General features: G+C 70.1%; 35 protein-coding genes and 1 pseudogene (2 of these 36 cut by a window edge). 20 read left to right on the top strand and 16 right to left on the bottom strand.

Features of this window, described 5'->3' with window-relative positions; genetic code table 11:
* From ACFPM7_RS23680 to ACFPM7_RS23645, 8 genes are all read right to left on the bottom strand, one after another.
* Positions 1 to 7,464 carry the 5' portion of an amino acid adenylation domain-containing protein gene (locus ACFPM7_RS23680; protein ID WP_378249936.1) on the bottom strand. Its footprint begins 444 nt before the window's first position, so only the first 7,464 of its 7,908 coding nucleotides appear in the window; its start codon is at positions 7,462 to 7,464; its stop codon lies beyond the left edge, outside the window.
* Positions 7,457 to 8,707, bottom strand: a complete 1,251-nt coding sequence (locus ACFPM7_RS23675; protein ID WP_378249935.1) for an MFS transporter — start codon at positions 8,705 to 8,707, stop codon at positions 7,457 to 7,459. Before ACFPM7_RS23675 ends, ACFPM7_RS23680 begins: the two co-directional genes overlap by 8 nt.
* Positions 8,704 to 14,322, bottom strand: a complete 5,619-nt coding sequence (locus ACFPM7_RS23670; protein WP_378249934.1) for a condensation domain-containing protein — start codon at positions 14,320 to 14,322, stop codon at positions 8,704 to 8,706. Before ACFPM7_RS23670 ends, ACFPM7_RS23675 begins: the two co-directional genes overlap by 4 nt.
* Positions 14,315 to 17,419, bottom strand: a complete 3,105-nt coding sequence (locus tag ACFPM7_RS23665; RefSeq protein WP_378249932.1) for an amino acid adenylation domain-containing protein — start codon at positions 17,417 to 17,419, stop codon at positions 14,315 to 14,317. Before ACFPM7_RS23665 ends, ACFPM7_RS23670 begins: the two co-directional genes overlap by 8 nt.
* Complete coding sequence (locus ACFPM7_RS23660) at positions 17,416 to 18,369, bottom strand: TauD/TfdA family dioxygenase (protein WP_378249931.1); 954 nt, start codon at positions 18,367 to 18,369, stop codon at positions 17,416 to 17,418. Before ACFPM7_RS23660 ends, ACFPM7_RS23665 begins: the two co-directional genes overlap by 4 nt.
* A complete protein-coding gene (locus tag ACFPM7_RS23655; RefSeq protein ID WP_378249930.1) occupies positions 18,362 to 20,737 on the bottom strand; it encodes an AMP-binding protein in 2,376 nt (791 codons plus the stop codon). The genes ACFPM7_RS23660 and ACFPM7_RS23655 overlap by 8 nt, the downstream gene beginning before the upstream one ends.
* Positions 20,738 to 20,814: 77 nt before the next feature.
* Positions 20,815 to 21,753, bottom strand: a complete 939-nt coding sequence (locus ACFPM7_RS23650) for a TauD/TfdA family dioxygenase (RefSeq protein WP_378249929.1) — start codon at positions 21,751 to 21,753, stop codon at positions 20,815 to 20,817.
* Positions 21,754 to 21,800: 47 nt separating this feature from the next.
* Positions 21,801 to 22,079, bottom strand: a complete 279-nt coding sequence (locus ACFPM7_RS23645; RefSeq protein WP_378249928.1) for a LuxR C-terminal-related transcriptional regulator — start codon at positions 22,077 to 22,079, stop codon at positions 21,801 to 21,803.
* A gap of 265 nt (positions 22,080 to 22,344) precedes the next feature.
* Here ACFPM7_RS23645 and ACFPM7_RS23640 point away from each other — a divergent pair, with 265 nt between their 5' ends.
* The 14 genes from ACFPM7_RS23640 (at position 22,345) to ACFPM7_RS23575 (ending at position 36,799) form a co-directional block, all read left to right on the top strand.
* On the top strand, positions 22,345 to 22,560 hold the full coding sequence (locus tag ACFPM7_RS23640; protein ID WP_378249927.1) for a hypothetical protein: 216 nt from the start codon (positions 22,345 to 22,347) through the stop codon (positions 22,558 to 22,560).
* A gap of 23 nt (positions 22,561 to 22,583) precedes the next feature.
* A complete protein-coding gene (locus tag ACFPM7_RS23635; protein WP_378249926.1) occupies positions 22,584 to 22,784 on the top strand; it encodes a hypothetical protein in 201 nt (66 codons plus the stop codon).
* Positions 22,785 to 22,843: 59 nt separating this feature from the next.
* Positions 22,844 to 23,842 carry an MvdC/MvdD family ATP grasp protein gene (locus ACFPM7_RS23630; RefSeq protein WP_378249925.1) on the top strand — a complete coding sequence of 333 codons (999 nt, stop codon included), beginning with the start codon at positions 22,844 to 22,846 and terminating at the stop codon, positions 23,840 to 23,842.
* Positions 23,835 to 25,640 (top strand): ABC transporter ATP-binding protein, encoded by a 1,806-nt coding sequence (locus ACFPM7_RS23625; protein ID WP_378249924.1) that lies wholly within the window; start codon positions 23,835 to 23,837, stop codon positions 25,638 to 25,640. Before ACFPM7_RS23630 ends, ACFPM7_RS23625 begins: the two co-directional genes overlap by 8 nt.
* Positions 25,637 to 26,509, top strand: coding sequence for an SDH family Clp fold serine proteinase (locus tag ACFPM7_RS23620; protein WP_378249923.1), 873 nt, complete (start codon positions 25,637 to 25,639; stop codon positions 26,507 to 26,509). Before ACFPM7_RS23625 ends, ACFPM7_RS23620 begins: the two co-directional genes overlap by 4 nt.
* The gene (locus ACFPM7_RS23615; RefSeq protein WP_378249922.1) at positions 26,509 to 27,447 is read left to right on the top strand and encodes a peroxiredoxin family protein; all 939 of its coding nucleotides are present in this window, start codon (positions 26,509 to 26,511) and stop codon (positions 27,445 to 27,447) included. The genes ACFPM7_RS23620 and ACFPM7_RS23615 overlap by 1 nt, the downstream gene beginning before the upstream one ends.
* 23 nt (positions 27,448 to 27,470) lie before the next feature.
* Positions 27,471 to 28,034 carry a TetR/AcrR family transcriptional regulator gene (locus ACFPM7_RS23610; RefSeq protein ID WP_378249921.1) on the top strand — a complete coding sequence of 188 codons (564 nt, stop codon included), beginning with the start codon at positions 27,471 to 27,473 and terminating at the stop codon, positions 28,032 to 28,034.
* Between the two features lie 39 nt (positions 28,035 to 28,073).
* Complete coding sequence (locus tag ACFPM7_RS23605; RefSeq protein WP_378249920.1) at positions 28,074 to 28,907, top strand: oxidoreductase; 834 nt, start codon at positions 28,074 to 28,076, stop codon at positions 28,905 to 28,907.
* Between the two features lie 507 nt (positions 28,908 to 29,414).
* Entirely contained in the window at positions 29,415 to 30,530 is a 1,116-nt protein-coding gene (locus ACFPM7_RS23600; protein WP_378249919.1) for a PucR family transcriptional regulator, read from the top strand.
* 322 nt (positions 30,531 to 30,852) lie between these two features.
* On the top strand, positions 30,853 to 31,824 hold the full coding sequence (locus ACFPM7_RS23595) for a LacI family DNA-binding transcriptional regulator (RefSeq protein WP_378249918.1): 972 nt from the start codon (positions 30,853 to 30,855) through the stop codon (positions 31,822 to 31,824).
* A gap of 89 nt (positions 31,825 to 31,913) precedes the next feature.
* Positions 31,914 to 33,653 (top strand): beta-galactosidase, encoded by a 1,740-nt coding sequence (locus ACFPM7_RS23590; RefSeq protein WP_378249917.1) that lies wholly within the window; start codon positions 31,914 to 31,916, stop codon positions 33,651 to 33,653.
* Positions 33,654 to 33,683: 30 nt separating this feature from the next.
* Complete coding sequence (locus ACFPM7_RS23585) at positions 33,684 to 35,021, top strand: extracellular solute-binding protein (RefSeq protein WP_378249916.1); 1,338 nt, start codon at positions 33,684 to 33,686, stop codon at positions 35,019 to 35,021.
* A 120-nt stretch (positions 35,022 to 35,141) separates the two neighbouring features.
* On the top strand, positions 35,142 to 35,957 hold the full coding sequence (locus ACFPM7_RS23580) for a carbohydrate ABC transporter permease (RefSeq protein ID WP_378249915.1): 816 nt from the start codon (positions 35,142 to 35,144) through the stop codon (positions 35,955 to 35,957).
* Positions 35,958 to 35,995: 38 nt separating this feature from the next.
* Complete coding sequence (locus tag ACFPM7_RS23575; RefSeq protein WP_378250026.1) at positions 35,996 to 36,799, top strand: carbohydrate ABC transporter permease; 804 nt, start codon at positions 35,996 to 35,998, stop codon at positions 36,797 to 36,799.
* Positions 36,800 to 36,997: 198 nt separating this feature from the next.
* Here ACFPM7_RS23575 and ACFPM7_RS23570 read toward each other — a convergent pair.
* A pseudogene (locus ACFPM7_RS23570) lies at positions 36,998 to 37,162 on the bottom strand (alpha-galactosidase); the annotation flags it as partial.
* A 32-nt stretch (positions 37,163 to 37,194) separates the two neighbouring features.
* Here ACFPM7_RS23570 and ACFPM7_RS23565 point away from each other — a divergent pair.
* Positions 37,195 to 37,434 (top strand): SAVED domain-containing protein, encoded by a 240-nt coding sequence (locus ACFPM7_RS23565; protein WP_378249914.1) that lies wholly within the window; start codon positions 37,195 to 37,197, stop codon positions 37,432 to 37,434.
* Between the two features lie 232 nt (positions 37,435 to 37,666).
* Here ACFPM7_RS23565 and ACFPM7_RS23560 read toward each other — a convergent pair whose 3' ends face one another.
* Together ACFPM7_RS23560 and ACFPM7_RS23555 are read right to left on the bottom strand one after the other, a co-directional pair.
* Positions 37,667 to 37,852, bottom strand: coding sequence for a hypothetical protein (locus ACFPM7_RS23560; RefSeq protein ID WP_378249913.1), 186 nt, complete (start codon positions 37,850 to 37,852; stop codon positions 37,667 to 37,669).
* A gap of 26 nt (positions 37,853 to 37,878) precedes the next feature.
* On the bottom strand, positions 37,879 to 40,233 hold the full coding sequence (locus ACFPM7_RS23555) for an RHS repeat-associated core domain-containing protein (RefSeq protein ID WP_378249912.1): 2,355 nt from the start codon (positions 40,231 to 40,233) through the stop codon (positions 37,879 to 37,881).
* A gap of 76 nt (positions 40,234 to 40,309) precedes the next feature.
* Between ACFPM7_RS23555 and ACFPM7_RS23550 the strand changes: the two genes are divergently transcribed.
* The gene (locus tag ACFPM7_RS23550; RefSeq protein ID WP_378249911.1) at positions 40,310 to 40,444 is read left to right on the top strand and encodes a hypothetical protein; all 135 of its coding nucleotides are present in this window, start codon (positions 40,310 to 40,312) and stop codon (positions 40,442 to 40,444) included.
* Positions 40,445 to 41,471: 1,027 nt separating this feature from the next.
* Here ACFPM7_RS23550 and ACFPM7_RS23545 read toward each other — a convergent pair.
* On the bottom strand, positions 41,472 to 41,798 hold the full coding sequence (locus ACFPM7_RS23545) for a MerR family transcriptional regulator (protein ID WP_378249910.1): 327 nt from the start codon (positions 41,796 to 41,798) through the stop codon (positions 41,472 to 41,474).
* A 75-nt stretch (positions 41,799 to 41,873) separates the two neighbouring features.
* The gene (locus tag ACFPM7_RS23540) at positions 41,874 to 42,098 is read right to left on the bottom strand and encodes an RNA-binding S4 domain-containing protein (RefSeq protein ID WP_378249909.1); all 225 of its coding nucleotides are present in this window, start codon (positions 42,096 to 42,098) and stop codon (positions 41,874 to 41,876) included.
* 750 nt (positions 42,099 to 42,848) lie between these two features.
* Here ACFPM7_RS23540 and ACFPM7_RS23535 point away from each other — a divergent pair.
* The 3 genes from ACFPM7_RS23535 to ACFPM7_RS23525 all read left to right on the top strand — a co-directional run bounded on the left by ACFPM7_RS23535 (position 42,849) and on the right by ACFPM7_RS23525 (position 52,920).
* On the top strand, positions 42,849 to 44,477 hold the full coding sequence (locus tag ACFPM7_RS23535; protein ID WP_378249907.1) for a DUF5677 domain-containing protein: 1,629 nt from the start codon (positions 42,849 to 42,851) through the stop codon (positions 44,475 to 44,477).
* Between the two features lie 495 nt (positions 44,478 to 44,972).
* A complete protein-coding gene (locus ACFPM7_RS23530; RefSeq protein WP_378249906.1) occupies positions 44,973 to 48,326 on the top strand; it encodes a hypothetical protein in 3,354 nt (1,117 codons plus the stop codon).
* Complete coding sequence (locus ACFPM7_RS23525) at positions 48,313 to 52,920, top strand: DEAD/DEAH box helicase (protein WP_378249905.1); 4,608 nt, start codon at positions 48,313 to 48,315, stop codon at positions 52,918 to 52,920. The genes ACFPM7_RS23530 and ACFPM7_RS23525 overlap by 14 nt, the downstream gene beginning before the upstream one ends.
* On the opposite strand, the gene ACFPM7_RS23520 is transcribed toward ACFPM7_RS23525, so the two are convergent.
* Entirely contained in the window at positions 52,815 to 53,228 is a 414-nt protein-coding gene (locus tag ACFPM7_RS23520) for a helix-turn-helix domain-containing protein (RefSeq protein ID WP_378249904.1), read from the bottom strand. The two genes, ACFPM7_RS23525 and ACFPM7_RS23520, sit on opposite strands and share 106 nt — an antisense overlap.
* Positions 53,229 to 53,577: 349 nt before the next feature.
* Here ACFPM7_RS23520 and ACFPM7_RS23515 point away from each other — a divergent pair, with 349 nt between their 5' ends.
* The gene (locus tag ACFPM7_RS23515; RefSeq protein ID WP_378249903.1) at positions 53,578 to 54,936 is read left to right on the top strand and encodes a hypothetical protein; all 1,359 of its coding nucleotides are present in this window, start codon (positions 53,578 to 53,580) and stop codon (positions 54,934 to 54,936) included.
* Positions 54,937 to 54,967: 31 nt separating this feature from the next.
* Here ACFPM7_RS23515 and ACFPM7_RS23510 read toward each other — a convergent pair whose 3' ends face one another.
* Together ACFPM7_RS23510 and ACFPM7_RS23505 are read right to left on the bottom strand one after the other, a co-directional pair.
* Positions 54,968 to 56,260, bottom strand: coding sequence for a VRR-NUC domain-containing protein (locus ACFPM7_RS23510; protein WP_378249902.1), 1,293 nt, complete (start codon positions 56,258 to 56,260; stop codon positions 54,968 to 54,970).
* Between the two features lie 1,193 nt (positions 56,261 to 57,453).
* A protein-coding gene (locus ACFPM7_RS23505; RefSeq protein WP_378249901.1) for a hypothetical protein crosses the window boundary here: on the bottom strand, positions 57,454 to 57,671 show its final stretch. Its footprint extends 2,215 nt past the window's final position; 218 of the gene's 2,433 nt are visible here — the last part of the coding sequence; the start codon falls outside the window, past its right edge; the stop codon is at positions 57,454 to 57,456.

Raw genomic sequence — 57,671 nt, 5'->3', positions numbered from 1 at the left:
CCAGTCGAACCCGCTGCCCGCCGACGGGTCCAGCCGCACCGTGGCGTGCAGGGTGTCCCCCGCTTTCGTGACGACCACGCCGGAGGCACCCAGGACCGACCGCATGACGCGTTCGACCTCGTCGAGCTCGACCCGGTGCCCCCGGACCTGCACCTGCCGGTCCTTGCGCCCGGCGAAGTGGAACTCCCCCGCGCGGCGTGATCCGGTGTCGCCGGTCGCGTACAGGCGGGTGCCGGGCGCGCCGTGCGGGTCGGGCAGGAATCGCTGGGCGGTGGCGCGCGGGTCGTCGAGGTAGCCGAGCGCGAGCGCGCCGCCGCCGAGGCAGATCTCGCCCTGCTCGCCGTCGGGTACGACGTCCAACGCGTCGTCCACGATGTGCGCGGTCGCACCGACGACCGGCGTTCCCAGCGGGGTCGGCCCGGCTTTCAGCTCACCCGCCCAGTGCAGGGCGCTGATGGTCGCCTCCGTCGGGCCGTACATGTTGTACAGCCGCACGCCCGGGAGGTGCTCCGCGCAGCGGCGGTACAGCGTCCCGTCCAGCTCCTCACCGCCGCAGGCGATGCTGCGGAGCGTGCCGGCGAGCGCGTCGACGCCGTCGGTCTCCAGGAGCAGCGACAGCATCGCCGGAACCGTCTTGAGCACAGGGCAGCGGTGCTCGACCAGTGCTCTGGTGAGGGTCGCGGGGTCGCCGTGGGCGCCCCGGCCCAGCAGTACGCAGCACCCGCCGTCGGACAGCGGCCCGAAGATCAGCCACACCGCGGCGTCGAACGACGGGGAGAAGGTCAGCACGGCCGATTCCCCGGGCGACAGGGGGAACACCGAGCGCTGCCACGCCATGCGGGAGGCCACGGAGCGGTGCGGCACGACCACGCCCTTCGGCTTGCCGGTCGACCCGGAGGTGAAGATGACGTAGGCGGGCCACGACGGGTCGACCGCAACCGGAGCCAGTTCCACCTCGCGGTACTCGGTCCCGTCGTCGGCGATCACCAAGTCCGCCGTGCCCGCGGCGATGGTGGCGCGGGCACGGTGTGCTGCTGTGGACACCACGGTGCGACAGCCCGCTTGGGCGAGCAGGTCGGCGATGCGCGCCGTCGGCCATTCGGCGTCCAGGGGAACGGCGGTGGCACCGGAGCGCAGGACGGCGATCATGGCCGGGACGATCCACGGGTCGGAGCGGTCGAGCACGAGCGCGACCCGCTCCCCCGCCCCCAGCGAGCAGCGCAGCCGCAGCCCGTCGGCGAGCCGGTCGACGTCGGCGTAGCTCCACCGCAGGTCGCCGTGTCGCACGGCAGTGGCCAGCGGGGTGGCGCGTGCTGTGGTCTCGAATCCCCCGTGGAGAAGTTCGCGCGACTGGTCGGCGTCGTCGGTGGTGCCCATGCCCGCCAACTCCTGAGCGCAGGCCTTCCACACGGCGAGGAACTCGGCCATCCGCTCGTCGCTGAGCCTGGTCCTGTCGTACAGCGCGACGGCATCGATTCCTCTGTCCCTGGTCGGGTACACGTCGAACTGCAGCTCGAACTTCGGGTGCTTGTTCTTCACGGCGCGAAGCCGCGCACCCGCGACGTCGCCGACGGAGTCCTCGAACGGGGTCAGCACCTGCATGCAGATCTGGAAGAACGGGTGCCTCCCACGCCGCCGGGGCGGCCCGAGCCTGCGGACCACCTCCTGGAAGGGCAGCGCCCGGTGAGTGAGCGCGGCGAGGCAGACCGAGCGGACGTGGGCCGCGACGGCGTCAGGGCCGCACCCCCGCTCCACGTCCAGGCGCAGCGCCAGTGTGTTGATCATGGGCCCGAAGGCGTCCGCCGCGCTCCCGAACCGGTCGTCCACCTGGGTCCCGAAAGTGACGGCCGAGGAACCGGTGAGCCGGGACAGGGTCATGGCGAGCACCGCCGCCTGCGCCATGAACGGGGTCAATCCGTTGCGGCGCGACCAAGCCCGCAACGCGGTGGCCGTCGCGGCGTCGAGGCTGCCGGTCAGGGTGCCCGCCTCGCTGCTCTCCAGCCTCGGATTGCCGTCTTCGGTGAGGGTCGACCCGATGTCGACCCCGGCCAGCTGCCCGCGCCAGTAGCCGGTGGCCCGGTCCCAGGTGCCGTCAGCGCGGCGGCGCTCTTCCATGGCGACGTACCGGTCGTATCCCGGCAGTCTCAGGGGTTCCCCGTCGCCGCGCAGCGCTTGGACGAACCTGGTCGCGATCTGCTCCAGGGAACGTTGGTCGCACACGATGTGGTGGCAGGACAGCACGCAGGTAACCCGCCCGTCCGGGCGCAGCACCAGGACCATCCGGTAGAGCGGCCCCTCCCTGAGGTCGAACACGCACCCGTCAACGGCGTCCACGACGGAGTCGACCACGGATTCGGTGCCCGCGTCCGCGCCGCCCGCCGTCTCGGTGACGGGCAGCTCTCGCAGGTCCACCACGTGCAGGGCCGGGTCCGCATCCGGTGGGCGGGGCACGACCACGACGCGGTCGTCCTTCTCGGCGAAGGTGGCGTGCAGGAGCTCGAACTCCCCCAGCACCTCGCGGCACACCGTCTGGAACAGGCGGACGTCGATCGGGTGGTCCAGATCGAGAGCGGTGGTGACGCTGTAGGCCGAGGACGACGGCGAGGCGGCCTGCAGCACCCAGAACCGCTCCTGGACGGCGGACACCGCGCCCGGCTCGCATTCCCCCGCCGCGACGGGCGGTGCCTGGCCGAAGAAGCCCTGCGCGGCCAGTTCCTCGCCGACCTCGATCACCGCGGCTTCGATCCGCGCCAGGTCGGCGTCGGTGTGCGCCGAGGAGAGGAAGCAGTTGCGGCCCTCCCAGACGTAGACGCCGCGCAGTGTCAGGGCCAGGTAGAAGGCCTCGATCAGCACCGAGTACGGGTGCTCGGCGGTGAACTCGAAGCGGAACAGGGAGCCGAACCACGAGATGCGGATCGGCACCGAGATCCGCGCGAGCCCCTGGTTCACCCGCCGCGCGAGCCGCGCGGTGCGCTCGTCCAGCTCGGCCAGCAGCGGCGCACCCCGTTGTTCCAGCTCGGTGAGCACGGCGTCGGCGACGACGAGGCTGTACGGGTGCTTGCAGTATGTGCCGGAGAAGAACGTCAGGGCTCCGTCGTGACCGTTCGCGCCGTCGAGGGCGGCGGTGATGCTGGTCGAGCCCGCGACCACCCCGATCGGCAGGCCCGCGCCGAGGACCTTTCCGTAGACGGCGAGGTCCGGGCGGACGCCCCAGCGGCCCTGCACCCCGGTGAGGCCGGACCGGAAGCCGGTGAGCACCTCGTCGAAGACGAGCACCACGCCGTGCCGGGCGGTCAGTTCGCGCAGGGCTCGGCAGAACTCGGCGGGCTGGTGACCCGGCATCCGGCTCTGCACCGGCTCGACCAGCACCGCGGCGATCTCCTCGGCCCGTTCCGCGATCGCGCCCAGGCTGGCCTCGGCTCCGTAGCGCAGGAGGAGGACCTCGTCGCCGCCGATCCCGCCGAGCCGATCACCCAGCGGACCCGTCATGGTCTTCGCTGACACCCGCGCCACGCTGTCCGCGGCCCCGTGGTAGGAGCCCTCGAAGACCACGACCGTGCGGCGGCCGGTGGCGGCCCGCGCCAGGCGCAGGGACAGCATCACGGCTTCGGAACCGGTGTTGCAGAACACGGCCCGCTCGTGGCCGGTCATGGCGCACAGCTTGCGGGCCACCCGGTTGGCCGGCTCGCTCTGCGGGCCGACGACGCCCGGCGCGGCGAGCTCGCGCTGGATGGCTTCGGCGACCAACGGCGGGTTGTTGCCGAACAGGTAGCAGCCGAAACCCATCGTCAGGTCGACGTAGGTGTGGCCGTCGACGTCCGTCATGGACGACCCGTCCGCGCTCTTGGCCGCCAGCGGATACCGGGTCCGAGCCAACTCCGGATGCGCCCCGGGGGCGTTGCGCAGGTCGGCGTGCACGACGCGGCCCTCGTCGGCGAGGGCCCGCGAGCCCGCGGTGTGCTCGGTGTAGCGACGGACGAGGTCGTTGAACCAGGTGCGCTGCGCCGGTGTGTAGTTGTCCGCGGTGGGCATCCCCGCCCGCGCCAGGGGCGCCGTCCGGGACGCGGGTGGCGCGGATCGGGTGGTGGTGGTTCGCGTCACCGCAGGCGCGTCAGGGGCGCGGCCGGTGATGAGACCGGCGGCTGAGGCCATCACCCGCTCGTGGGTGGCGAGGAACTCCTTGATCAGTGCCGACGCGTCCGTCCCCGGCTCGGCGGACTCGGGACCTCGGGTGAGCGCCGCGGCCTCGGGTTCCCCGCTCACGATGGCGGCCGGCTCGTCCTCGGCGGCGGTCACCACCCCCAGGTCGATGAGGCGCTGAGCGAGCTTGCGGGGGGTGTTGAGCCGATCGAACAGCTCGCTGAGCTCGATCTCCCTGCCATAGGCGGTCTTGACCACCTCGATCAGCCGGATCAGGGCGAACGAGTCCGCGCCCTGGTCGAGGAATGTCACGTCCGGGTGCAGTTCACCGGGTGGCAGGTCGAGCTGCGCCGCGATCGCGGTCACGACCGCGTCAGGACTCGTCATCGGGTTCTCCCGTCTCCTCGCGTCGCGGACCGGGGCGTGGTGTGCGATCGCTTGCGCGTCGGCGGGCGGATCGTTCACGCGGGCTGTCTGCTCAGGTCCCGGAGACCGGGACGACCACCGCGACCGAAGTCGTTGTCGGGTCATCGCGGGTGCGGGCGCGCTCACCAGCGCACCCCCGCGCTCCACGCCCGTCACGTCCTGCCCTGCGGAGGCGACCGCGGCAACGGCGGTCAGAACCGCGCGAACGTCGTGTTCGACGGTGGCCGTTGTGCCCACGTGGACTACACCGGGCACGGCCGCCACCGAGGTCGCCAGGTGGGTGATGGCGCCGAACTCGACCACGACCGGCCCGTCGAACTCGTCGCCGATTCCGGCGAGCGCGGCGTGCCAGCACACCGGGGCGAGGGCGTGCCGCACCCAGTGGTCCGGCGGGAGCACCTCACCGGAGCGCACCACAGAACCGGTGGAGGTCGAGACCAGCGGAATCTGCACTGGACGGCTCGGCGTCTCACCGAGCAGGTCGCGCAACTCGTCGGGACTCCCCATGAGAGGGCTGTGGAAGGCGTAGGCAGGGTTGACCAAGCGGGCGCGCAGCCCTGCCTCGCGCAGATCCCGCACCGTCGCCTCGATCGCGTGCGCGGGCACCGCCAAGTGGACGTGCCGCGCGCTGTTGACGGCGCTGATCGGGCAGTCCGGTGCGACCTCGCCGGGCGTCGCGGTCGCCGAGACGGGGATCCGCACGCTCACGGTGGCCCCGCGACCCCGGTACCGCTCCATCACCGCGCCGCGCGCGACCGCGAGCCGCAGCGCTTCCTCCACCGTCAGCGCGCCGGCTGTGCACGCCGCGGCGATCTCGCCGACGCTGTAGCCGGTGGCGCCTCGCGGTGACAGCCCCCAGTCCAGCCACACTCCGCTGAGCGCGATCTGGTGCGCCACCAGGGCGGGTTGGATGAACGCGGTGGTGGCGGTGCGGTCGTCGGGGTGGCCGGTGAACAGCCCGGGGAGCAGCGGCACACCGAGTGCACCCAGCACATCGGCGCAGTCGCGCAGCCGGGCCCGGTACTCCGGCAGTGTGGTGTAGAGCCCGCGCCCCAAGCGGGCGACGTCGGCGACCTGTCCGCCGTAGCCGAAGACGAGCCCGTCCCGGCGTTCACCGAACCAGCGAGCCGCACCCGCGTCGCTCTCCCCGGAGCCGCCGCCGATCTCGCGCAGCCTGTCCGCCAAGTCCGCGGCGCCCGCGACGAACGCGAGCCCTTCGGTGAGCCGGGAACGGCGCGAGGTGAGGGTGTGCGCGAGATCGGCGACCGCCGCGCCAGGGTGTGCTTCGGCGAAAGCCAGCGTGCGCGCCGCCAGGTCGCGGATGTCGTCGCGGTTGTCCGCGCTCAGCACGAACAGGTGCGCTGAACGCGCGGCAGGACGGACGGGCGCCGCCACGGGCGCGGTTTCGACGATCGCGTGCGCCAAGGTGCCGCCGAAACCGAACGAGCTGACGCCCGCCAGCTGCCCGGGCGGCCACTCGACCTCCACGTCCGGAACGACCACCGCGGCGCACTCCGCGACCCTGGGCGCCACGCCGGAGCTGACCGGGTGTGCGGCGATGAGCCCGTGCCTGCCCTGCAGCAGGAGCTTGATCAGCCCGGCGATGCCCGCCGCCGCCTCGCAGTGGCCGACGACGGCCTTCACCGAGCTGATGGCGCAGGGGGGCGCGGTGGGGTCGCGGCTCAGCACCGCGTCCAGCGCCTCCACCTCGATGGGGTCGCCCAGCGGCGTCCCGGTGCCGTGGCACTCGACGTAGCTGAGCTGGTCGCCGCGCACGCCCGCTCGACGCAACGCGTCCCGCACCACCGTCTGCTGGGCGGCCGGGTTCGGCGCGGTCAGCCCGTTGCTGCGGCCGTCCTGGGCCACGGCGGTACCGCGGATGATCCCCAGCACGGTGTCGGAACCGGTGACGGAGGACAGCGGCTTGAGCACGACCACGCCGCATCCCTCGGACCGCACGTAGCCGTCGGCGGCGCGGTCGAAGGTGCGGCACGCGCCGCTCGGGCTGATCATCTGTCCTGCGCGCAGCGTGTCGGTCACCGCGTCGTCCAGGATGACGTTCACGCCGCCGACCAGCGCCGCGTCGCATTCCCCCAGTCGGATGGCCTGACAGGCCAGGTGCAGGGCCACCAGCGAGGACGAGCAGGCGGTGTCGACGGTCATGCTCGGCCCGTGCAGGCCGAAAGCGTAGGACAGGCGGTTGGCCAGGATGCTGGGCGAGGAACCCGTGGCCGCGTAACGGCGCGCCGGGCCGGCGGGGGCGTCGACCAGCCGCGCGAAATCAGCCGAGCTCGCGCCGACGAACACCCCGGTCCTGGTGCCGCGCAGAGCGCCGACCGGGATCCCTGCGTCCTGCAGAGCCTCCCAGGCGACCTCCATCACCACGCGCTGCTGCGGGTCCATCAGCTCGGCTTCCTCCGCGCGCAGACCGAACCGGGGGGCCGCGAAGGACTCGACGTCGGCCAGCAGGTGCTGGCGGTCGCCGTGGGGACGTCCGGGTGGCGCCACCGGTGCGGGCGTGGCGGCCTGGCGCACCAGCTCCCAGAAGGCGTCGATCCCCACCCCGCCGGGGAAGCGGGCCGCCATGCCGACCACGGCGATCCCCTCGGTCTCCACTGCTCGCGGCACCCCCTCAGGCAGCGCGGGGCCCGCCGCGGGTCGAGCGCCGGACAGGGCGGCGGCGATGGCGTCCACCGTCGGGTGCTTCCACAGCGCCGCGGGGTCCAGTTCCCGGCCGACCAGTTCGGACAGTTCCCCCGTCACCTCCAACAGCTCTCGCGAAGACAGGCCCAGATCGGCCAACGGGGTGTCGGACGGGACTGCTGCGCTGCCCGGCGGCATGCGCTTGGCGATGGCCGCGAGCAGCCATTCGCGGATCGGCTTCTCGCCGCTACTCATCGGCCGTCCTTTCCTCCGCTGGTGCCGGTTCTCGGCTGCGCAGTGGCGTCAGCAGGGCCAAGGCGAGCACCGCCAAGCAGAGGAAGCCCGCGACCGCGGTGACCGTGCGCACCCCGTAGGTGGTGGCGAGGGCGGTGAGGATGGCCGTCCCAGCGGGTGCGAGGGAGGTGGTGGCCGCCCAGAACAGCGCCGTGACCCGCCCGAGCAGGTGCCCTGGCGTGATCTGCTGGCGCAGCGACATGCTGCAGATGCCCGCGACGCTGATCCCGAAGATGAAGGCGACGGCGACCACCCCGATGGCCCAGATCGACGAGGTGAGGCTGATGGAGGCCAAGCCGGCGGACACGATGGCGAACGCGCCGAACCACGAGGCGGCGAAGCCGAGGCGGCGGCGCAGGTACGGGGTGACGACCGCGGCGAGCAGCCCGCCCAGACCCGCCAGCGACAGGATGAGCCCCACGGTCCCGCTGTCGGCGCCGAGTTCGTCGGTCAGGAAGTAGATCAGCACGACCTCGGCGGGTGCGGTGACGAAGGTGAGCAGCGTCAGCAGGACCATCAGCCAGCGCAGCACTGGTTGCCCCCACAGGAAGCGCCACCCCGTGCGGTAGCTGCGCCACCAGTTCTGGCGCTCCCCCTGGCCGGCGTTGGCTTCCTGGCCCGCCCTGCTCGGCCTGCGGATGAGCCACACGGCCAGCGCCGACCACAGCAGCAGCAAGACGTTCACCGACAGGGCCGTGGCGGGTCCGATCGTCGACACCGCCACGCCGGCGAGCAGGGGCCCGCCGAGGATCGCCAGCGAACCGGTGGCCTCCAACCTGCTGTTGGCCGCCACGATCTGCCCGGAGGAGACCAGCACCGGCACGAGCGTCACGTGAGCGACGCGGAAGGTGATGGCCATGCCGGCGCTGACCGCCGCGCACACGTAGAGCAGCCACATCTGCGGCGCCACCGCCCAGGTCACCGCCAACGCGGCGAAGAGCACCACCCGCACCAGGTCGCAGACCAGCATCAGCCGCGGGCGGTCGAGCCGGTCCACCAAAGGCCCAGCGGCCACGGTGGCGACCACGCCGACCGCGGTGGAGGCGGCCGTGACCAGCCCCATCTGCGCCAGCGAGCCGGTGTACCGCAGTACCAGCAGCGGAAGCAGCAGGGCCGCGTACGCACCGCTGAGCCCTGATGTGGTGACCGCCGACCAGTACAGGGTGAAGACGCGGTCGCGGTTCAGGCTCCTCGTCGCGGTCACCGGCCGACCGCCGCACCGAGCGCCGGGGCGAGCGCCCGCTCCCAGGCGGACAGAACAGCGTCGACTGTCTCGGCAGCGAACTGCTCGGCGGCGTACTCGGCGATCACGGTGACGGACGCGCCGTCGTCGCGGCACAGGAACGTCACGCCGTCGCCCACATCGCCTGGCAGCCCGGGCGTCATCTGCCACCCACCGCGGTCGTCAGGGCGGTCGTGGCGCAGATAGCTGACCTTGACCTGGAACGGCCGTCGTGCCAGCTCCTTGTTGCGCCGCCGCAGCCGCTGGACGACGGCCGAGAACGGAGCGTGTCCGTGCTCGACGGCCTCGGCGAGCCGGGCACGCACCTCGGCGCAGGCGGCGTCGAGCCCGTCGCTCGCCTCACCGTCGCCTCCTTCCCCGGTGTCTTCTCTGCCGGTGTTCATGGAGCAGCGCAGCAGCAGCTGATTGACGAAGAGTCCGACTGTGTTCTCCGCTCCGGGCGGGCGGCCCCCGTAGTCGATGGCCATGACCACGTCCGGTCGCTCCGACAACCGCGCCAGCGCCAGGGCGAAGGCGGCCAACAGGACGCCGTACATCGTCGTGCCGTGGATGTCCGCGTAGGCCCGGAGCGCGCTCGCCTCGGGCGCGCTCAGCGCGCGTTCGTGGCGGCAGCGGGTGCGCCGGGCGGCGGCCTGCTCGCGCTGCGGCAGGAGGGCCGCGGTCTCCACGCCCGCGAGGCGCTCGACCCAGAAGTCGGTGCTGGCGGTGTGATCGGACTCGGCTTGGCGTTTGGCGTAAGCGAGGTAGGAGCCCGCCTCCGCAAGCCCGACCTCGGGCCCGCGCGCGGCGAGCGCGGCGGCGCCGTCCAGCAGGATCTGCTCGGAGGTGCCGTCGAAGGCGACGTGGTGCACGGTCATCAGAACCCTCAGGCGATCGGGCAGCCTCAGGACCGCGATTCGCACTGGGGGCTCGGCTTCCAGGTCGAACGGGGTGCCCACCTGAGCGGCCGCGAGGTCGGCGGCGGCCCGGCGCGCCGGGCCGCCATTGAGCGCGGCGAGGTCGACGACGTCGATCCGCGGCGGGTGGTCGTCGTCGATCCACTGCACCGGGGTGCCGTCCTTGACCCGGATGCGCACCCGGAGCACGTCGTGCCGGAGCACCAGGAACCGCAGCGCACCCACCACGGCGTCGAGACCGGTCCCGGGCGGGAGATCGCCGTGCAGCGGCATGTTCATGGCGGTCGAGTTCGGCGAGGTCACTTGGTCGAACCAGACGCCCTGCTGTTCGACGGTGAGCGGCGCCTCGGCGGGAGCTCGGTCCTCCGCGCTGCCCGCGCCGGGCCCTGCCGCGGCGTCGCCGCGGGCCAGGACTGCGCCCACCACCGCCGCGAGGTCCTGCAGGACGGGGTGGTCGAACGGCGCGCGCATCGGGATGTCGGCGCCGAGTTCCCCGCGCAGCGTGTTCACCAGTTGGATCGCCAGCAGCGAGTGCCCGCCTGCCCGGAAGAAGTGGTCGGTCGGCGCCACCTCGCGGCCCAGCAGCCTGCGGACCGCGGGCTCGATCCGCGACCAGTCGGCACCGGCAGGCGCCGACGCCGTGGCGGGCGGAGCCGTGGGCGTCGACCGCGGGGCGGCCTTCCCCCCGGCTGCGGCCACCACGCGGTCGTGCACCGCGACCTCGCTGGGTCTGGCCCACTCCCCCAGCCTGCGGACGATCGCGTCCACGACCACCGCCGCGAGCGCGTCTTGCCGGGACCGCAGGGTCCGCGCCGGTTCCCTGACCAGCGGCGACAGCGAGCTCGTCGGGACAGTGGGCAGGATGCTCCCGGGGAGCGGGCTCGCCGCCAAGCGCACCGCGTAGTACTCGCAGCCGGTGCCGGGCGCGATCTCGAACTGGGCGATCAGGCCGCGGCGTCGCGCCACGGCGGCCAGTCGCGCCGGCCGCACGCCTGTCCGGCGGGTATCGCGTGGTCCGGCACCGTCTCGGCCGGTGTCGCTCGGGTCGGAACCGTGCCAGCGCACGCGGGACAGCACCACCGGCGCGTCGCCGAGGTAGGCGTCGAGCTCGTCGAGGGTGTCGATCTCTTCAGCCACCACCGTGCCGGGCGCGTGCCGCGCACCGTGCGGGCCGATGACGCAGTCGAAGCGGAACTCGCCCATCTCGGTCTCGGCGTCCAATGCCTTCGGGATGCAGCGGACAAGCCTGCCGGGCAGCGAGAGCAGCCTGTCAGGACCCACCCGCAGCTCCGGGTCGCCCGCCACCCTCGCCGCCACCCTCGCCGCCAGGGTCGCCGGGTCGGGATCGCGCCTGCTCTCGATCCACCACGCCAGGCGCCCGTCGAGCTCGGCGGGACGCAGATCGCCGAGGAACAGCACGCCGTTCGGGCTCAAGCGGGACAGCAGCGCGTCCAGCACGGCGTCGAAGTAGGCCGCCGAGGGGAAGTACTGCGCCACGGAGTTGAGGACGACGACGTCGAACTCCCCGTCCGGGACGACGTCGGCACCCTGCCGCGACAGGACCACGCGGTCGGCCCACTCCACGTTGTCGGGCTCGGCGAGCAGGGCGCGGATCCGCTCCACGGCCGAGCGTGACAGATCGGTCGCGTGGTAGGACCGCGACCACGGCGCCAGGCGGGTGAGCAGCAGGCCGGTTCCGCAGCCGATCTCCAGCACGCGCGGCTCCGGCGTGGGTGCGGCGGAGGTGATCCTCTCGACGGTCTGCCGGACCCATTCGAGCATGTGCGCTGCCGGGATCGGCTCCTGGCAGGCGGAGTCCGCCCAGCCTGCGAACGGGTCGTCGCCGTCGGCGTAGGTGTGGTCGAAGACGGCCCGCCAGTCCCCCAGCACGGCGGCATCCCCCTCCGCGGGCTTCACCTCGGCAGAAGCCTCGATCGTGGCGGCGGGGTCGACCACGAGGTCCAAGCGCAGCCGACCGTCCGCGCCGACCTCGGCGCCCGCGTGTCGGATCCCCTCGACGCCGCAGGCGATCACGGCGATCTCGTCGAGTTCGACGCGCCTGCCGCGGATCTTCACCTGCCGGTCGGCCCGGCCGACGAAGTGCAGGTCGCCGGTCGCGATGTCCCGGTGCACCCGGTCCCCGGTGGCGTAGCCGCGCCGCCCGTCCGCGACCGGGAGGAACGCCGCGGCCGTCGCGCCCGGCGCGTCGAGGTACCCGTGCGCGACACCCGGGCCGGTGACGACCAGTTCGCCGACCCGCCCGTCGGGAACAGGGTCGCCCGCCGATCCGAGAACGGACACGACCGCACCCGCGATGGGCCGCCCGATGGGGGCGTCGTCGCCGTCCTCATGACCGCTCAGTCGGGTCGCCACACAGGCCACTGTGGCCTCGGTGGGCCCGTACTCGTTGTAGACCCGCACGCCGCGCCACGCGATCGGGCGAACACCCGCCATGGGCAGCGCCTCGCCGCCGAGCACCAGTGTGCGGGCGATGTGCGGGCACCGCTCGAACAGGCCGTCGGTCATGGCGAGGTGGGTCGGGGTGAGCTTGACCAGCGTCAGGTCCCGCAGGTGCGGCAGCCGCTCGACGACGGTCTGCCCCGGGTAGTCCTCATCGGCGAAGGTGATGACCCGCTGCCCTGCCAGCAGGGTCGCGATGATCGAGGTGACGGTGAGGTCGACGCTCAGCGACGTGACCAGCGGGACGCCGAGACCCTCTGTCATCCGGTACTCCAGTGCCGCCCAGTCGGCGTAGTTGACCAGCGCGGCCTCGGGGACGCGGACACCCTTGGGGACACCGGTCGTGCCTGAGGTGAACAGCACGTACGCGGTGTCCTCGGTGCTGTTCTCGGGGTCACCGGGGCCGGGTGCGACCTGGGGAGGTGCGTCTGGGCCAGCGTCATCGGCGGCGCGGGTGATCAGCGCGTGCGGGGCGAGGGCGGTCGAGATCTGCTCGACGCGTTCCCGGGTGTCCCCGGGGTCGACGGGGGTGTACGCCGCGCCGATGCGCAGGCACGCCAGCATCGCGGTGATCGCCTCGGCGCCGCGTCCCGCGTCGATCAGCACCCGGCTGCCCCGGTCCACACCCACCCCGGCCAGCTGGTCGGCCAGGCTCCGGACCCGGACGTCGAGGTCGGCGAAGGTCATCGGCGGCTGCCCGTGCCGCTCGACGGCGACCGAGCCGGGGAACGAGCACACCACCCGGTCGATGCGCTCGGCCAGCGTCATCGCAGCGGCACGGCCGGCCACCTCGGCGCGTTCGCGGACGACGGCGACGGGGCTGTCGCGGTCGGCGAAGAGCGCGGACCCGAAGCGGACGAACTCCTCGGCGCAGCGCGCTCCCTCGGCGGGCAGCAGCACGCCCGCTCGGTGCAGCAGGCTGCCGGTGATCGTGTGCTCGCCCTCCCAGAGGTTGACGTCGAGGTCGAATCGCGACGCCGCGACCGGCGGGGCCACCAGCGCGATGTCCAGGCCCGCGGCGCTGCCCGTGGCTTCGGGGTTGTTGTGCAGCGTGAGGTTCACGTTGTACAAGGGCTGGTCACCCGCGCCGCGTTCCGGGTCGAGCGCGCGGACCAGCTCGCCGAGCGGGATCGGCCGTGCCACGGCCTCGACGGCCTGCTCGCGCACGAGGCGCAGCACCTCTCCGAAGCTGGAGCCCTCGACGACGACCGCCCGGAAGAGCGCGGAGTTCACGAAGTTGCCGATGAGCCGCCTGCTCTGCTCCCCCTGCCGGTTGGCGTTGGGCGAGCCCAGCACCACGTCATCGTCGCCTGACCAGGTGGCCATGAACATCAACAGCGCGGCGACCATGCCCATGTGGGGGGTGGCGCCCGCCGCGGCGATCGCGGCGCGGAAGTCCGCTGTGGCGACCGGGCCGAACTCGACCCGGTGCGACATCCCCGATTCCGACGTCGGGGCGCTCACGCGGTGCCGCGCGAGCCGCACTCCCTCCGGAGCGCCGGCGAGCAACCCCCGCCAGTAGTCCAAGTGCCGCCCGATCCCCACCTCGTGCTGCCAGGCCGAGTAGTCGGCGTACTGGAACGGCAGATCCTCCAGGGCATCGGCGGAACCGTCGACGAGGCTGCGCAGCTCAGACCAGAACACGTGCTCCGACCACCCGTCGAAGGCGATGTGGTGGATCGTCACCGCCAGCGCGACCGCGTCACCGTCGAGCAGCGCGATCACCGGGCGGATGGGCCAGTCGACCGACAGGTCGAAGCCACGGGTTCGGGACTGCCGCAGGACCGGGTCCAAGGCGGTCTCGGCTTCGTCCGGCCGCACCCCGCGGAGGTCGACCACTTCGGTCACCAGGGTCCCCTGGCACAGGACCTGGACGGGGCGGTCGTCCTCGTGGCGGTAGACGGTGCGCAGCACCTCGTGGCGCTGGGCCATCGCGTTGAACGCCGCCGCGAGGCGGGCGGGAGAGGCCAGTTCTCCCCCGCCGCTCAGCCGGAGACTGGTGAAGGTGTGGTAGCCCGAGTTGTCCGGGCGCAACTCCTGCAGCACCAGCATCTGCTGCTGGGCGGGGGACAACGGCGCGCAGGCCCCCGGCTCCCGCCAGAGGCAGATCGTCCGCGGATCGTCCTGCAGGCCCTTGCGGCGGATCTCGGCTTGCAGCGCCGCGCGCCGGGTCGGGTCGAGCCCGCGCAGCCACTCCGCCCGGACCGGCGTCTCAGTCACGCTCGCTCGCTCCCCACTCGTCGAAGATGGCGGTCAGCTCGTCGTCGCCGGGCTCGGTCGCGCGGACCTGCTCGCACAGCTCCCCGAAGGTGGGGTTCAGCAGGAACCGTCGGATGGAGATGTCGACACCGGTCTGCTCGCGGATGGTGTCGAGGAACCTGACCGCCGAGAGCGAGTTCCCGCCGGAGAAGAAGAAGTGCGCGTCCGTGCCCGCGGGCTCGTGGCCGAGCGCGGCGGTCCACGTCGCGCGGACCAGGCCGGCGGCCGGGTCGTCATCGGCACCCGGGGCGAGGCCGGGTTCCCCGGTGGCGAAGAGCTGGTCGGAGTCGACCTTGCCGGACCGCTTGAGCGGGAACCGCTCGAGCACGACGACGGTCGCGGGCAGCGCGTAGGGCGGCAGCGCCACCGCCAGGTGTTTGCGCACCAGTTCGGCGTCGACCTGCCCGGACTCGACGCCGAGCGCGATCAGCACCTCGCCGGTCGCGGTGGTGACCGCTCTGGCCAGGGCGTTGGCGACGGCGGGGATCGCCAGCGCGGCCGTCTCGACCTCGGCGAGCTCGACGCGGTGCCCGCGGACCTTCACCTGGCGGTCGCCGCGTCCGACGAACACCAGGCCGCCGTCGTCGCGGCAGCGCACGTGGTCGCCGGAGCGGTACATCCGCTGCCCCGGGCGTTCGGTGAACGGGTCGGGCAGGAAACGCTCGGCCGTGGCGCGCGGGGCACCGAGGTAACCGTCGGTGACGCCCGCGCCGCCGATCCACAGCTCCCCGGCGAACCCGGGGGGCAGTGCCCTCAGCTGGTCGTCGAGGACGTGGGTGGACGTGCCGCGCAGCGGCCCGCCCAGCGGCACGTCCCGTTCGCCGGACGGCACGTCGGCGACGCGGGTGACGGTGGTGAACGTCGTGGTCTCGGTCGGTCCGTAGGCGTGCAGCACCGCTGGTCCGCCGGTCCTGCCCGTGACGGCGCGGAACGAGTCCGCATCCGCCCGCTCGCCGCCGGTGATCACCGCGCTCACCCCGTCGAAGGTCCCGGCGTCCGAGCGCACGAGGTGGTTGAACAGGGAGGTGGTGACGAACATGGTGTGCACGTCGAGGTCGCGCAGCAGCGGGGGGAGCGCCCTGGCGTCGGTGGCGCTCTCCTTGTCGATCACCGCGATGGTGGCGCCGGTGCCGAGCGCACCCCAGATCTCGAAGGTGGACGCGTCGAAGGCCAGCGGTGAGGCGTGCGCGACGGCGCGCCCGGGCCCCAGGTCGGCGAAGTCCTGCTCGACGAGGTGGGCCACGTTCTCCCTGCGGACCACCGCGCCCTTGGGCGGACCGGTCGACCCCGAGGTGTGCATGACGGCCATCGGGGCGTTGCCCGGGACTTCGGCGCGCCCGCCCGCCCGGTGGGGGACGGTGGTCACGTCGATCCCGGTGGTGTTCGGCGGCGCCGATCCGGCCGTCGCCGCGTTGACGAGCACCGCGTCCAGGCCCGCGCGGCCTGCCACCGCGGCCAGCCGCTCGACCGGGTCTTCCGGGTTCAGCGGCACGTACGGCACGCCTGCCCACGCGGCTGCGACGATGGCGGCGACGGCGTCGACCCCCCGGTGCATCAGCAGGCCCACCGGGCGGTCGGGCCCGCGGCCGGTCAGCGCTGCGGCGATCCGACCAGCTCTGTCGGCGAGCTCGCCGTAGTCGCACGAGCCCCCCGCCCAGCGGACGGCGCACCCCCGCGGTTGCCTGCGCACCCACCCGGCGAACCGCTCGACGGGGTCGACGGGCGCGCGCGGGTGGTCGCGGCCGGCGGTCGCGCTCTCCCGGGAGGTCGAGCGCACCGCTCCCGCTCCGCCCGCGTCGTGGACCAGCGCGGTGAGGAAGTCCGCCATGTCGGCGCACAACGCCTGGACCACCGGTTCCTCGTAGCGCTGGGAGTTGTACTGGACGACGATCCGCACACTGCTGCCCCGGAGTTCGAGGCCAACGGTGAGGTCGAACTGGGCTGGAGTCTCCTGCTCCTCGCGCAACGAGACCTGGCATCCGTCGAACCGCAGCCGGTGCCCGCGGTCGCCGTCGTGCAGGTGGTAGACGGTGCTCAGCAGATCGGTGGCCGCTCGGCCGCTGGCAAGAGCGATCTCCGCCAGGGGCACACCCTGCCTGCGCAGCGCGTGCGCCTGGGCTTGGGCGACCGCCGCCAGCGCCTCGCCGACCGTCGCGCCGCGGGAGCGCAGCGGCACCGGGAGCAAGTTGACCAGCAGGCCGATCATCGACAGCGTCTCGGGCCTGATCCTGTCCGCGACCGGCAGCACCACGATCGGCACCCCGCCCGGGCCGCCCAGGCGGGCGAGGGTGAGCGACAGCGCCGTCAACCCGAGGGTGTGCGGGGTGACCGCCGCGGCGCGAGCGCTGTCCCGCAGCAGGTGGGCGTCGATGTCCACCGACAGGGCGACCTCCGCGGACCCGCGGGGCAACTCCTGCCAGCCCGGGCGCTCCGGCAGGCTCGACGGCGTGATGTCGGCGAGTTCCTCGCGCCAGAACGCCCGGTCCGCCTCCGACCAGCTCGGGTGGTCCCGCTGGGCTTGGGCGTAGTCGGTGTACTGCGCGCCGGGCTCGCCCAGCGCGTAGGGGCCTCGGGCGTAGAGGTCGGACATCTCGTCCATCAGCAACGCCAGCGACCACTCGTCCAGCAGGATGTGGTGGGCGTGCACGACCAGGACGGCGTCCTCACCGGTCAGCCGGACGACAGCGGTGCGGAACAGCGTGTCGTCGGTCAGGTCGAAGTGGTAGTCGCGCTCGCGGGCGATGAACTCCTCCAGCGCTCGTCCGCGCGCGGTCGGAGCCAGTTCGCGCAGGTCCACCACGAGCGTGGCCGCGACGTCGTCCCAGATGATCTGCTCCAGTCCCGCGTCGGACTGGGCGAAGGTGGCGCGGAGCACGTCATACCGGGCCATGAGCTGGCCGATGGCGACCACCAGCCGCGCCACGTCCAGCGGGCCGCTGATCTCGAAGGCGCCGAACAAGCTGTAGGCGCTGGCGGCCACGCCCACCCGCTCGTCGTTCCACACCCGCTCCTGCTCGTGGGAAGCCGGGCTCGCCCATCCCTGCGCCGCCGCGGTCACCGCCCCACCTCCGACAGCGCGGCGGGGAACTCCGAGCGCGGGCACGCCATGGCCACCGCGACCGCCCGGTCGCCGGTGAACGGTTCGCGGCCGTGGGAGATCAGCATGTTGTCGATGACGAGCACGTCGCCTGCTTGGTAGTCGAACCGGAAGCGCGCCGCCGCATAGCACTCGACCAGGTGCTCGACGGTGTCGTCGTCGATCGGGTCGCCGTTGCCGAAGTAGCTCTGGGTGGGCAGTTCGTCCTCGGCGAACATCTCGCGCAGGGCCGAGCGCACGGCAGGCGGACGAGAGGCGAGGTGGAACACGGCCGCGTGGTTGAACCACACGTCCTGCCCTGTCGTCGGGTGCCGGTGGATCGCCGCGCGGGTGGCCGAGGTCCGTAGGACCCCGTCGTGCCAGCTCGCGACCAACCCCCGCTCCTCGCACAACCGCGTCAACTGGTCGTGGTCGGTCACACCGAAGGACTCCTGCCAGGTCAGACCCATGCCCTCGTGGTAGTTGCGCACCACCCGCCAGCCGAGGTCGGCGAAGCGGTCGCGGACGGCGGGGTCCATGGTTGCCAGGATCTGCCGGGTGTCTGCCAGCGGCGTCGCGCCCCCGGTCGCCGCGGGTCGCAGGCACTGGAAGAACAGCCGCATCGGCCAGTCGAGCTGGTAGGAGTTCTCGTTGTGGAGGTGGATCTCCTCCGAGGCGGGGTACTCGGTCGAGGTGTACACGCCGTCGCCCAGCTCCGAGCGCGGAGACGAGCGCTCGTGGTAGCCCAGCGGCGAGCCCGCGACGCGGCGCACGAGCGCGGCGAGCCCGCGCGGCGCGTCGTCGCCGAGCGGCAGACCCCGCAGCACCACCCACCCCTGCTCGGCGAGGAAGCCCCGGGTCTGCTCGACCACGTCGTCGTCCAGGTGGCGCTGGTCGGTGACCACGATGCGGTTGCGGGGGACGTCAGTCATCGTTTCGCTCCCAGGCCCTGGTGACGGCGTCGGCGAGTTCTCGGTTGTGCAACACGGAGTGGTGGTCTCCCCCGACGGTCAGGAAAGCGGTCCGTCCGGGGGCGAGATCGGCCCAGGCGGCCTCGTTGCGCTTGATCTCCTCGTCGCCGTGCGCGTCGGCGTGGACCACGGTGACCGGTATATCCACAGTGGATGGACGATGGCCGCGCAGTGCCCAGAGGTGATCCTCGTACAGGTCGACCGCGTGGCGCAGGTGGGTGGGGAGCGGGTCGTTCTCGCCCAAGCCCAGCAGCGCGACGCCTTCCGCCGCGGCGTCGGCGGCGGCCTCGGCCACCGAGGAGGTCTCGTCGCCGTCGGGCACGAAGCTGTCCACCACGACCAAGTCGGCCACCGCGAGGCCGAGTTCGCCGAGCACGCGAGCGATCTCCAGCGCCAGCAGCCCGCCGAACGACCAGCCGATCAGGCGCAACGGCGTCTCCGGCCTGCTCGCGGCCAACCCGGAGGCGTGGAACCGCGCGATCGCGGCCATGTCCCGCTGGTCCACCGCGTGGGTGCGCAGGGCCTGCAGCGCGATCACCCGGGTTCCCGCAGGCGCCAGCTCGGCGAGCTGGCGGTATCCCCCGAAGTCGCCGCCCGCGCCGTGCACGAGCACCGCGGTGCCGTTGCCTGCCCCCTCTCGCAGCTGCACGAACCCGGCTCGGTGGACCGACGGCTCAGCGCGGATCAGTCCGCAGAGACCGTCGACGCTGATGAGGGGCAGTCCGGTCTCCGGGTCGTCGTCGTGCAACCTGCTGGGCGGGACCGGGGCTCCGAAGGTGGCCTCCACCCGCGCCAGCAGCTGGATCGCGGCGATCGAGCTGCCGCCGAGGTCGAAGAACGACGAGGTGGTGTCGACCTCGGCACGTCCCAGCAGGTCGCAGAAGAGCGACGCGACATCGCGTCGCAGCGGGTCCTCGCCGTCGAGGTCCGCTCCCTCCGCACCCGCGCTGTCGGGGGTCGCGCTGGTCGTCATCATCCGGTCGAGCGCGGCGCGGTCGACTTTCCCGTTGGCCGTGAGCGGGATCTCGGGCACCGCGACGACTTGGGCGGGCACCAGGTGCGCTGGTGCCGTCTCCGCGATGTGGTCACGCAACTGCTCCGGGGTGGCTCCGCGGGCGAGCACGACCACGGCCCGCAGCGCGTCGCCGGTCGGGGCGTCGACCACCGCGTCCCGGCACCCGGGGTGCCTCAGCAGCCGCTCACGCACCTCCTGGGGCTCGATGCGGTGGCCGAGCACCTTGAGCTGCTCGTCCACCCGACCGGCGAAGCGCAGCTCGCCGCGCGGTGACACCGACACCAGGTCGCCGGAGCGGTACAGGCGGGCGCCGGGTGGCCCGTCCGGGTCCGGGAGGAAGCGCTCCGCTGTGGCGGCGGGCGCTCCCAGATAGCCCCGCGCGAGGCCTGTGCCCCCGAGGAACAGTTCGGTGTCGCGGCCGTCCCCCGCACCGCCGAGCGGCAGCATCTCCCTGGAGAGCGTGCGCTCGCGCATGCCCGAGATGCTGCGGCCGATGGGGACGGCGCCCGCGAGGGGCCTGTCGTCGCAGTCGTGCACCATGCAACCGACCGTGGCTTCGGTCGGTCCGTACTCGTTGAACACCTTCGGCGCGCCGCCGCCGCCGCGCAGATAGTCCACATCGGCGCCGGTGAACTGCTCGCCGCCGACCACCACGACCGCGGCGCGGGGAGCCGGGGCCCCGAGCGCGACGAGTCCCCTCAGGTGGCTGGGGGTCACCTTCAGCAGTCCGACACCGGCCGCCGCGGTGCGCGCCGCCAAGGAGCGCGATCCTTCGCCCGGCATCACCTCGACCACCATCCCCGACACCAGCGGCGGCAGCACCGAGGTGAGGAACAGGTCGAAGGCGGGCGAGGTGTGCAGCAACGACGTCTGCCCGGCCAAGTCGTCGAGCCCGTAGTGCCGACAGGCGAACTCGATGTAGTTGGCCAGGGCGTCACGGCTGATCATGACCCCCTTCGGACGGCCGGTCGAGCCCGAGGTGAAGCAGATGTAGGCCAGCGCCGAGCCATCGACCGGGCGAGGCCCCGGCGGGGCGGGACGATCCGATACCGCCAAGCCAGGCAGAACGGTGCGGACGCCGCACCGCTCCAGCAGTTCCTCGCGGTGCCGGGCGGGCTCGTCCGGGGGCACCACCACGAAGGCGGCACCGGCGCGGAGCACGCCGATCATGGCGACGACCAGGTCCGCGCTCCGGCGCATCACCAGTCCGACGATGTCCTCCGCGCCGATCCGCCGTCGACCGAGCGCCGCGGCCAACTCCGCGGAGCGGCGGTCGAGGTCGGCGCGGTCGAGCTGCTCGGTTTCCGCTCGCACCGCGCACCCGGTCCGGCCGGGATCGCAGATGCGGTCGAGAAGCAGGGCGAGGCGGTCAGGTCCCACGTCGGTCGCCATCAGCGGGCCGCCGGCCGGTCGTTCACAGTGGCTTTCGGCCCCATGGCCACGAGCAGCTCGCGGGGCCCGGAGTACGGGTTGCGGGCATGGGCCACGTTGAGGTTGTCGACGATCAGCACGTCACCCGGCCGCCACGGCGTCGCGCGCTCGTGCCGGGCGTAGGACCGCAGGATCGTGGACATCGTGGCGTCGCTGATGGGGCTGCCGTCTCCGAACGTGCAGTCCCTCGGCGGAGAGTCCCCGAAGAGCGTGCGCATCGACTGCCGCACCGGCGTGGGCAGGCAGCTGGGGTGCCAGTGCTGCGCCTGGTTGACCCACGACCAGACACCGCGGGAGGCGTCGAAGTGCGCGGCAGGCCGGGTGGCCGAGGTCTGCGGGACGTCGCCGTCCCAGGTCAGGTCGATGTCCTGGTCGGCGCAGATCGCGGCTACTCGATCACGGTCGTCCGTGCCGAAGATCTGCGGCCAGGACCGGCCGAGACCGGGGTGGAAGCGACGGACGTAGCGCACGCCGTGGCGCGTGAAGCGCTCGACCAGGTCGTCGGGCAGGTCGGCGTAGACGTCGGAGCCGAGGACCACCGGGGTCTCGCCACCCTGCTCAGCCGGAACCAGGCACCCGAAGGCGATGGCGCCCGGGGGTTGCCGGTCGAAGGAGTTCTCGTTGTGCCACAGGAGCTTCTGAGTCCGGTCGAACTCGACCGGAGAGAACACGCCGTCCGTTCCCCCCGACGCCCTCGGGTGCTCGCCGAGGTCAGCGGTCAACGGCCCGATGACCAGCTCGGCGAGCTCGGCGAAGGCCACCGGGTCATCGATCCCCGTGTCGGTGACCAGCACAGCCTTCGCCACCTGCAACCGCGACCGCAGGTGATCGGGGTCGAGGTGGTCCCGCCACGATCCGCGCAGCGAGAGGTCGGTCGGAAACTTCGTCCCGGTGAGCATTGCCACCTCGTCGAGTCGTCGGGTCGTCGGGAGGGGAGGGTCGGGGCTCACGCCGCCGTCAGCTCGGGTGGCCACACCCCGACGACGAGAAGGCCTTCGTGGTAGGCGCGAGCCACGATCGATGCCCGGTTGGAGGCGCGGAGCGCACCACGCAGTGACATGACGTGGTAGTCGAGAGCCGTCCTGGAGAGGAACAGCTCTCGGCAGATCTCCTTCGAACTCCGGCCGGAAGCGATCAACTCCAGCACCCGCCCGCGGACTCCGCTGAGCCGGGTGACGTGCGCGGACACCGCTGCCCGCACCGGAGCGGTCGGGCTGCCGGTCATGTCAATCCTTGGCACGACCGCATTGTTGAACGTGACGGAGGACCCTGTCGTCTGGCATGTGCCATACGCGGTCCTGCCGGGTGCCATACACGCCGGTGCTCGGCACGCTCGGAGGGCGTCGCGCCCAGAACCCACCGTTGCCCAGGTGCGCAAAGATCACCCGCGAGGATTGCCCGAAGGTGTGTTCTTCCTTCCCCGCGACGAATCCAAGGTCAGGGTCAGGGCTGTCGGCCGACGGCCTCAACGACGAGATCCTGGGAGCGCCATGACGAACCTGTTCCCCTTCGCCACGGCCCGGCAGCTGAGCCCCGAGGAGCTGGCGGCCACCGCCCCCGAGTCCGGTGCTCAGGTCGCGGGCGCCTACGACCCGACCACCCAGACGTGGGTGGGCGGCTCGGCGGTCACCGCGGGCCCGTGCTCGTTCACCAACTTCTACCCGTACACCACCATCACCCGCGGCGACTACTGGACCCAGTGCTGATCGCGGAGCCGAGGAGGAATCCCGTGTCGAACCTGTTCGCCTTCGCCACCGCCCGGGAGCTGAGCCCCGAGGAGCTGGCCGTCACCTCACCGGACACCGGCGCCTACGAACCCGCCAGCCAGACCTGGGTGGGCGGTGCGGCCGTGTCGGCCGTGCCGTGCACGGTGACGAACTTCTACCCCTACAACCTCACCACCATCGGGGACTACTGGACCCGGTGCTGACGCGGCGCGGTGCGGCGGGCCCACGCCCGCCGCACCGCCCCTTCCCGAGGACGGACACGATGATCATCGTCTTCACTTCCCAGCGGGACACCCACTCCGATGTGGTCGTCAGCAGGCTCACGGCGGCAGGCGCCGACGTGGTGCGGGTGAACACCGAGGAACTGCCTGGGGAAGCGGACTTCCGGTTGCGGCTCGGGGGCTCGGGCTGGAGCGGCGAGGTCGCCCTGCGGCTCGGTGGGCGCCGGGTCGAGCCGGAGCGGGTGCGGTCGGTCTGGGTGCGCAGGCCGAGCAAGTGGGGGCCGTCGCCGAGGCTGCTGCCGTGGGAAGCGGCGTTCGCGACGGCGGAGACGCGCGACGCGGTCCTCGGGCTGTGGAGTTCGATGCCCTGCCTCTGGATGAGCAGGCCGGGGGACATCGAGGCCGCGTCGTGGAAGGTCGAGCAGCTCAGCCGCGCAGGCGCCGCGGGCTTCGCCGTGCCGAAGACCCTGGTGACCACCGATCCCGACGAGCTGCGGCGCTTCTACGACGAGTGCGCGGGAGCGGTCGTGGTCAAGACGTTCACCGGCGGCGCGAGCGCCCAGGCAGCCGCCGCGGCCGATCCCGGCCGCGACATCCCGCACGTCGGGTTGAGCACGACCCTGGTGACGCCCGAGGTCCTGGCCCGCGCCGACCTGCTGCGCCACTCCCCCGTGCTCGTGCAGCAACAGGTGCCCAAACGGGTGGACCTGCGGGTGACGGTCGTCGGCGAGGAGGTGTACACCGCCGAGATCCACTCCCAGGAGCTCGCCGCCACCCGGGTGGACTGCAGGCGCTTCGACCTGCCCGTGCGGTACGCGGCGGCGACGCTGCCCGACGAGGTCGCCGAGCGGTGCGTGCGCTTCGTCCGCGGTTACGGCTTGGAGTTCGGCGCGCTGGACATGGTCGAGACGCCCGAGGGCGACCACGTCTTCTTGGAGAACAACCCCGTGGGCCAGTTCCTGCACGTCGAGCAGCGCGCCCCCGAGTTGCGCATCACCGACGCGGTGGTCAGCAGGCTCATGCGCGGCGCGCATGGGTGAGCGGCGATCGCGACCGCTCAGGGTGCTGCGCCTCATCGTCGCGGCCGCGCCGGGGCTGTGCACGGCGCTGACGGTGGTGACGGTCCTGCGCGGACTGGTCCCGGTCGTGGAGATCCTGGTCGCGGCCGAACTCGTGGAACTGCTGGTCGCGGCCGCGACGGGTGAGCGACCGGGAACCTCGGTGCTCTGGCCGCTGGTGGTGCTCCTTGTGGTCGAGGCGGTCGCGGCGGTGCTCGACCAGGCCGCGGTCGGGCTCCGGGAGCTCTTCGAGACACGCGCGGCCAATCACATCGCGGTGCTGGTCGCCGCGCAGGCCGCCCGGTTGGACCTGGCGGCGTTCGAGACCCCGGAGCTGCACGACGAGATGCGCAGGGCCCGCGAGGCGTCGGCCCGGTCGGCGTTGGTGGTGCAACAGCTGTCGGCCGGCATCAGCTTGGCGGTGACCTCCACGTCACTGGCCTGGGTCCTGCTGGGCTGGCACTGGTGGGTGATGCCGCTGACGGTGACCGTGGCCGCGGCGTCGCTGGCGGTGCAGGGCCGCGTCCAGCGCACCTCCTACCAGCTGGACCAGCAGCAGACCCCTCGCCAGCGACGCGCCGAGTACCTGGCCTCCCTCCTCACCGACCGCGCCGCGGCCAAGGAGATCCGCCTGTTCGGGCTCGGCGACCTGCTGCTGGGCAAGTTGCGCGGCATCGTGGTCGACCTGCAGCGGGAGCAACGAACCCTGGTGGTTCGCCGCTCCGCGAGGGCCGCGGTGCTGGAGTGCGGCCTCGCGCTCGCCCAGCCCGCCCTGATCGGGTTGGCCGTGGTGGAGGCGCTTCGCGGGGACATCACCATCGCTCAATGGACGCTGTTCACCCAGGCGGTCAGGCAGCTGCACGACAGCTCGGGGAACCTGGCGCAGGTGGCCGTGCTGGTGTACCGGGGCGGCCTGCACGCGGGGGACGTGCTGTCACTGCTGGCCAGGGAGCCGCTGGTGGAGGCTCCCCGACCGGGCTGCGCGCGGGTCGGCGAGCGGCCGGTGCTGGAGCTGCGCGGTGTCGGGTTCACCTACCCCGGCGCCGCCTCACCCGCGGTGAGCGCGGTGGACCTGGTCATCGCACCGGGCCGGACGACCGCGGTGGTGGGGCACAACGGTGCGGGGAAGAGCACCTTGGTCAAGCTGATGACCGGCCTGTACAGACCGACCGAGGGACAGGTCCTGCTCGACGGCGTCGACCTCGCCGAGCTGGACCCGGCCGCGGTGCGGCGCAGGCTCAGCGGGGTGTTCCAGGACTTCGCCGTGTTCGACCTGACCATCCGGGAGAACATCGCGGTCGGCGACGTGGACGCCGGGGACGATGCGGTGGTGGCCGCCGCGCTGCGCAGCGGGCTGCACGAGAAGGTGGTGGCCCGTCTGCCCTCGGGGTATGACACGCTGCTGGGCCGCTCGTTCGCGGGTGGCCACGAGCTGTCAGGTGGTCAGCGCCAACTGCTGGCCGTCACCCGCGGGTTGCTGCGCGACAGCCCGATCCTGTTGCTGGACGAACCGTCCTCCGCGCTCGACGCCGAGAGCGAGCGCCACTTCTTCCAGACAGTCCTGGCCGCTCGTTGCGGCTCACGGTCCACCGTGTTCATCAGCCACCGGATGACCACTGTCCGCCAAGCCGATGAAGTGGTGCTGCTCGACGGCGGTCGGATCGCCGAGCGCGGCACCCACGACGACCTCATGCGGTGCGCGGGCCGGTACCGCGCGCTCTTCGACCTCCACTCCGCGCCATACCGGCAGGTGCGGGCGGAAGGGGTTGGGCTGTCGTGACCCGGGATCGGGGCGGTGCGCTCTCGACCGGCGCCATCGCCGAGTGGGAGCGTCTGCGCGGCAGGCCCGCGGTGGTCGTCGCGGTCCACTCCCTTGACCAGGGCGTCGTCGGCGTGTTGGCCCGGCGCCTGCGAGCGTTGGGCCGGGTGCCCGCGGTGGACCTGATCGTGCAGACCTTCGGCGGTCACGTCGACGCGGCGCGGCGGATCGCGCTGCTCGTGCGTGAACACGCCGACGACGTGACGGCCGTCGTCGTGGACCGTGCGCGGTCGGCAGGCACCCTGCTGTGCTTGGCCGCCGACCGCCTGGCGCTCGGCCCCGCAGCGAGCCTGGGACCGCTCGACCCACACCTCGCCCGGCTGGACGGGAGCCAGGGCCCGGCTCAGGTGTCGACGGCGGACGTGCGCGCGCTGGCGCAGGCCGCAGCCGACTGGTTCGACCTGACCGACGCCGCGGAGCGCGCCTTCGCGCTGCTGGGCCAGCGGGTGTTCCCCGGGACCCTGGGGGCGCTGCTGCGCGCCGAGCGGCACGTGCTGTCCATCGCCGAGGACCTCGCCGCGCGGCAGGTGCCCGATGCAGGCGCTCGCTCCCGGCTGGCCGAGCGCCTGGTGTCCGGGTACCACAGCCACGACCACGACATCACCAGGTCGGAAGCCCGCGAGCTGGGGCTGGCCGTGGCGGAGCTGACCGACGGCGAGGACGAGCAGGCGTGGCGCTTGATCGGGGACGCCGAACCCGACCTGCGCCCGAGGCAGGATGAGGCCGTGACGGTCGGATTGGTGGCGGCGGGAGGCACCGCGGCGTGGCACCGCTGCCTGCCCCCCGCACCGGACCGGCCTGCCGCCGCACAGTGGTGGGAGGAGGCGTGATGGCCGACGTGGAGCTGTTCTGCCGAGTGCTGCTGGCCGCTGTCTTCACGGCCTCGGCGCTCGGGAAGGCACGCGACCCGCGCGGGTTCGCCCGCTACCTGGGACTGATCGGTTTCCCCATCCGCGTGCGCTCCGTCGCGGTGGTGGCGGTAGTGGTCGGTGAGCTGGTCACGGCGGCGGGGTTGGCGGTGGGCGTCCGGGTCGCCTATCTGTCGGCGGCGGTGTTGACCGTGCTGTTCAGCGGCGGTCTGGTGGTGGCGATGCGGGGCAGGGCGACGGTGTGCCACTGCTTCGGCCCCGGCCGGGAACCTGTGTCCGGACGCCACTTGGCGCGCAATGCCGTCTTGGTGGTCGCCGCGATCGCGGGCTGGTCCCTGGCCGGGTTTCCCGGAGATCCGGCGCACCCCGTGATCGCGGTCGCGGCGGGGTTGGCGGCCTGCGGGTTGGCGGTGGTGCTGCCCGAACTCGGTGCGGCCGGGACGGTGCTCCCCCGCGGGCGGCGTGCACCGTCCTTCACCGCCGCCACGCTCGACGGCGGCACTTTCGCCATCGACGACCACCGGCGCACGGCCGTGGTCCTGGTCTTCCTCTCGCCCGGCTGCGCCTCGTGCGACCGCCAACTGCCCAGGGTCCTGCAGGTCCGGCAAGTCCTGGCGAACTCCGGCGTGCTGGTGCTCCCGGTGTTCTTCGACGACGCCCACGACTCCCGTGCCGAGATCTCCGCCTACGCCGCGGCCAACGACGTCCCGGACCAGTCGCTCGTCGCCGACGCGGACTCCCCCCTCGCGGGCACCTACAACCCGAAGCGGCGCACACCCTTCTACTACGTGATCGACAGCGGGTCGATCAGCGGCAGCGGAGTGGTGGGCGGTGCCGACTGGAGCGCCGACCTCCGCGCCCTGCTGGCCGAACGCCCCACCCGCCCGTTGACACACTGACATCTGGGTCATAGATTGTCATCATGTCAGTTCGAGAGGCCGTCGCCGGTGACGTGGTGCTCGCGGCGGGGTTCGACGCGTTCACCCGCCACGGGTTCACGCGCACGACGATGGCCGACATCGCCGAACGGGCAGGGATGTCGCGCCCCGCGCTGTACCTGCGGGTTCGGAACAAGGAAGAGGTCCTGCGCGCGGTCGGCGCGGCCCTGCTGGCGGACTCGCTGGAGCGGGCCCGGAGCGCGGCCGACGGGCACGCCGAGCCCGCGGCGCGCGCCATGGCGGTGCTGGAGGCCAAGCTCGGCCTGACGTTGGGCCTGGCCGAACGGTCCGAGCACGCCGTGGAACTGCTGGCGCACTACGCCCGCGTGGCCCGGGAGGACTCCTCGTCCTACACCGAAGAGATCGAACGACTCACCGCCGCGGCGCTGAGGAGCGGCGGCGCCGAGCCGCAGCGGTGCGCGGACTTGGCGGCGGCGCTGGTCCGCGCCGTCCAGGGCCTGGAGCGGGACCTGGAGGACGCCGCGCGAGCGCGACACCTGCTCCACGTGCTGGTCGAGGCGAGCACGCTCGGCCTGTCCCGCCAGTAGCGCCCACCACCTGCTCACCCGTCGTCTGAAGGAGCACCCATGTCCGCTCTGGGCCCGGTATTGATCACCGGGTGTTCGTCCGGCATCGGCCACGCGACCGCCCTGCGCCTGGTGCGATCCGGGCACACCGTCTACGCCACCGCGCGCCGCGCGTCCGCGCTGGCCGAACTCGCCACGGCGGGAGCGACCGTGCGCGAGCTCGACATCACCGACGAGGTGTCCATGAAGGGCGTGGTCGAAGACATGATCACGCAGCACGGCCGCGTCGGCGCGGTGGTCAACAACGCGGGCTACGGCGCCTACGGCGCGGTCGAAGACGTTCCCCTGCAAGCGATGCGCGCGCAGTTCGAAACCAACGTGTTCGGCGCCGCCCGGTTGATCCAGCTCGCCCTCCCCTCGATGCGCGAGGCGGGCCAAGGGCGGATCGTCAACCTCTCTTCCATGGGCGGTCGGCTCACCTTCCCTTTCGGCGGCTACTACCACGCGTCAAAACACGCGGTCGAAGCGTTGTCCGACGCGCTGCGCTTCGAGGTCAAGCCCTTCGGCGTCCGGGTCTCGATCGTCGAGCCCGGCCTGATCACCACCAGGTTCGGCGAAACGGCGGCGGACACCATGACCGCAGCCACCCCCGCCGGTTCGGCGTACGCCGCGACCACGGCGAAGGTCGAAGCGGCGATGGGCCGTTCCTACGGCAACCGCTTGATGACCGCGGGCCCGGACGCGGTGGCCAAAGCCGTCGAGCACGCCCTCACCGCCCGACGACCGAAGAGCCGCTACGTCGTCACCCCGGCCGCCCGCGGCCTCATCACCGTGCGGGCCGCGGTTCCGGGCAAGGCGTGGGACCGGGTGGTCGGCAGCCTGTTCGGCATCTGACCCCGCCCTTCCGCACCGGTTCTCAGTCGGACGCACCACCTTCGCAGCAGGGCGCCCCAGATCGGCCCGCTGCGCGGAGCGTCCCGATCTCGCCGTCACCGGCCCGCACCGCCGATTCGCGAACAGCGCGCAGCCGTCCAGGCAAGCACCCTCGCCGAGGCGGCGCACAACTTGGTGCTGGGGAAGACGCCGTGGAGCAACGAGCCCCGGGATCTCATGTGGACGAAACCAGCCGTTCACCCACCGGGTCCGGGGAAGCAAGTGCACAGTCCTGGTGTGCGTATGCACACCAAGTGCGGACGAGCGGTCCGCGACACCGGACACCTCTCGCGCAGAGTGAGGGAGAGGTCGCGATGGGCGGCCGCCCATCGCGGGTCCGCAGGCACCCGGATGGCTCCAGGGGTGAAAGCGAGCTGATCGACGATGCCGTCAGCGCACCAAGAGATCAGAACCGCGGGAGTCGACAGGTCGCTCTACACCAAGCTCCGTTCGCAGGTTCCGGCGATCGTGGACGAAGTGCTCGCGAAGAGCACGGCGGAAGCCGAACGGCGCGGGATAGCGTCCCCCATCCCACTCGCCCGCTTCCACGAGCATCTGGTCTTGGCGAACCGGATACGGCTGGAGCGCTCGGCTGAGCAGAAGCCCTACCAAGCCTCCGACCTGGAGCCCTACGGGGCCTTCTACGCAGGCCTCGCCGACGGCGGCCTCCCGCTGACGGACCTCCTCACCTGCGGCAGGCTGTGCGTCGCAGCGGCGGCAAGTCTGTACTGGGCGCGCACCGAGCCGGAGGAGTACGGCCAGATGACCGCGCTGTCGGCGTGGATGGCCGAGAACTCCGGCGCGCTGTTCGACCAGGCGGTGCGCACCTACGCGTCCCGGGTTGACCCCGCTCAACGCCTGGCGATGGAGCGCAGGCTCTTGGCGGACGCCCTGCTGACGGGCGATGAGGTCGACACCGTCGCGGCCTCGCTGCACCAGTCGGCGCCCTCGCGATTGGCGGTGTGCGTGTCCTCGGGCGGAGCACGCACCCAGTGGCCACCCCGATTGCTGCCACACGGCTGCTTGGCCACCCGCCGGGGCGAAGACCAGGTGCTCCTCGTGCCAGCGGCCCACGACGAGGACGTGGGCACGCTGCTGGGTCGGGTGGACGAGGTGACCGCGGCACTGGACCTGCCCGGTCGGGCACGCGCCATCGGAGTGGCCGTGGCGGCCCACCGCGCCGACGTCCCGCGCGCCTACGCCGAAGCATCCAGGACGTGCTCGCTCGCGGCCGCGCACACCCTGAGCAGGAAACCCTTCTACACCGCCGAGGACGTGCTTGTCCTCGACGGGGTGCTGAGCGCACCCCGAGCCCAGGCCCGCCTCGCCCGGGTGCTCGACCCGCTGCACGGTCACCCGGACCTGGTCGACTCCCTGCTCGCCCTGTACCGCAACGACCTGGACCGGACCCGGACCGCGGCCGAGCTGTTCATCGCCCGTCGGACGCTGACCTACCGGCTGGACAAGATCCGCACTCTGACCGGGCTGGACCCGACGAGCACCTGCGGCATAGTCGCGCTGAGCACCGCGCTGACAGTCGCGCAGCTCGCCCGCGACGAGGAGCGCTACCCGTCGATCGCGTGAGTTCGGCTCGGGTGAGGAGCGGCGCGCGCGGTACGGGCCCCTGCAACGCAGGCACCTGGGACATCAACACCCTCACCGGCGAGCCTGGGCACAGCTCCTCGTCGGACTGCACCTCTCCCGTTCTGTCGGTGGTCGCCGCCTTGGCCGAGGGATTCGCCGCGACGCGCCCCGCGGACAGAAGAACTCCACGATCCCCGAGGCTCCGCACGAGCGTCGTCCACTCCGGTGCCGGGTTATGCTCACGAGCCGGTGACGGCAGTCCGAGGGGGAACGCGTGGGTGACGACGGGACACGTCCTGCCACGCGCGCGACCATCGAGGACGTGGCCAAGGCTGCGGGGGTGTCCCGGCAGACGGTCTCCCGGGCGCTCAACGACCTCGGTGAGATCAGCCCCGGCACCCGGGCCCGGGTCATGGACGCCGTCGCGGCGCTCGGCTACCGGCCGAACATGTTCGCCCGGGGCATGAAGACCCGGCGATCCGACGTGGTCGGCCTGGTGGTCTCCGACATCGCCAACCCCTTCTACCCGTCGGTGGCCCGGGGTGTGTTCGACGCCGCGCGTGAGCGGGGGTGGAACGTGGTCATCTACAACACCGACGCCGATCGGGATCGGGAGGCCGCCGCGCTGGTCGACCTCGTCGACCGGGGCGCGCAAGGCGCGGTCGGCTTCTTCTACGCACTACCGGAGGAGGAACTCGCCGGGTTCGCGGCGTCCCTGCCCCTGGTCGTGGCCGACCGCAGGCTCACCAACCCCGCGCTGTCGGTGGTCAGCGCGGACTTCGTCGGCGGCACCGAGACCGCGGTGGATTACCTGGTGAGCGGCGGTCACCGCGAGATCGGCATGCTCGACAGCGGCGTGGGCCTGGCGGTCGACGAGCGCCGCGACGCCTTCGTCGAGGCGATGGCCCGCCATGGCCTCGACGCGAGCGCGTCGGTGGTGGTCGGTTCCCCCGACCTCGCGGGCGGAGCCGCCGCGACCCGTGCGCTGCTGGCCGAGCGGCCCGGCACGACCGCCGTCTTCGGGTTCAACGACCTGATGGCACTGGGCGCGGTGCGCGCGCTCCGCGAGTTGGGGGTCGCCGTGCCCGGTGGGTGCGCCGTGATCGGCTTCGACGACCTGGAGTTCAGCCAGTACGCCGACCCGCCGCTGACGACGATCCATTCCGACAAGCACGAGCACGGCGTCCTCCTGGTGCGCACGCTCGACGACCTGCGCCCGGACGGGAAGGGCGGGGCAGCGGCTCCGATCCGCATCAGCATGCCGGTCCGCCTGGTTCGGCGGACCTCGGCATGACCTCGGCCTGAACTCGCCCTTGACGGCTCCAGCACCGCGAGCCTAGGGTCCCGTGAACGTTCACGGGAACCTTCACGGCCAGGTGGTGCATGGTGTTCGAAGTGATCGGCGACCAGTTCGCGCTCGATGGCGAACCGTTCCAGATCCTGTCCGGCAGCATGAACTACTTCCGGGTGGTGCCCGAGCAGTGGCGGGCGCGGCTGGACTGGGCCGCCCACCTCGGGCTGAACACCGTCGAGACCTACTTGCCGTGGGCGATCCACGAACCCGCGCCCGGCGAGTTCCGCTTCACCGGCGCCCAGGACGTGGTCGGATACCTGCGGACGGCCGCCGATGCCGGGTTGCGCGTCATCGCCCGACCGGGGCCCTACGCTTGCGCCGAGATCGACTTCGGCGGACTGCCCTCATGGCTGCTGCGCGAGGACATCGCGGTCCGCTCCACCGACCCCCACTTCCTCGGCCCCGTGGCTCGCTGGTTCGACCAGGTGCTGCCCCGGCTGGTCCCGCTGCAGCACGACCACGGCGGCCCGATCATCGCCATGCAGGTGGAGAACGAGTTCGGCGCCGTGGGGCGCGAGGACCCCGAGTACCTCGACTGGCTGCACACCGCCATGCGGGAGCGCGGCGTGACCGTCCCGCTGATCACCAGCGACCAGGCGGACGCCGGCATGCAGGCAAGGGGAGGGCACCCGGCCGCGCTGCGCACGATCAACTTCGACACCGGGGCGCGGGCGGCCCTGGAGCTGCTCCGCGCGCACCAGCCGACCGGTCCGCTGATGTGCACCGAGTTCTGGAACGGCTGGTTCGACCACTGGGGCGAAGCCCACCACCGCCGCGACCCCGCCGACGCGGCCGCTGACCTCGCGCACATGCTCGCCGCGGGCGCCTCGGTCAACTTCTACATGTTCTGCGGTGGCACCAACTTCGGCTTCTCCAACGGCGCGAACCACGACGGCCGGTACCAGCCGACGATCACCTCCTACGACTACGACGCCCCGCTCAGCGAGCACGGCACGCCCACGGCCAAGTTCGCCCTGTACCGGGACGTGATCGCCGAGCACACCGGCCGCACGACGGGTCCGCCCCCCGCGCTGCCGCCCCTCCTCCCGGAGACGACCGTCCCGATGACCCCCGCGATGGGCTGGGCGCAGATCCGACCCGCGCTGGGCAAAGCGGTCCCGCTCACCGCGCCCGCACCGATGGAGGAACTGGGTCAGGACTACGGCTTCGTGTCCTATGAGTTCACAGTGGCGGGTCCAGGCAGGCGACACCTGGACGTTCCCGGCGTCAGCGACCGCGCGCAGGTGCTCGTGGACGGCGTGGAGGTCGCCGTTCTCGACCGCGAGCACGGCATCTACGACGCCGAGTTGGTTGTCCCCGGCGCGACGGCGACCGTCGAGCTGATCGTGGAGAACCTCGGGCGGGTCAACTACGGCGAGCACCTCGTCGACCGCAAGGGCGTCCTCGGCGACATCCTGGTCGACGGCAGGCCAGTGACGGACCTGCTCGCGATTCCCATGGACTGGAGCGCTCTGCCCGACCTGCCCGCAGGCCCTGTGCTGAAAGCCGGCCGCGGGCCCGTCCTGCACCAAGGCGCCTTCACCGTGGAGTCCCCGGCGGATTCATTCGTCGACACCGGGGGCTGGACCAAGGGCGTGGTGTGGGTCAACGGCTTCTGCCTGGGCAGGTACTGGGACCGCGGCCCCCAGCGGAGGCTCTACCTGCCCGGCCCGGTGCTCACCGCTGGGTCGAACACCGTCGCGGTACTCGAACTGCACACGACCACCGCCGCCGCCATCGTCCTGCGGCCGGAACCCGATCTCGGTTGACCCCTCCCCCCGCTGATGACAGGAACCGCAATGAAGCGCTCCGCACACCGCTCCCGGTACATCACGGCCGCCGCGCTCACGGTCGCGCTCACCGCGACCTCCTGCGGCTCGGACACCGCCGCGCCTGGTGCCGCGGCTGACTGCGCGCCCGCCCAAGGCCCGGTCGAACTGACCTTCTGGAGCTGGCTGCCCGGGATCGACAAGGCCGTCGCCGCCTGGAATGCGGGCAACCCCGACATCCAGGTGCGCGTGGAGATCACGCCGCAGGGCAACCAGGGCACCTACGGCAAGATGTTCACCGCCCTGAAGGCGGGTGAGGCGCCCGACCTCGGGCAGGTCGAGTTCGACAACCTGCCCGGTTTCCGTGTCCAGCAGGGCCTGCGCGACATCGCCGCCTGCCCCGGCGTCGCCGAGGCCGCGCCGACCTTCGTCGACTGGACGTGGGGCCAGGCCAGCTTCCAGGGCGACGGGGTGTTCGCCGTTCCCCAGGACACCGGACCGCTCGCGCTGTTCTACCGCAAGGACCTCTTCGAGAGGTACGACATCGCGGTGCCGAAGACGTGGGAGGAGTACGCGGACGCGGCGCGCAAGCTCAAAGCGGCCGACCCGAAGGTCTCCATCACGCACTTCCCGCAGAAGGACGTCAACTGGTTCGCCGGCCTCGTCTGGCAGGCGGGTGGTCAGTGGTTCGCCCTCGACGGCGACGCCTGGACGGTGAACCTCGCCGACCCGAACGCCCGCAAGGTCGCCGATTACTGGCAAGGCCTCGTCGACGATGACCTCGTGGCCAACCTGCAGGGCTTCTCCGAGTCGTGGAACAAGGCCCTGGAATCCGGAACCGTCGCCACATGGGTCAGCGCGGCGTGGGGAGCGGGAACCCTTGAGTCGGCGGCGCCGTCGACCAAGGGCAAGTGGGCCGTCGCGCCAATGCCGCAGTGGACAGCGGGCGAGGCGAAGTCGGGCAACTGGGGCGGATCGACCACGGCCGTGCTCGCGGGGACCGAACACCCGGCCGAAGCGGCGAAGTTCGCGCTGTGGCTGAACTCCTCCCCCGAGTCCTTGGCCATCCTCACCAGCGAGGGCGGCATCTACCCCGCCGCCAAAGAGGCGGCCGCCACGTTGACGCCCTCCGGGAAGCTGTCGACCTTCTTCGGCGGGCAGCAGTACTACGACATCTTCGCCGAGTCCTCCACTCAGGTGAGCCAGGACTTCGCATGGGGACCTGCCATGGAACAGACCTACGGTCACATCCGAGATGGCTTCGGCACGGCCCTCGGCGGAACTGGCACACTCACCGACGCGTTGACGACGGCCCAGCAGAAGACGATCACAGAGTTGGAGCGCCAGTCCATCCCGGTCCGGAAGTAGACCGCGGTGACCGCCACCCTCGCCAGGCCCGCCGCTCGACCAAGGACCCGCTCGAGCGGCGGGCGAGCGGGAAGACGCACAGCGTTGCTCCTACTGGCGCCTTTCGCCGTCGGGTTCACGGTGTTCTACCTCGCACCCGTCGGCTACGCGGTGGTGAAGAGCTTCTTCACCGTCACCCGTGAGTCCACCTACGCCGGCGCCAACGAGGTCTTCTCCGGCTTGGACAACTACGGCGCCGCACTCGCCGACGGCGGTTTCACCTCGTCGCTGGGCAGGGTCCTGTTCTTCGGCGTCGTGCAGATCCCGGTCATGCTCGGCCTCGCCCTGGTACTCGCGCTGGTGCTCGACTCCGGCACGGTGCGGCTGGTCCGGTTCCTCCGCCTCGGCATCTTCCTGCCCTACGCGATCCCGGGCGCGATCGCCGCGATCATGTGGGGGTTCTTCTACGCGCCCAACCTCTCCCCCATCAACCAGGTCCTCTCCCCGCTGGGCATCCAACCGGACCTGCTGTCCGGCGAGGTGATCCTCTACTCGATCGCCAACATCACCACGTGGACGTTCACCGGCTACAACATGCTCATCCTCTACTCCTCCCTGCGCGCCATCCCGCCCGAGCTCTACGAGGCCGCTCGGCTCGACGGCGCGTCGTCGTGGGCGATCGCCTGGCGGATCAAGGTTCCGCTGATCGCGCCGTCCTTGGTCCTCACCGCGGTGTTCTCGATCATCGGCACGTTCCAGCTCTTCACCGAACCTCAGGTGATGGCGTCGGTGTCCAGCGCGATCGGCAGCGCCTACACACCCTCGATGGCGGCCTACGCGCAGATCTCGGCGCAGAACTTCGGGCTCGGCGCGGCCATGAGCGTGATCGTGACCGTGGTCATCGGCCTGCTGTCCGCGGTCTTCTTCCGCGTCACCCGCAACCGGGCGGCGCTGTGACCGCGCCCGCGTCCAGGACGCTGCTGCCCACCGCGCTGATGGCGCTGCCGCTCATCTACTTCCTCGCACCGGTCGTGTGGCTGGTGTTCGCCGCCACCAAGACCAGCGCCGACCTGGCAGGCACTTTCGGGCTGTGGTTCGGCGCCGACACGGTGCTCGGCGACAACATCAGCCGGACACTGACCTTCGACGACGGCGTGTTCGTCCGCTGGTTGCTCAACAGCGCCCTGTACGCCGTGGGCGGCGCCGTGGCGGCGACCGCGTTGTCGGCGATGGCGGGCTACGCCCTGGCCAAGTTCGCCTTCCGCGGCCGCGATCTCGTGTTCGGGGTGGTGCTGGCCGGCGTCCTGATCCCGCCGACGGCGTTGGCCGTACCGCTGTTCCTCATGCTGGCGGGCGCCGGGCTGACCAACACCGTCTGGGCCGTCCTGCTCCCCAGCATGATCAGCCCGTTCGGGGTGTACCTGGCCCGCGTCTACGCCGCCGCCTCGGTGCCGGACGAACTCTTGGAGGCAGGTCGGGTGGACGGGGCCAGCGACTCGCGCCTGTTCTGGACAGTCAGCGTGCGGCTCATGGCCCCCGCCCTGGTCACGATCTTCTTGTTCCAGCTGGTCGCCATCTGGAACAACTTCCTGCTCCCACTCGTGATGCTCGCCGACGACGACCTCTACCCCGTCACCCTCGGGCTCTACGCGCTCAACAGCCAGCTCACCCGCGACCCGACCCTGAAATCCATCGTGGTCACGGGATCTCTGCTTTCCATCATTCCCTTGGTCGTGGCCTTCCTCCTCCTGCAGCGCTTCTGGCGCTCGGGCCTGGCGGCGGGAAGCGTGAAGGCATGAGCTGATCAACCGACTGCGACAACCTCGATGAGCCACGCTCGTTCCGGGCACAGCGGCGGCGGTCGCAGGCCCCCCTCCGACAGCACCCGGCCGGACAAGACCCGGGTTCGCCATTCGCCCCGCGGCCCCGTGATCTTCGGTGGCGCTGTCACCTCGACCTCCCGGACGCGGTAACGCCGGTTCGCCGCGTTCCGCCGGTGTCGTCGAAGCGATGTCCCCCTCGATACCGAGATGACCGAAGAGCGCTGTGGCGAAACGGAAGTCGAGCGACTGGGTGCGTCCCGAGGTGTGCGCGGTCGACGGGCCGCTGTGGGAGCCCATCAGCTCAGGAGGAATCACCAGTCCGGTCCACCGCTGGATCGTCTGCCGTTCGTTTGCTGGTGCTCAGCCCACCAATGGGAATCAGGGAAATCGCCATCGCCGACGCTGCCGCCGCAGTAGCGTTCGCCCACGGGGCCTGGGACCACATCCGCTCCGCGTGCCTGAGGGCGTCGCGGGTGCATCTGTACCTCGCTGGCCCGGCGGGCTTGGCGCTGCTGCCGGGGCACCGCTGGAATCGGATGCGCCCGACTGTCGTCTACGAAGATGTGCAAGGCCCGGCAATGTATGAGCAAGCATTCACCGTCGAGGCGTAGGCACTGCTCCGACGAGCAGATCTGGTGATATTACTGGCCGGTATGGTCGGGCGGTGCTGTGGTGCCTGATGAGATCCGAACGGGCCCGTGCGGCCTGGTCGTCCGCGGTGGCGGTCCGTCCTCGCAGCTCCTTTTGGTGTACTGGCCAGCGCGGGACGTCTTCGAGTCAAACTCGGTTGTGAGCCTCTTGATGTGGTGAGAGTCGTTGCACCACACCAAGAGGCTGGACCGCTCAGTTCTTCTTCATCCGGAGCACGAGGAAGACCGCGATCGCGCTCACGGGAATCATGGGCACGTATCGCAGCCAGGTGTGGCACGTCGACTGTGCCAGTAGCCCTCCGAGGACGCCGGCAGCAGCGGCAGCGACGATGAGGCCAATGGTCACGAGAATTCTGACTCGCCGCGTCGGGCCGGTCATCCTCCCCATCCTTCCTGGTTTGGTTGTCACGTGGTGATCACATAGGCGGGGCCGGTGACGAAGCCCAAGCCGCCACCCACCGCGGCGCCCACTCCAGCTCCGGCAGCGCATCCGACAGGACCGAACACGCAGACCAAGATGCCGATGCCGCCTCCCGCTGCCGCCCCGCTTCCTGCGAACCCGCTCACGATGCCCAGGTCCTTCTCGAAGTCGTCGGTGCTGTAGGCGCCGGTGGGGTCGGTGCGGTTGACGGGGTCTGCTTGGGCGTAGGCGTAGAGGTTGCGTTCTCGGGCGGTGGGGTCGAGGGTGGTGAATCGTCCCCAGGCGGGGTTGTAGTAGCGGTAGCCGAGGTGAGTGGTGCCGTTGCGCAGGGTGTGGCCGCCGAGGAAGCGGAAGGGGTTGGCGGCGGCGGGTGCTCCCGTGGTGGTGGTGTCGCCGTAGGGGGTGTAGGTGTGGGTGGCGGCGAGGGTTCCGGTGGTGGAGAGCAGGGCCAGGACGCTGCCTTGGTGGTCGGTGACCACGTTGTAGCGGCTGGTGCCGATCTTCTCGGTGACGATGGTGCCGTCGGGGTCGCGGGCGAGGCTGGTGCGGGTGCCGTTGTCGGTGAGGGTGGTGACCCCAAGGGCGGTGGTGGTGAGGACCCGCTGGCTGGTGGTGCCGCCGAGGGTTTTGGTGATGGCGCGGGGTTGGGTCTGGTCGATGGTGTCGTAAGCGGCGGTCAGGGTGGTGCTGCCGCCCGTGGCGCTGCTGAGTAGTTGGTTGGTGGTGGAGTAGGTGTGTGTGGTGTTCCCGGAGCCGGTGAGGTTGCCTGCTGTGTCGTAGGTGAGGGTGGTGGTGCCGGCGGCGGTGAGCTGGTTGGCGGCGTTGACGGTGTGCGTGGTGCCGGCGAAGGAGGTGAGGTTGTCGGCCTTGTCGACGGTGTAGTTCGCGCTTCCCGCGGCAGTGAGGTGGCGCAGGGCGTCGTAGGTGTAGTTGGTGGTGACGCCCGCGATGGTCTTGGACTGCACCTGGTCCCGGTCGGCGCCCGCACTGGTGGTGTAGCGGTAGGTGGCCTTGAACAGCTCTGTCCCGCCGGTGTTCTTGACGGTGAGGCTGGTCTGGCGGCCGGAGTTGTCGTAGCCGTTGGTCTGGCTGCCCGCGCCGGGGAAGGTGGTGCTGGTGCGCCGGTCGGCGTTGTCGTAGCCGAAGGTCGTGGACTGGCCGAAGGCGTCGGCGAGCGTGGTGAGCCGGTTCGCGGCGTCGTAGGTGTAGGTGTGGGTTCCGGCGGGGTCGGTCAAGCTGGTCAGGTTGCCCGCCTTGTCATAGACGTAGGACACCGTCTCCGTGGCGCCCGCCTGGGTGCGCGCGGCGCTGGTGACCTGCTGACCCGTCGGGTAGGTGTCGTAGGCGAAGACCGTGCTCGCGCTGCCGCGGACGCGGGTGGTCACCGCTCCCACCGGGCTGTAGGCCATGGTCTGCAGGGTGGTGCCGCCGCTGCTGACCGACACGACGCGGTCGAGCTTGTCGTAGGCGTAGTCCACCCGCTTGCCGGCGCCATCGGTCACGCTGGTGACGCGCGAGAGCGAGTCGTAGGTGTAGCGGGTCACGCCCAGCGGCGACGGCGGTGTCACGCTGGTGAGGTTCCCGGCGCTGTCGTATCCGAACTGGGTGGTGTTGCCGTTGCCGTCCTTGATCGTCTCTAGCAGCTTCTTCGGCCCGGTGTAGGTGCGCACCTGCAGATCGGCGGCCAGTGGGGTGGAGCGGATCTTGGTGATGTTCCCGGCGCTGTCGTAGCTCAGGGTCCGCTCGTTGCCAGTCGGGTCCTTCACCGACGTGGGCTGGTTCGGGTGCGCGGTGCTGGTGTACCCGATCGTGGTAGTCGCCCCGGTGGGAAGTGTGGTGGAGATCAGGTTGTCGAGGGTGTCGTAGGTGCCGGTGGTGGAGTTGCTGAGGCCGTCGGTGGTCGACTGGATGCTGCTGTTGGCCGTCCATGCCTGGGACCGGGTGTGGCCGAGGGCGTCCTTCGCCGAGATCTGCCTGCCCTGCGCGTCGAGGGTGTAGACAGTCTTGTTGCCGTTCGGGTCCGTCATCGTGGTCTGCGTGTCGGAGTCGTAGGCGAACTTCGTCTCCGCCGCGCCCGCCTGCCGGGGCGTGGTGACCGTGGTGATGCCGCCGTCAGCGTCGTACCCGAACGACCACACCCGACCCAGCTGGTCCGTGAGCGACGTCAGGTGCCACGGGCTCTGGGCCGCGTAGGTCATGCGCAGGGTATTGCCGTCCCGGACAGTGAACTCGGTCAGCTCGCCGTTGCTGTTGAAGGTGTAGCTGCCCGCGACGGTGCCCGAGGGGTCGGTGATGGTGGTGATCCGCCGGCCGGCGGTGCTGTTTGCGGTCGCTGGCATCCCTGCCAACCAGTTTGGCCCGGGATTCGGGTCGGGTGGTCGGTGGGCGCATGGCCTGCCCATGAGCTTGCAGTCGGTGACCTCGCTGCTGCGGCCGAGCGCGCAGCCCATGACGACGTTCGGGGAGTGGCTGATGCTGTTCTTGCGCTACGCCGGACCGATCCTGCTGGCGCTGGCAGCATTGGCGTTGCGGGCGCGAGTGAAGCGGTGACCAGAGACCAACCAGAACCAGATCGCAGCTGCGCTCGATCACCGCTTGTCGTCGTTGATCGTCGGAGGGTAGCGGTCAGCCGGTACGATCCGACCGTGCGAGCCGAGCCGATGCTGGTGCCGAGCAGGTTCTCATGCACGTAGTCGAGCTGCAGGGGTAGGAGAGGCGGAGATCGAGTGCCGACACGATTGCGGATAGCGCTTGGCGGGCTTGGTCTCGTGTTGGCGGCGTTCGGGGCGACCAGCTGTCGTCCCTCGGTGGTCTGCAGATGTGCTCTTCGACAGCTGGCTATCGCAGTTGCGACCCTCCGGTGCTAGACGGAGGAACAGTCGCACTGTTCACGGTCTTGATCAGTGTCGGTGTCGCGGCAGTCATCGCAGCGGTTCTGGCCCCGAAGGGCACGGCTAGGCGCCAGTAGGCCACAGCTGGATCAGCCAACGTTCCTTATTCTTCGCGAACGTTCCTTCACCGAGCTTTGCCGTCTTCCGCCTGCCAGTGACGTGCACGCGGGCGGAATATGCGCCAGGGGCGGCAACCTCCAGAGCCCTATCTGACTGTTCCGCGGTTACCGACTCAAGTCGCACGCCTTTTAGCAACTCGCATTGCACAGTCTCAACGGCGTCCCACTCGCCGGACCTCGCAGGTTCCCCGCTCCAGATCTCAATACGGACGGCGGGAAGGTGGTCTGAGCCGGCGCTGTGGAGTAGCAATCCACCTGGGCCACCCATCACAAGCCAATCTTCCGACGTGGCCATGAGGGCGAGCGGGGAGTTCATCCTGTTGATGTCCTGAAGAACGATGCGGCCAAGAGATCAACACCGAAAGATCAAAACGCCCGCCGACCTGGTGATTCATCCAGGACGACGGGCGTTTTCACAGACCGTCGGGCTGACAGGATTTGAACCTGCGCCCCCTTGACCCCCAGACGTGCCGATATCAAGCTCTGAACTGCGGAAACATGGATCGACGCCTTCAATATGCCTCTGTTGCAGTCGCTATGGCGCATCTACCGTCGGCTTAGGCTCGCTCACATCTCCAGTTTCGCTCCATCCGCTGCACAGCGGTCCGTTGACGCCGCAGTTCGGCCTCCTGCCCGGCGAGGGTGTCCTCCAAGCTCACCAGGATGCCCGCGACACCGCACCGGCATAACTTCTGCCGGTGGGAAGGCGCCACTGACGTCGTCCAACGCGATCCCGGCGTCGGCCACCTTGCGGACCCACAGCAGGCGGATCATGTCCTCGTGCCCGTAGTGGCGGCGGTCGTCGCCGCCCCGTTCGGGCCCGGGGAGCAGACCGATCTCGTAGTAGTGGCGGATCGCATGTGGCGTGGGTGCCTGCGAAGGCCGCCGCGTCACCGAACTTGACCTAGCGGGGTGACAGGAAAGACGACGGCATGGCAAGGCCCTACTGGCCCGTGGCAGCTGGCGCTCCTACGCCGTCACCGCCCGCACGCGCCGCCCCGCGACGGCGACCACATCACCGAGCTGGAGCTGCGCTCCCCGCCTGCCCTCCACCTCCCCGTTCACCAGCACCTGATCGGTCTCGACCAACTCCCGAGCCCCAGCCCCGTGCTCAGCGAGCCCAGCCAACTTCAAGAACTGCCCCAACCGGATCGGAAACCCGACAACAGCCACATCCACAATCGTCGACGACATCCCACCATCCTCCCCGACAGAACCCGACACCGAGACTGAGCCCATTCCCCAGGCAGGCCGCACTCACGCGGCATGGACGGATGCTCGTGGTCAGTCCTTGCCGGCGCCGTCCAGACGGGCGGCTGTCGAGGTGATGTAGCGGGTGAGTAGGTCTCTCCGGGGCGCGGGACAGGGCGGCTTCGCGAGGCCGCGGCGCTCCGCCGCGGCCTCGTGGGCAGGGTTGCGGTGCACCGACCAGCGTCGGGCCCTTCGTTGGCGGCCCACAGCCGCTCGAACGTGCCCAGGAAATCGGTGCTACCGCTGCCCTCCATCATTGCGCGGTGCAAGAGGCCGAGCGCCCGCGACCAGTCCTCGCCGGGGCAGCCGTCGAGGCCCTTCGTCCTCCTACCCGGCGGCGTTGGCCGTGAGACCAGTGCTCACGGTGGCGGCGACAGCTGCGGCAACCGTCTTGCTGAGCAAGCGGGACGTCTTAACCCAACGCTGCTAAGCGCTGCCGACCACCAGTAGCTCGCCGCCACGTCAACGGGCACAGATCCGGCCGTATCGAGCGGGTATCCAACAGGTCAAAGCGGAGAAGGTCACCGATCGGGGTGTCTACCGCGTGTCGCACCGCCGGAGTGAATAACTGCCGGTTCATCATGTTGACGGACGCGGTCAGCACATGATCACCGACCTGGAGCGCACGCCCGAGCTGGAAGCCGCGGTGTTCCGGATCTTCCTCGGTGGCGACTGCGGTCGGAGGGAGATCGGTTGAGCCCGCAGCAAGGCAAGCGTCAGCAGTCGGGCCTTCTCAAAGGCCACTACAGGGCCGGTCAAAAGTACCGCCCGCCGATGCTGTCGTACTCGGAGTCGATGGTCGGAGACTGGGTTCGGGACGATCTGCCCGATTTGTTGTGGCCTTCCGCTCTGACGGCCCTTGATGGCGACGACGGCATGGCGCGCTACCGCCGATTCGTGACGGAGGCTCACGACGCGCTGAAGCAAGCGGGCGTCGATCTCGCCCGAGTTGTCCTCGACGGCCGCCTCACGAGCCTTGAAGCGGTGCCGCCGGATCTGCGCACACAACTCGCCCCGATGTTGACCGAGCTGATGGATCGGCACGATGTCGTCCCCGATCGGCTCGTGAGATTGCTCGGCCTGTATCCAGAGGGCCCCGGCCGCTGGCTACTCGTCGAGCCGTACCGGACAGGCGCCGACAACGGGGACGAGGACATCGAGTCGGTCCGGTTCCTCGCCGATGTGATCTTCAGGGTCGTGACCGACGACGAGAAGCACGCCGCCGTGAAGTTCGCCGCGATGGCGTGGCGCGTCGCCAGCCGGACGCTCAGCTTGTCGGCCGACATGGTGGAGGTACTCAAGGACTACCCCGCAGACCCCGCGAAACGACCACTGGCCGAATCCATGATCCGCAGCTCGTTCGGTGCCGAGAAGGGCGCTGCGTACGCACTCGACCCCACTCTGGAGCGACAGCACCAGAACTGGGCCTCCGCGTTCTGGCGGCAGAACTGGCGGATGTCGGCCTGCGTCTTTCCGGACGCCGCAGAGGAAGAGGCCGACGAACAGCCGACGCCCGCTGTTCCTGGGGAAGCCGAGACGACGTCGACCAGCGACGACACGCAACCCGCAGTAACCGACGCTCTCGTCGCCACTGCGACGGCGGAGTTCAACAGGTTCATGGACGCGGCCCTGGACCGTGACGTTCCCTTGGACCTCTATGCCCCGGCCAAGCACGAGGTCGTCAGCGGCCTGATCGCTCGTGCCGCCCGCTCGGTGGTGGCAGCGTTGCTCGCTCCCCATCTGTGGTCGGGTGAACACGGATCAGGGATCACACGTCTGCTCGCCGAGACGGAGATCCTCCTGGCTTGGCTGGAGATCACTGGTTCCGATGCGTACGAGAAGTACCAGTCATACGGACGCGGCAAAGCCAAGCTGATGCATATCCGCATGAAGGAGCTGCTAGAGGGCTTCCCGGGTGAGCCTCCGGAGTACCTCGTGAAGGCAGTGGAGCAGCAGGCGCGGAAGCTCGGTGGGGAGTGGGGCCAGGAGTTCACCGAGGTCGACCTGAGCGCCACCTTCTCCGGCACCACGATCAGGCAGATGGCGATCGACACCGGACTGAAAGACCTATACGACCACGTGTATCAGGCGTCGAGCGCAGTGACCCACGGAGAATGGTCGCCGATCGAGGATTACGTCATGCAGCGCTGCATGAACCCGACGCACCGTTGGCACCTCGTACCGTCGCCGCGACCGGCCTTCGACAGCGAGCCACAGCTCGGCGCCTACTGGGTGGCCAAACTCGGCGAACTCGTCAACGCGGCCCTTCGAAACCTGAACGTGCCCCAGGCAACAGGTTGGGTCTGCTGCACCGATAGGTGACATCCTGACCAGCCCGTCCCGATGATCAAGTCCCCTTCCCGGTGGCCTGGTACGGCTCGTCCTCGGCGCGGCGCTCGCCGAGGACGACATCGGCGGTGATGTGTCCCTATGGCTGCCGTTGCATGCGAATAAGCTTGAGATCAGCGAGGGCACGCGCATTCACCGCAATTGATGGCGCCTCGGTGTTTGGGAGATTCTTTTCCTGGACCGCCGACGCGATGGCAGCCTAACTTGGATCAAGTGTCCGCTGGTGTCATGATGAAACGGAACGGGAACGCCAGGGACATCGTTCAGGGGAATGGTTTAGTCAGTCGAGAATGTCCCTGGCGGTGGAGCTTTCTGGTTGTCACGGGTGTCCCGGTCGGACTTCCGCGAGCGGGCGCACTGTCGGCTGCTGTTGTGAGGCATCGTTGTATTTTCGGTTGTGCGGTGTAACGGTCGGTGCGTCCTGGCGATGAGTCGGTCAACAGTCCTGACCGCATGAGGAGGCTGCCGATGGTCGTAGAGCGGCGCGCGGCTGTCGGCTCGCCCCGGAAAGTCACCCCCGACGAGCTGCTCGACATTCGGGAACGGCAGTGGTCTTCCCGCCTTCGAGGATGTTCGCTCGTGGCGGAGTTGGAGGTCAAGGACGAGCATTCCCGGCAGGCGGCGAAGACCCTCGGTCGGATGTACGACAAGTGGGTCGCGCTAGGGCAGGCGGAAGTCATCTTCACGCGGTGGCCCGCCTGCGTCGCAGTTGCCCTCACGGGGATCGCCGCCCGCGAGTACCGACAGGGTGAACTGTGGCCGGAGTTGTGGAGGAGCCTGGAGTACGACGGCGACCAGTATGACCGGGTCACCTGGGGGCAGGGGTTCCACAGCGCGGTCCGCAGGCTCGGCATGCCCGACTTCACGGAGATGGGTACCAGGTATGTGGGACCGATCCTCATGCATACGGGCATCCCGACCTACTGCTTGGACGACTACTTCCACCTCGTTGCTCACCGCAGGGCACTCGACCCGGATCTCGACCCGGAAGGATTCCTCGACTGGGCGACCGCGGTGCCCAACAGGCTCAATGAATTGGATGTGCCCGCCCGCCGGTTCCTGCAGCACGGAAGCGACTACGCGCTCGACTTCGTGGGCCGCACCTATGACCTGCTGGACCGGCTCGGCGACTTCACTCCCGACCTGGAGGGCGTGGCACTGCCTGCACGGGTGGTGATCCGTGCCCAGGAACTCGTTTCCGACGGCGTTCTGCGGCTTCAGCCGCGACGTCCCAGCGCATCGAGCCGCCGTCGCGCCAACCGGCCGCGCATCGGGCTCGACCCGTTCGGACGCGGCGTCGAGGTGATCCTGCCCGCGCTCGACGAAACGGTCGGCGGTTCCGCTGCATGGACGGTAACCGCCGACGGCACCACCAGGACGGTTCGCAGCCAGGCGCAGTGGGAAGGGCTGGCGGAATCGGTGCCGCCCTCCGCCTTCACGCTGTTGAAGCCGGTCCGTACGGTGCTGGTGGCGATGGACGGCAGCGGCGACCGGACAGAGCTGACGGTCGTCGACGCCAAGTCGCCACTCCTGGTCTTCTCAGCCGACGGCAGGCGCTTGGCAGCCAACCTGCCCTTACCTCCCGACGACGTCTGGGTCGTTCACCCGGATGAGCACGAACTGGTCGCGGACGGTCCGCTCCAGGTCACCATCGAAGGTCAACTCCCCCTCGGGTGGATCGGTTGGAGACTCAGACAAGTGCGCCTGGCCGGTGTCCGCTCCCTTGAATTGGCGGGTATCCCGGCTACGCGGCGCGCCATCCGCGGTCATACACGGCCGCGGATCGAGGTCGGTCGCCCTGTCGTCGGTATCACCACCCCGTACAGCACCCCGGTGCACTCCGAACTCCCCGCGATCTGGCTGCCGGGTCGCGAGGACGCGGAGACGAAGTGGACCATCGAGCTCCGACGAAGCGGAGACGACATTCCCGTCCTGACCACGAGCCGCACAGTCAGGGCACCGCAGTCGTTCGCGGGATTGTGGGACGACCTGCCGCGCCCGGTGTTGGGGTCTTTCGACATCACGGTGCGCGGACCGCTCGGTCGGGGGGCGAACCGCACGTTGTTTGTCGCGGAAGGGCTGGAGAGCCGTTTCCAGCCGGCGGTCCGCGTTTTCGAGGGAAGCGGTCTCCAACGCGGGCGGGCGGAACTGATCGCACCGGTCGGGGCTACGGCCGCTCCGCGCGTTTTCGACTTCGTCTCCGACGTGAAGGCCGAGGTCGTCGAGTACCGCACGTCGACCGAGACCGAGCCCTTGGTCGTTACGCCGCCGCATCTGCAGGTGATGCACGAACGAGCCGACCAGTCGCTGGTCTGGTCGGCAGGGTCGCTGCGCATCGCCGCCGACGTGTTCGCCGATCAACCGGGCGTGCTGCTGGTCCGGGTGCCCGGGGCCGCCACCATCCCACCGCTCCAGGTGGTCGTGCCCGGAGCGGTCGTCCAGACGGTGCCGCCGAGCGGTCGGGTCGAGGCCGGTACAGCGCGTTACAGCCTGGTCCGCATCGCGGACACCGTCGCCGAACACCACGGCGTGGAGCTGGTGCTCGATCTCGGCGGGACGCCGGTCAGGATGGCGACCGTCCGCCCACGCCGCCTCGCGGAGGGCATCCGGCGAGCGGACGACCGCCTCCAACTGGTCGCGCCCGTCCTCATGGCGGGCCTCACCGCCGGCATCTACGCGACGACAGCACCGTGGCGTGGTCCGACCGTCGTGCCGGTAGCCAGCGACGGGTGTGTGCACCTGCCACCGGAGTTGCGCCAGGCGGGGCCCCTCCTCGTAGAACTGCGCGTCGACGATCCGTGGGTGCCCGTCGAGTGGCCCAGTTGGCCCGAGCAGTACATCACCGTGTTCGGAGAGGGGCACCTGACCGGCGGGGATCCGGAAGAGGAAGCGCTGGCCCGGTTCGTCTCGGGCGCGGGTGGGTTCCCGACGAACATCCGCGAGCTGCGCAGGCTCTGGACATTGATCCACTTGGCGCCTCGGCTGCGCACCGCCAGCGACGTCGTCGACTTCCGGAACGCGTGTGCCGGCCCGTTGCGGCGTAGCACCATCGACGCGCTCAAGGCATTGGTCGACCTGCACCTGACACCGGACCAGACCGTGACCGCGGTGATCACGGCCGGACTGGCGTCGTCCTGCGTGCCCGGTCGACAACACGCCGAGGCGGCACGGCTGCTCTGGGCGATGTCACCCCTGGCCGGAGCCCTGATCGGGGCCACCATGGACGGCGACTGCCTCGACACCGCCCGCCGTCAGTGCGGTGACTCCGTCGACACGATCACCGCCAAGACGAACGACCCGCACGCGGGTGTCGGGAGGTTCGGTCCCGAGACAGTCCCGTTGACCGCCATGTCGCCCCAGCAATTGGAGGGCATGTGGCGGGCCGCCCAAGTGGTGCCGCACGCCCTGCTGGACCCCGACAGCAGGGCGGCCGCCGCCCGCAGGCTGTTCGACCGGCGGGACGACGACCGTGCCAGGGACGTGGGACGGTCGGCCTCGATGTGGTTGAGAAGCCTGACGGACCTGGTGGCCGGCCGGCCGGTGCTCCGAGCCCAGATCGAGGCCCGCAAGCCACCGGCGGGCAGGTCGGGGTGGTGGACCATCCCGGCCGCGTCCTCCGCGTTCGCCATCGTCGCGAGGCTCGCCGCGAGGGAAGCGCCAGCTTGTCGCGGTGCCGAGCTGGGATTCCGACAGGTCTGGGCGCGCTTGGCCGAAATCGCTCCCGAGTTGGCCGTGCTCGACCTGATCTTGGCCGAGCTGTTGATCACGCATGAAGAGGGGGAGCGAAGTGAGCCGCACCTTGGACTCGTTGGCGACCAGTGACCTCATCGTCGAGAGCTACCGTCGATACCTGGGTTCCCTCCTCCCGGTCCGGGAACCGCGGATCGCGAACGCACTCGCACAGGAGATCGCCCGGAGTCCAATCCTTACCAAGGGGCCGCTGCTCGAAGCCACACCGCCGTACGTCACCGGAGCCACCCTGCGCGAGCTGATCGACCGAGGCGTCCTCAGCCCGTCCTTCGCGGCCCTGGGGAGCCGGGCGTTGCCCCTTGACCGTCCGCTCTACCGGCATCAGGAGCAGGCACTACGCAAGGCGGCGCAAGGCCGCAACCTGGTGGTGGCCACAGGCACGGGATCCGGCAAGACCGAGAGCTTCCTACTTCCCGTCCTGGACTCGTTGGTCAGTGAGCATGCACGCGGTGAGCTCGGATCGGGAGTGCGCGCCCTGCTGCTGTATCCGATGAACGCACTCGCCAACGACCAGCTCAAGCGGCTCAGGAGCCTGCTGGCGGACATCCCCGCCATCACGTTCGGCCGTTACACGGGGGACACGCCGGACAGTGTTCGTCGAGGTGTCGAGTCCTTCGAGGCGCTCAACCCGGGGGAGTCGCGCCTGCCGAACGAGTTGCTCAGCCGCGAGGAGATGCGAGCGCAGCCCCCGCACCTGTTGTTGACCAACTACGCGATGCTGGAGTACCTGCTGCTCCGACCGGCCGACCTGGAGCTGTTCGAGGGGCGGAGCTGGCGGTACGTCGTCCTGGACGAAGCCCACGTCTACGACGGAGCCAAGGCCGCCGAGGTTGCCATGTTGCTGCGCAGGCTACGTGACCGAGTGGCACCCGACGCGGAAGTGCAGTGCATCGCCACGAGCGCGACCGTCGGTGACGACCCGGTCAAGGTGATGGCTTTCGCGACCAAGCTGTTCGACGCCACCTTCGACTGGATGGAAGGCGACCTCACGCGCCAAGACCTGGTGCGGGCGGCCCGCGTGGAGATGCCGACCGGACCGTTCTGGGGACCGCTTTCGGGGTCCACCTACCTCGAACTCTCCCTCGAAGCCGATCTCGGCGCAGAGGTCCTGCGACTGGCCAAGGAGCACGGGTTCGCCGCCGACGACGCCGGGACGGCGCTCGCCCACGAACTCGGCATGGCCCAGCTGCGGTCCAAGCTGGCGCAACGACCTGACACGCTCGACGCGCTCGCCGCCGACCTGCTGCCTGCGGAGAAACACCCGCGCGAGGTCTTGGCGGCGATGGTCGCGGTGGGGAGTGGGGTACGCGACAGTGGCGGCTCCCCGGTGTTGTCTGCTCGCTACCACCTGTTCGCCCGCGCCACCGAAGGCGCGTTCACCTGCCTGACCTCATCCGGGCCGCACGTTTCCCTCGGCAGGCACGAGACGTGCCCGTCCTGCGAGGGCGCGGTGTTCGAGTTCGGTGCCTGCAAGCGGTGCGGCGCTGTGCACCTCACCGGCACAGTGCTCAACGGTGACCGGTTCGTTCCGTGGGCTGGCGGGGAAGGCAGGAAAGGTTGGTTGCTGCTCGGCGACGCCCCGATGCTGGTGGACCAAGACGACGACGCGCTGGAGGACACTCGACCCCTCACCGCTCAGGACCGCTACCTCTGTGTGTCGTGCGGCACGCTCCACACCACCCTGCGCACGGACTGCGGGAGGGCCGGATGTACCGGCGACCTGCTCTGGCCCGTCCGCTTGCTCGATACGCACGAGGACTCACCCAGTGGCTGCGCCTCGTGCGGCGCGAGGGGCCAGTCGGGCATGGTTCGCTTGTTCGAGAGCGGCAACGACGCGGCGGTGTCCGTCCTGGCGACCGCGCTCTACCAAGCGCAACCACCGTCGCCCGATGACGACCTGGCGGATCAGCCTGGTGAGGGTCGCAAACTGCTCACATTCAGCGACAGCAGGCAGGCTGCGGCGTTCTTCGCGCCCTACCTGGAAACGAGCTACTCGGGCATCCAGCACCGCACGCTCCTGCTGAAAGGACTGGCTGCGGCAGCTGGTGACGACGAGTCGGCTGCTGTCGCCGATCTTGCCTTCCACACGGCGAAAGCCGCCGATCGTGCCGGTGTCTTCACCCGCCGCATGTCCCGTCAGGAGCGCGAGCGCGAAGTCCTGCTGTGGGTCATGCAGGAGTTGGTGGCCGTCGACGACCGCCAGTCCCTGGAGGGCTTGGGACTGCTTCAGGTCGAGTTGGGCCGCGGTCGTGCTTGGCAACTTCCCCCAACTCTCCGGGCCCTAGGACTCACCGAGGACGAGGGGTGGGCGTTCCTGGAGGAACTGCTGCGCAGCCTGCGACAGCAAGGTGTCCTCGACATGCCGGAGGGGGTCGACCCGAACGACGAGGCGTTCGATCCGCGTCGAGGGCCCATCTACGTCCGGGAGGACGGCGCGGAACGCAAGCGGAAGGTGCTGAGCTGGCTGCCCACGCGAGGGGTGAACCGTCGACTCGACTACGCGGACCGCGTCCTGCGGGCGCTGGGTTCGGACATGGACGCCACAGATCTCCTGCGCGGGTGCTGGAAGCTGATCACCAGCTGGTGGGACGGGTGGTTGACGACGGAGAACGTTCGCGGACTGGGCGCGGTCCGCAGAATCGACCACACCTGGCTCAAGCTGGTACCGGCCCGTCCTGCGCACCGCTGCGATCGTTGCCTGCGGATCGCGTCGTACTCGGTGCGGGGCGTCTGCCCCACGCTCGGGTGCCCGGGGCTACTGCACGAGTTCATCATCCCGCCCGTAGTCGAGGACGACAACCACTACCGGCTGATGTACGCGTCGATGAACCCGGTGCCCATGTCGGCGATGGAGCACACCGCGCAGTGGACCAGCCAGGAAGCCGCCGACATCCAACAGCGGTTTGTCAACGGACAGGTCAACGTCCTGTCGTGCTCGACCACCTTCGAGTTGGGGGTGGACGTGGGCGAACTCCAGTCCGTGGTCCTGCGGAACATGCCCCCGACGACCGCGAACTACGTGCAGCGCGCCGGTCGGGCGGGTCGGCGCACCGACTCGGCGGCGTTGGTGGTGACCTACGCGCAGCGGCGCTCCCATGATCTCACCCGTTTCGCTGACCCTATCTCGATGATCGCGGGCGAGACCCGGGCGCCACACGTTCCCCTCGGAAACGAGCGGATCGATCGTCGCCACGCCCACTCGATCGCGCTGTCCGCGTTCTTCCGGCACGCCAAGCGGACCGCCGGTGAGACTTGGTCGACCGCTGGTGACTTCTTCCTCGGCGACCGGGCACCGTCCACCCGCATTCGCGCGTTCCTCTCACCCGTTCCACGGGAGGTTCGCCAGTCGTTGGTGCGCGTCCTTCCCGAACGAGTCCGGGATGAGATCGGCGTGGACACCGCCGCATGGGTGGACGAGTTGAACAAGCTGCTGGAGGAGGTTCGCGCCCAGCTCGTTCAGGACGTTTCGATCTTCGAGGAGCGCAGGTTGCGTGCCTTCGAGGACCGGAAGGGCCACCTCGTCACCCGCTACGAGATGGCAATCAACACGCTCACCAAGCGGGATCTGCTGGGTTTCCTTGCGAACCGCAACGTCCTGCCGAAGTACGGGTTTCCCGTCGACACCGTCGAGCTGCGCACCACCTACTCGAGCTCACCGGTCGGCCGCAAGCTGGAACTCACGCGCGACCTGTCCGCGGCCATCCACGAGTACGCCCCCGGCGGCGAGGTCGTTGCAGGTGGTCACCTGTGGCGTTCGGGAGGCGTCTACCGTCTTCCCGATCGGGAGCTGATCGGCAAGCACTACTTCGTGTGCGAGCACTGTCGGCACTACTGGGAGGGGGAGGACGACATCGCCCCAACCTGTCCCTCGTGCTCGGTGGTCGCGACCCGCGCGCCGAGGCAGTACTACGTCCCCGAGTTCGGCTTCGTCGCGGAACCGGAGCCACGCCGAACCACCACCACGCCCCCGAAGCGGAGTTGGAACGGGGCGACCCACGTCTGCGCGCTGGCGGCCGAGGCGACCACGACGACCACCTGGCTGGCGCCCAGCGGTGGAGCCTTGGATGTTGTGGCGGGGTCGCGCGGCAGGTTGATCGCCCTTTCCGAGGGCCCTAACCGCGCAGGATACCTGATCTGCGACTGGTGCGGTGCCGGTCGCGCGCTCGACGGCAGCAGGCCGAAACCGACGCACGAGCACCTGCTCCGGGGCACCGAGTGCACGGGTCCGATGAGGCAGCGCTCACTCGCTCACCCGTACGAGACCGACCTGATGAACCTCACCTTCGGTCCCCTGGCCGGGCCTCAGACAGCTGACCAGGGTGCGTGGCGATCGCTGCTGTACGCCCTGCTCGAAGGTGCGGCCGAACGACTGGAGCTGAACCGGGATGATATCGACGGAACCCTCCACCCGCGTTCAGGCGGTGGTATCGGCATCGTTCTGTTCGACACCGTTCCCGGAGGCGCGGGCGGCGTGCTGCGCATCGCCGAGGCGCTGGACGGGGTCGTGGAGGCGGCGCGGGACCGGGTCCGTGACTGCGACTGCGGCGCCGAGACCTCCTGCTATGGCTGCCTGCGCGGGTACCGGAACCAGTGGTTCCATGAGGAGCTGACCCGGCGGGCCGCGTTCGAGGTGCTCGAACCACTCATCGGTATGTCGAAGTCGTGAGGTGATGTGAAGCCGAAACGATGCTCCCTTGAGCTAGCTGACAGTGGGCTGGCAGCCGGGGTAGTCGTGGCGTATCCGTGCTCGATCAGGTCGGTCGGGGTGCAGTCGAGGATGGCGCACAGGGCGATGAGCACGGTCAGTGAGAGGCGTTCGGGTTTGTCGGTGACCAGCCGGTAGACCTGCGATGGGGACAGCTCGACGCCGCGTTCGCGCAGTAGCGGGATGAGTTCGGTGGTCTTCCACAGGTCGTGGGCGGCCATGAGCCTGCGCAGGTTCCAGTGGAATCCCAGCTTCCGCCGTCCCAGCACGGACCACGCCGCTCGGAGGGTTGGGCGAGCGCGGCGGAGAGCGTGTGGTCGAGGGCGGCCTGGAGGAGCGGGAGCGGCTGGTCGCGGCTCGCTCTCGAGTCTGCGGTTGGCGCCGATGCGGAAGGCCTAGCAGTGCGGCGTTTACGTGCTGCCAGGCGGGTGCACGGGGCCTTGTGGGTCGCCTATGCGGCCCAGGTTGGATTGGATGAGCCTTTCGGGGTGAACCTGGCTTGGTGTCTGAAGGAACCGCTTGCGTCGTCCGATGATGTGACTGATCAGTAAGTAGCTGGGCTCGTTCGAGTGCATTGGTCCTCGAACCGTTGAGCTAGGAGTTGGTGAGCATGTTGATGTGCGCCGGTGGGATCCACTTAACGAACGCCAGCTGGCGATACTGAAACATGTGGCGTCCGGCGGGGATCTCGGCGTCGTCGATGCTGCCGCGAAGCGATCAGCGCGAGCGCTGTATGACCGGGGGCTGATCGAACTTGGTCAACAAGGTCGTTGGAACGCCGGTCTCACGCAGGCGGGCCGCTTCTACCTTGACCGCGGTGTCCACCCCGACCATCCCTCGGCGGCGCCAACAGGAAAGGAACCGCGGCCTCCTCAATGGCGGGTGCGTCCGTCTCGCGCTCCTGCCCCCACGCAGCTGAGTACGCAGCGGTTGGCCGCGGCGACTGACCTGATCGATGAGCTGACACAGGGACGGGGTCGCAGGGAGATCTGCTTGGCAGACGCGGCCGCGGTTGCCGCGGTACGCAAGACGGTGGACTTCGCCAAGCGGCACCGGCTCGTGCCTTCGGGCAAGCGTTTGGAGATGCGGACGCGGTCCGGTCTGCTCCAGATTCGCCTGGAAGATGGGGTTCACCTGAATGCCCGGGGCGTAATCCTGGGCGGCCTGGTGCCGGTCCAGGTGCCGACACAGCTGCGGGGCATGCACCAGGTTGTTGAGGCACTGCGAGCTGATCATGAGCGCTTGGTCCTGGCTGGGGATGAGCGCAGGCGGGCGTTGCTGCTGTTGCACGGGTTGACCCAGGAGGCTGTGCGTCGCGGCTACTTCGTTCGCACGGTCTCGACCGGCGCGGATCGCCTCCAGCGTCGCGTACCGAACGGAGTGATCGACCTCGAGGTTGGCGATGACGTGCTCACTGTGGCGATCGCGTCGACCACGATCAGAGGGCCTGCCCCAGCCGTGGGTGGGCTGGCAGTCGAAGTTTGGGAGGCCAGCTCTCATCGCATGATCGGCCGTTGGGCTGATCGACGAGACTGTCGGGCCGAGGACGGCCTGGCGAGTTTGCTCAAGGTGGCGGAGGATCGCGCGGCGACCGCTGAGCGCGAGCGGGCCGAGCTGCACCATCAGTGGCAGGAAGCTGTGGGTCACGCCAAACGCGAGGTGGCGCGCGACTTCTTGGCGCGGGAGATCAAAGACCAGGCGCACAACTGGCACGAAGCCCGTCGCCTCCATGCCTATTGCGACGCGTTGGAGGAGGCGATTCGGTATGCGTGTGGCCCTGATGAGTGCGACATCGAGAGCGCCTGGGCGTGGCTTGACTGGGCGCGGGACTACGCGGACGGTCTTGACCCGCTCAGCATGGACCTTCCAGGCATGACCCCGCCTCCAGAACCTCGACCTGCTGACCTTGAGCCCTATCTCGATGGCTGGAGCCCGTACGAGCCAGCGCGGCAATCTTGGCGCACCTGGAGACGATGAACGGACTGAAGCAGCCCCGGCCGGACTGCTGCTAACCGAGGGCCAGCCTCTCGGTTCGGTGCACCTTGACGATGTGAAACGGGAGATGGAGCGTCTGGTGGTTCAGCGTGACCCATGTCCGTTGGTCGTCGCTGAGACGATCACCGCTCGACTTCACCTCGATCAGCATCGGCTCGGCGGAAATCGGCCCTTCCTGCTTCCAGGTGAGCAGATCGGGCCAGCCTAGGTAGCGCCCCCAGTAGTCGGCAGCCAGGTACTCGAGGATTGCCTTGATCTTTGAGGCGCCGAGGACCGTGATCAGGGTTCGGGCACGGTCCTCGTCGTCCCCGGTGTAGGCCCACAGGTACTGGCGAAGGGATCTTGAGGGGTCCAGCCAGTAGTCGTAGTTCCAGAGGAGCTCGTTGAGGTCGTCAGGGACGAACGCGAGGTGTTCGGCAAGGGCGTGTGCGCGGCGTCGCGAATGGTTCGGGCTGCCGAAGTCCTCGGGCAGCAAGAGGGGGATGAGGCCGTGTTGGTCGGCACCTACGCCATCACGACCACCGAAGTACACCACGCGGCAACGCGGGTCGGAGATGTCCGACACCCATATCCACATCAGGGTGCCAAAAAGACAGTGAACGGGGCGGCTTTCGAGCGGCAACACCTCGTGGCCGCGCGACCGCTCGTCGTTGGACACGAACTCCTCGACGGTGACAGCCAACGACGGGTCGACTGTGCCGACCGGCACCACCATCACCTTCTGCTGAGGGCTGGGAGTCAGGTAGCTCCCGGGAACGGCCCGCACTTCGACGTTCGCAGCGCTCAGAACGTCGGCGTCGGAGGGGCGTGAGACGTCGTATCGTGGCTCGGAAGCGTGCCACGCACGCACCTCTGTCAGCACGTCAGCCCCGATGCGGTCGAAGTCTCCGCGATGAGCTCGAACCAACTCGTCGTAGAGAGAGTGTCCCTCACCGTCCAGGAGCGGCAGACCTTCAACGCGGCACCAGTCGAGAAACCGAGATCGGGTACGGGTCCACAGCTCGTGCCAGTAGTAGCGATGGATGACGCTTGCAGTTCCTCGATGGGCTGCCGTAGGGTTCGCGGGCGGAAGGACGCTGCGGCAGTCGAAGCAGATGCCCTCGGTCAACGGATGTGTGACAGAGACGTGCTCTCTGGTATCGGCGTCCACACCTCGCAGCGCCTGATGAGGCAGGACGTAGACGGCGATGTCTCGTGCGCATGCGCAGGTGAGCACGGCGTCGCAGTCGACACACACGAACTTCCGGAGCAGCTCCCAAGGGCTGAGGAGTTCGACGTCGGTGTGTTGATATGCCAGCACGGTCATCAATCGATGGTCTCAGGTGGACGACCACTTGCTGTGCCGCCACGCCAGCGGATGTGCTTGCAGGAGTCGCCGCCGAGCTCCTCGCCCCGAGCCTGGAAGGCCGGGTCTTCGAACAGGTTCATCCCACGAGCGCAGCAGTTGACGTATACGCGAGCACCACTGCTCCGAGACCCACAGCGATGCTGATGAGGGCGTTCAGTGCGGCGAGGAGATATGACTTCCACTCGACCAGCGACAGCGTGTCGTAACTGAAGGTGTCCGCCGTCGCCGCCACCATCCAAGCGCGCCTGCGGGACTTTCCCGAGGTCGACAGGGGCAAGACACCCGGCCCGGTCACCTTGGAGGACGGCAGCGTGCTCCCGGGGCCGTGACCGGCAACCCGCGGATGGGCGGACAAGTGTGGTTCGGCGAGGACAATGCCCGCGACGCCGTGGTCGAGACCGACCTCGTTGCTCGAGTGCCGACAGCACCGCCGTGGGCGATCTACCCGTTCCAGCCCGACCTGTGCGCGCGCCTGCTCTGCGACTTCGCCAGGACACCACATCACCGACCACGGGGACCTGGCCCTGGCGGTCACCGACGGCACCAGACCCCTCGGCCTCCCCTGGTCAACCATCCAACAAACCCTGCTGCTCGAACTGGCAGATCTCCACACCTGGGCGTCAGGGATCGTAGCCGTGTTCAGATCAGCCAGCACATGCTGTGGAGCACTCACGGCCGGTCTTCGCCCGCGAACACGCGGTCTGGATCTAACCCGACGCCGCAGCCAGTGTCCGAACAGGAGCGCCCATCGCCCCGAATCGTCCCTCAGCGAGCGCGTCCGCTCTTGCCACCGTGTGGGCGCCGCAGGACGCTGCGCTTGTACGGCCGAGGCCACAGATGGTGCTGCGACACACGGTGAGTCGGAGCTTGAACGTCGAATCCCCGAGGTACCCAGATGGAGCGAAACTGGAGATGCGAGCACGCCTGAGCAGACGTCAAGTGCGCGGGAGTGACTGCAACGGAGGCGAACTGAGAGACCTATCTATGTTTTCTCAGGTCAGCGCTTGATCTGGGCGCGTCCGGGAGTTGAGGGTACGCTACTTCAAGGAAACTCCGGACGGAACAACCAGCCTTGACGTGACTCCATCACCGGCACCAGCGCTTTATGGGTGAGTTGCAGACGTCGCACGACCATCGACAAGGAGCACTGGCTAACGGCGCTTGCGTGACGAGCGCGTTCTCCGACGGTGTGGAGGGAAGCCCTGGAAGGCTTCAGGGCCCTTGAGCGGTATCCGAGAGCACAGCGCGTCCAAAACAGGGTCCGGGCCGGGCGTGCGGTTGTCGTAGAAGGTGCTGATCAATCTCCCCTTGGAGTCGTAGAGGAGGCCGAAGCCCCGGTCGAGTTGTAGTTGGTGCTTCTTGGCGGTCG

The organism is Actinokineospora guangxiensis, from assembly GCF_042657845.1.
In the GTDB taxonomy this organism is placed as follows: Bacteria; Actinomycetota; Actinomycetes; order Mycobacteriales; family Pseudonocardiaceae; genus Actinokineospora; species Actinokineospora guangxiensis.
Note: the sequence above shows the minus strand (reverse complement) of the source record. Positions and strands in the feature narration are given on the sequence as shown.

Coding starts and splice junctions, on each gene's coding strand:
- ACFPM7_RS23660 (WP_378249931.1), bottom strand. CDS start 18,369: ATGACTGACGTCCCCCGCAACCGCATCGTGGTCACCGACCAGCGCCAC.
- ACFPM7_RS23605 (WP_378249920.1), top strand. CDS start 28,074: ATGTCCGCTCTGGGCCCGGTATTGATCACCGGGTGTTCGTCCGGCATC.
- ACFPM7_RS23625 (WP_378249924.1), top strand. CDS start 23,835: ATGGGTGAGCGGCGATCGCGACCGCTCAGGGTGCTGCGCCTCATCGTC.
- ACFPM7_RS23560 (WP_378249913.1), bottom strand. CDS start 37,852: ATGACCGGCCCGACGCGGCGAGTCAGAATTCTCGTGACCATTGGCCTC.
- ACFPM7_RS23540 (WP_378249909.1), bottom strand. CDS start 42,098: ATGTCGTCGACGATTGTGGATGTGGCTGTTGTCGGGTTTCCGATCCGG.
- ACFPM7_RS23565 (WP_378249914.1), top strand. CDS start 37,195: ATGGGAATCAGGGAAATCGCCATCGCCGACGCTGCCGCCGCAGTAGCG.
- ACFPM7_RS23650 (WP_378249929.1), bottom strand. CDS start 21,753: ATGCTCACCGGGACGAAGTTTCCGACCGACCTCTCGCTGCGCGGATCG.
- ACFPM7_RS23575 (WP_378250026.1), top strand. CDS start 35,996: ATGGCGCTGCCGCTCATCTACTTCCTCGCACCGGTCGTGTGGCTGGTG.
- ACFPM7_RS23555 (WP_378249912.1), bottom strand. CDS start 40,233: ATGCCAGCGACCGCAAACAGCACCGCCGGCCGGCGGATCACCACCATC.
- ACFPM7_RS23585 (WP_378249916.1), top strand. CDS start 33,684: ATGAAGCGCTCCGCACACCGCTCCCGGTACATCACGGCCGCCGCGCTC.
- ACFPM7_RS23510 (WP_378249902.1), bottom strand. CDS start 56,260: ATGACCGTGCTGGCATATCAACACACCGACGTCGAACTCCTCAGCCCT.
- ACFPM7_RS23615 (WP_378249922.1), top strand. CDS start 26,509: ATGGCCGACGTGGAGCTGTTCTGCCGAGTGCTGCTGGCCGCTGTCTTC.
- ACFPM7_RS23610 (WP_378249921.1), top strand. CDS start 27,471: ATGTCAGTTCGAGAGGCCGTCGCCGGTGACGTGGTGCTCGCGGCGGGG.
- ACFPM7_RS23645 (WP_378249928.1), bottom strand. CDS start 22,079: ATGACCGGCAGCCCGACCGCTCCGGTGCGGGCAGCGGTGTCCGCGCAC.
- ACFPM7_RS23630 (WP_378249925.1), top strand. CDS start 22,844: ATGATCATCGTCTTCACTTCCCAGCGGGACACCCACTCCGATGTGGTC.
- ACFPM7_RS23640 (WP_378249927.1), top strand. CDS start 22,345: ATGACGAACCTGTTCCCCTTCGCCACGGCCCGGCAGCTGAGCCCCGAG.
- ACFPM7_RS23590 (WP_378249917.1), top strand. CDS start 31,914: ATGGTGTTCGAAGTGATCGGCGACCAGTTCGCGCTCGATGGCGAACCG.
- ACFPM7_RS23530 (WP_378249906.1), top strand. CDS start 44,973: ATGGTCGTAGAGCGGCGCGCGGCTGTCGGCTCGCCCCGGAAAGTCACC.